Source organism: Novosphingobium sp. RL4, assembly GCF_035658495.1.
Taxonomy (GTDB): Bacteria; Pseudomonadota; Alphaproteobacteria; order Sphingomonadales; family Sphingomonadaceae; genus Novosphingobium.
Genome location: NZ_CP141944.1, coordinates 2,272,815 through 2,328,208, shown reverse-complemented (window position 1 = coordinate 2,328,208; position 55,394 = coordinate 2,272,815). Strand labels below are relative to the sequence as shown.

At 64.0% G+C, this 55,394-nt stretch carries 56 protein-coding genes and 1 tRNA gene (2 of these 57 cut by a window edge); 19 read left to right on the top strand and 38 right to left on the bottom strand.

Going from position 1 to position 55,394, the window contains the following annotated elements:
* From U9J33_RS11335 to U9J33_RS11310, 6 genes are all read left to right on the top strand, one after another.
* Positions 1 to 1,457, top strand: the 3' portion of a protein-coding gene (locus U9J33_RS11335; protein ID WP_324695309.1) for an efflux transporter outer membrane subunit. The gene continues 61 nt to the left of window position 1, outside the view; the window shows 1,457 of its 1,518 coding nt (coding positions 62-1,518); its start codon lies off the left edge, out of view; its stop codon occupies positions 1,455 to 1,457.
* A gap of 176 nt (positions 1,458 to 1,633) precedes the next feature.
* Positions 1,634 to 1,960, top strand: coding sequence for an FtsB family cell division protein (locus tag U9J33_RS11330; RefSeq protein ID WP_243692748.1), 327 nt, complete (start codon positions 1,634 to 1,636; stop codon positions 1,958 to 1,960).
* Between the two features lie 161 nt (positions 1,961 to 2,121).
* Positions 2,122 to 3,207 carry a pyruvate dehydrogenase (acetyl-transferring) E1 component subunit alpha gene (gene pdhA, locus U9J33_RS11325; RefSeq protein ID WP_185997376.1) on the top strand — a complete coding sequence of 362 codons (1,086 nt, stop codon included), beginning with the start codon at positions 2,122 to 2,124 and terminating at the stop codon, positions 3,205 to 3,207.
* Positions 3,207 to 4,568, top strand: a complete 1,362-nt coding sequence (locus tag U9J33_RS11320; RefSeq protein ID WP_324695304.1) for a pyruvate dehydrogenase complex E1 component subunit beta — start codon at positions 3,207 to 3,209, stop codon at positions 4,566 to 4,568. Before pdhA ends, U9J33_RS11320 begins: the two co-directional genes overlap by 1 nt.
* Before the next feature lie 124 nt (positions 4,569 to 4,692).
* Positions 4,693 to 5,373, top strand: coding sequence for a hypothetical protein (locus U9J33_RS11315; RefSeq protein ID WP_324695302.1), 681 nt, complete (start codon positions 4,693 to 4,695; stop codon positions 5,371 to 5,373).
* Positions 5,374 to 5,456: 83 nt separating this feature from the next.
* Positions 5,457 to 5,924: a hypothetical protein gene (locus tag U9J33_RS11310; protein ID WP_324695300.1), complete on the top strand. Its 468-nt coding sequence runs from the start codon at positions 5,457 to 5,459 to the stop codon at positions 5,922 to 5,924.
* Between the two features lie 40 nt (positions 5,925 to 5,964).
* Here U9J33_RS11310 and trmFO read toward each other — a convergent pair whose 3' ends face one another.
* Positions 5,965 to 7,314, bottom strand: coding sequence for a methylenetetrahydrofolate--tRNA-(uracil(54)-C(5))-methyltransferase (FADH(2)-oxidizing) TrmFO (trmFO, locus tag U9J33_RS11305; protein WP_324695298.1), 1,350 nt, complete (start codon positions 7,312 to 7,314; stop codon positions 5,965 to 5,967).
* Between the two features lie 99 nt (positions 7,315 to 7,413).
* On the opposite strand from trmFO, the gene U9J33_RS11300 reads away from it, so the two are divergent.
* A complete protein-coding gene (locus U9J33_RS11300) occupies positions 7,414 to 8,043 on the top strand; it encodes a hypothetical protein (RefSeq protein WP_324695296.1) in 630 nt (209 codons plus the stop codon).
* A 4-nt stretch (positions 8,044 to 8,047) separates the two neighbouring features.
* Here the strand turns inward: U9J33_RS11300 and U9J33_RS11295 are convergent, their stop codons facing one another.
* Together U9J33_RS11295 and gyrA are read right to left on the bottom strand one after the other, a co-directional pair.
* The gene (locus U9J33_RS11295) at positions 8,048 to 8,392 is read right to left on the bottom strand and encodes a DUF952 domain-containing protein (RefSeq protein WP_324695294.1); all 345 of its coding nucleotides are present in this window, start codon (positions 8,390 to 8,392) and stop codon (positions 8,048 to 8,050) included.
* Positions 8,389 to 11,217, bottom strand: a complete 2,829-nt coding sequence (gene gyrA / locus U9J33_RS11290; protein ID WP_324695291.1) for a DNA gyrase subunit A — start codon at positions 11,215 to 11,217, stop codon at positions 8,389 to 8,391. The genes U9J33_RS11295 and gyrA overlap by 4 nt, the downstream gene beginning before the upstream one ends.
* 317 nt (positions 11,218 to 11,534) lie before the next feature.
* Between gyrA and U9J33_RS11285 the strand changes: the two genes are divergently transcribed.
* Positions 11,535 to 12,884: a hypothetical protein gene (locus U9J33_RS11285; RefSeq protein ID WP_324695289.1), complete on the top strand. Its 1,350-nt coding sequence runs from the start codon at positions 11,535 to 11,537 to the stop codon at positions 12,882 to 12,884.
* A gap of 80 nt (positions 12,885 to 12,964) precedes the next feature.
* Here U9J33_RS11285 and U9J33_RS11280 read toward each other — a convergent pair whose 3' ends face one another.
* Positions 12,965 to 13,633, bottom strand: a complete 669-nt coding sequence (locus U9J33_RS11280; RefSeq protein ID WP_054437788.1) for a carbonic anhydrase — start codon at positions 13,631 to 13,633, stop codon at positions 12,965 to 12,967.
* An 84-nt stretch (positions 13,634 to 13,717) separates the two neighbouring features.
* Here U9J33_RS11280 and lipA point away from each other — a divergent pair, with 84 nt between their 5' ends.
* Positions 13,718 to 14,671: a lipoyl synthase gene (gene lipA, locus U9J33_RS11275; protein ID WP_054437786.1), complete on the top strand. Its 954-nt coding sequence runs from the start codon at positions 13,718 to 13,720 to the stop codon at positions 14,669 to 14,671.
* Between the two features lie 16 nt (positions 14,672 to 14,687).
* Positions 14,688 to 15,128, top strand: a complete 441-nt coding sequence (locus U9J33_RS11270) for a type II toxin-antitoxin system RatA family toxin (RefSeq protein WP_054437784.1) — start codon at positions 14,688 to 14,690, stop codon at positions 15,126 to 15,128.
* A 42-nt stretch (positions 15,129 to 15,170) separates the two neighbouring features.
* Here the strand turns inward: U9J33_RS11270 and U9J33_RS11265 are convergent, their stop codons facing one another.
* Genes U9J33_RS11265 through U9J33_RS11255 form a run of 3 tightly spaced genes read right to left on the bottom strand, consistent with a single transcriptional unit; the run spans position 15,171 to position 17,452 of the window.
* On the bottom strand, positions 15,171 to 15,698 hold the full coding sequence (locus tag U9J33_RS11265) for a CinA family protein (protein WP_324695286.1): 528 nt from the start codon (positions 15,696 to 15,698) through the stop codon (positions 15,171 to 15,173).
* 1 nt (position 15,699) lies between these two features.
* Positions 15,700 to 16,257, bottom strand: a complete 558-nt coding sequence (locus U9J33_RS11260) for a hypothetical protein (RefSeq protein WP_324695285.1) — start codon at positions 16,255 to 16,257, stop codon at positions 15,700 to 15,702.
* Between the two features lie 10 nt (positions 16,258 to 16,267).
* Positions 16,268 to 17,452 carry a bifunctional 2-C-methyl-D-erythritol 4-phosphate cytidylyltransferase/2-C-methyl-D-erythritol 2,4-cyclodiphosphate synthase gene (locus U9J33_RS11255; RefSeq protein ID WP_324695283.1) on the bottom strand — a complete coding sequence of 395 codons (1,185 nt, stop codon included), beginning with the start codon at positions 17,450 to 17,452 and terminating at the stop codon, positions 16,268 to 16,270.
* 100 nt (positions 17,453 to 17,552) lie between these two features.
* Between U9J33_RS11255 and dusB the strand changes: the two genes are divergently transcribed.
* From dusB to hflX, 7 genes are all read left to right on the top strand, one after another.
* Complete coding sequence (gene dusB / locus U9J33_RS11250; RefSeq protein ID WP_324695281.1) at positions 17,553 to 18,596, top strand: tRNA dihydrouridine synthase DusB; 1,044 nt, start codon at positions 17,553 to 17,555, stop codon at positions 18,594 to 18,596.
* Complete coding sequence (locus U9J33_RS11245; RefSeq protein ID WP_185997386.1) at positions 18,593 to 19,720, top strand: two-component system sensor histidine kinase NtrB; 1,128 nt, start codon at positions 18,593 to 18,595, stop codon at positions 19,718 to 19,720. The genes dusB and U9J33_RS11245 overlap by 4 nt, the downstream gene beginning before the upstream one ends.
* A complete protein-coding gene (locus U9J33_RS11240) occupies positions 19,717 to 21,132 on the top strand; it encodes a sigma-54-dependent transcriptional regulator (protein ID WP_185997387.1) in 1,416 nt (471 codons plus the stop codon). Before U9J33_RS11245 ends, U9J33_RS11240 begins: the two co-directional genes overlap by 4 nt.
* Positions 21,133 to 21,243: 111 nt before the next feature.
* Positions 21,244 to 23,418: an ATP-binding protein gene (locus tag U9J33_RS11235; RefSeq protein ID WP_324699051.1), complete on the top strand. Its 2,175-nt coding sequence runs from the start codon at positions 21,244 to 21,246 to the stop codon at positions 23,416 to 23,418.
* A 58-nt stretch (positions 23,419 to 23,476) separates the two neighbouring features.
* Positions 23,477 to 24,874 (top strand): sigma-54-dependent transcriptional regulator, encoded by a 1,398-nt coding sequence (locus U9J33_RS11230; RefSeq protein ID WP_132469775.1) that lies wholly within the window; start codon positions 23,477 to 23,479, stop codon positions 24,872 to 24,874.
* Positions 24,875 to 25,089: 215 nt separating this feature from the next.
* Positions 25,090 to 25,683 (top strand): RNA chaperone Hfq, encoded by a 594-nt coding sequence (gene hfq / locus U9J33_RS11225; RefSeq protein WP_132469776.1) that lies wholly within the window; start codon positions 25,090 to 25,092, stop codon positions 25,681 to 25,683.
* 22 nt (positions 25,684 to 25,705) lie between these two features.
* A complete protein-coding gene (hflX, locus tag U9J33_RS11220) occupies positions 25,706 to 27,046 on the top strand; it encodes a GTPase HflX (RefSeq protein ID WP_185997390.1) in 1,341 nt (446 codons plus the stop codon).
* Here hflX and mazG read toward each other — a convergent pair.
* From mazG to U9J33_RS11170, 10 genes are all read right to left on the bottom strand, one after another.
* A complete protein-coding gene (gene mazG, locus U9J33_RS11215; RefSeq protein ID WP_324695272.1) occupies positions 27,023 to 27,811 on the bottom strand; it encodes a nucleoside triphosphate pyrophosphohydrolase in 789 nt (262 codons plus the stop codon). The two genes, hflX and mazG, sit on opposite strands and share 24 nt — an antisense overlap.
* A gap of 68 nt (positions 27,812 to 27,879) precedes the next feature.
* Positions 27,880 to 28,050, bottom strand: coding sequence for a hypothetical protein (locus U9J33_RS11210; protein ID WP_324695270.1), 171 nt, complete (start codon positions 28,048 to 28,050; stop codon positions 27,880 to 27,882).
* Between the two features lie 11 nt (positions 28,051 to 28,061).
* Positions 28,062 to 28,841, bottom strand: a complete 780-nt coding sequence (locus U9J33_RS11205) for an MBL fold metallo-hydrolase (RefSeq protein WP_324695268.1) — start codon at positions 28,839 to 28,841, stop codon at positions 28,062 to 28,064.
* Entirely contained in the window at positions 28,838 to 29,614 is a 777-nt protein-coding gene (locus U9J33_RS11200) for a TatD family hydrolase (RefSeq protein WP_324699049.1), read from the bottom strand. Before U9J33_RS11200 ends, U9J33_RS11205 begins: the two co-directional genes overlap by 4 nt.
* Entirely contained in the window at positions 29,614 to 31,173 is a 1,560-nt protein-coding gene (gene metG, locus U9J33_RS11195; protein ID WP_324695266.1) for a methionine--tRNA ligase, read from the bottom strand. Before metG ends, U9J33_RS11200 begins: the two co-directional genes overlap by 1 nt.
* A gap of 31 nt (positions 31,174 to 31,204) precedes the next feature.
* Complete coding sequence (locus U9J33_RS11190) at positions 31,205 to 32,179, bottom strand: DNA polymerase III subunit delta' (RefSeq protein WP_324695264.1); 975 nt, start codon at positions 32,177 to 32,179, stop codon at positions 31,205 to 31,207.
* A complete protein-coding gene (tmk, locus tag U9J33_RS11185) occupies positions 32,176 to 32,814 on the bottom strand; it encodes a dTMP kinase (protein ID WP_324695262.1) in 639 nt (212 codons plus the stop codon). The genes U9J33_RS11190 and tmk overlap by 4 nt, the downstream gene beginning before the upstream one ends.
* Complete coding sequence (locus tag U9J33_RS11180) at positions 32,811 to 33,974, bottom strand: D-alanyl-D-alanine carboxypeptidase family protein (RefSeq protein WP_054437757.1); 1,164 nt, start codon at positions 33,972 to 33,974, stop codon at positions 32,811 to 32,813. Before U9J33_RS11180 ends, tmk begins: the two co-directional genes overlap by 4 nt.
* 61 nt (positions 33,975 to 34,035) lie before the next feature.
* A complete protein-coding gene (locus U9J33_RS11175; RefSeq protein ID WP_324699048.1) occupies positions 34,036 to 34,998 on the bottom strand; it encodes a septal ring lytic transglycosylase RlpA family protein in 963 nt (320 codons plus the stop codon).
* Complete coding sequence (locus tag U9J33_RS11170; protein ID WP_054437753.1) at positions 34,982 to 36,034, bottom strand: lytic murein transglycosylase; 1,053 nt, start codon at positions 36,032 to 36,034, stop codon at positions 34,982 to 34,984. Before U9J33_RS11170 ends, U9J33_RS11175 begins: the two co-directional genes overlap by 17 nt.
* A 166-nt stretch (positions 36,035 to 36,200) precedes the next feature.
* Between U9J33_RS11170 and U9J33_RS11165 the strand changes: the two genes are divergently transcribed.
* Positions 36,201 to 36,290: transfer RNA gene (locus tag U9J33_RS11165), tRNA-Ser, on the top strand.
* Here the strand turns inward: U9J33_RS11165 and U9J33_RS11160 are convergent.
* From U9J33_RS11160 to U9J33_RS11075, 18 genes are all read right to left on the bottom strand, one after another.
* On the bottom strand, positions 36,258 to 37,826 hold the full coding sequence (locus U9J33_RS11160) for a recombinase family protein (RefSeq protein ID WP_324695257.1): 1,569 nt from the start codon (positions 37,824 to 37,826) through the stop codon (positions 36,258 to 36,260). The two genes, U9J33_RS11165 and U9J33_RS11160, sit on opposite strands and share 33 nt — an antisense overlap.
* Positions 37,827 to 37,903: 77 nt before the next feature.
* Positions 37,904 to 38,302: a helix-turn-helix domain-containing protein gene (locus U9J33_RS11155; RefSeq protein ID WP_324695255.1), complete on the bottom strand. Its 399-nt coding sequence runs from the start codon at positions 38,300 to 38,302 to the stop codon at positions 37,904 to 37,906.
* Positions 38,299 to 38,655 carry a toxin-antitoxin system TumE family protein gene (locus U9J33_RS11150; RefSeq protein WP_324695254.1) on the bottom strand — a complete coding sequence of 119 codons (357 nt, stop codon included), beginning with the start codon at positions 38,653 to 38,655 and terminating at the stop codon, positions 38,299 to 38,301. Before U9J33_RS11150 ends, U9J33_RS11155 begins: the two co-directional genes overlap by 4 nt.
* A gap of 134 nt (positions 38,656 to 38,789) precedes the next feature.
* Positions 38,790 to 39,053, bottom strand: coding sequence for a hypothetical protein (locus U9J33_RS11145; RefSeq protein WP_324695252.1), 264 nt, complete (start codon positions 39,051 to 39,053; stop codon positions 38,790 to 38,792).
* Positions 39,054 to 39,221: 168 nt separating this feature from the next.
* Positions 39,222 to 39,464 (bottom strand): DUF2274 domain-containing protein, encoded by a 243-nt coding sequence (locus U9J33_RS11140; RefSeq protein WP_324695251.1) that lies wholly within the window; start codon positions 39,462 to 39,464, stop codon positions 39,222 to 39,224.
* Entirely contained in the window at positions 39,461 to 40,612 is a 1,152-nt protein-coding gene (locus U9J33_RS11135) for a TrbI/VirB10 family protein (RefSeq protein WP_324699047.1), read from the bottom strand. Before U9J33_RS11135 ends, U9J33_RS11140 begins: the two co-directional genes overlap by 4 nt.
* A gap of 89 nt (positions 40,613 to 40,701) precedes the next feature.
* Positions 40,702 to 41,778 carry a P-type conjugative transfer protein TrbG gene (trbG, locus tag U9J33_RS11130; protein ID WP_324695250.1) on the bottom strand — a complete coding sequence of 359 codons (1,077 nt, stop codon included), beginning with the start codon at positions 41,776 to 41,778 and terminating at the stop codon, positions 40,702 to 40,704.
* Positions 41,775 to 42,458, bottom strand: a complete 684-nt coding sequence (gene trbF, locus U9J33_RS11125; RefSeq protein ID WP_324695248.1) for a conjugal transfer protein TrbF — start codon at positions 42,456 to 42,458, stop codon at positions 41,775 to 41,777. Before trbF ends, trbG begins: the two co-directional genes overlap by 4 nt.
* A complete protein-coding gene (gene trbL / locus U9J33_RS11120; RefSeq protein ID WP_324695247.1) occupies positions 42,458 to 43,762 on the bottom strand; it encodes a P-type conjugative transfer protein TrbL in 1,305 nt (434 codons plus the stop codon). Before trbL ends, trbF begins: the two co-directional genes overlap by 1 nt.
* Before the next feature lie 2 nt (positions 43,763 to 43,764).
* A complete protein-coding gene (gene trbK-alt, locus U9J33_RS11115) occupies positions 43,765 to 44,094 on the bottom strand; it encodes a putative entry exclusion protein TrbK-alt (RefSeq protein WP_324695245.1) in 330 nt (109 codons plus the stop codon).
* 16 nt (positions 44,095 to 44,110) lie between these two features.
* On the bottom strand, positions 44,111 to 44,878 hold the full coding sequence (gene trbJ, locus U9J33_RS11110; RefSeq protein WP_324699045.1) for a P-type conjugative transfer protein TrbJ: 768 nt from the start codon (positions 44,876 to 44,878) through the stop codon (positions 44,111 to 44,113).
* Entirely contained in the window at positions 44,878 to 47,316 is a 2,439-nt protein-coding gene (gene trbE, locus U9J33_RS11105) for a conjugal transfer protein TrbE (protein WP_324695243.1), read from the bottom strand. The genes trbJ and trbE overlap by 1 nt, the downstream gene beginning before the upstream one ends.
* Positions 47,317 to 47,329: 13 nt before the next feature.
* On the bottom strand, positions 47,330 to 47,608 hold the full coding sequence (locus tag U9J33_RS11100; protein WP_324695241.1) for a VirB3 family type IV secretion system protein: 279 nt from the start codon (positions 47,606 to 47,608) through the stop codon (positions 47,330 to 47,332).
* On the bottom strand, positions 47,608 to 47,940 hold the full coding sequence (locus U9J33_RS11095) for a TrbC/VirB2 family protein (RefSeq protein ID WP_324695239.1): 333 nt from the start codon (positions 47,938 to 47,940) through the stop codon (positions 47,608 to 47,610). The genes U9J33_RS11100 and U9J33_RS11095 overlap by 1 nt, the downstream gene beginning before the upstream one ends.
* A complete protein-coding gene (gene trbB, locus U9J33_RS11090) occupies positions 47,937 to 48,947 on the bottom strand; it encodes a P-type conjugative transfer ATPase TrbB (RefSeq protein ID WP_324695237.1) in 1,011 nt (336 codons plus the stop codon). The genes U9J33_RS11095 and trbB overlap by 4 nt, the downstream gene beginning before the upstream one ends.
* A 168-nt stretch (positions 48,948 to 49,115) precedes the next feature.
* Positions 49,116 to 49,553, bottom strand: a complete 438-nt coding sequence (locus U9J33_RS11085; protein WP_324695235.1) for a CopG family transcriptional regulator — start codon at positions 49,551 to 49,553, stop codon at positions 49,116 to 49,118.
* Between the two features lie 12 nt (positions 49,554 to 49,565).
* Positions 49,566 to 51,557, bottom strand: a complete 1,992-nt coding sequence (locus U9J33_RS11080) for a conjugal transfer protein TraG (RefSeq protein WP_324695233.1) — start codon at positions 51,555 to 51,557, stop codon at positions 49,566 to 49,568.
* 117 nt (positions 51,558 to 51,674) lie between these two features.
* A complete protein-coding gene (locus U9J33_RS11075; RefSeq protein WP_324695231.1) occupies positions 51,675 to 51,974 on the bottom strand; it encodes a DNA -binding domain-containing protein in 300 nt (99 codons plus the stop codon).
* A 205-nt stretch (positions 51,975 to 52,179) separates the two neighbouring features.
* Here U9J33_RS11075 and U9J33_RS11070 point away from each other — a divergent pair, with 205 nt between their 5' ends.
* Entirely contained in the window at positions 52,180 to 52,392 is a 213-nt protein-coding gene (locus tag U9J33_RS11070; RefSeq protein WP_324695229.1) for a helix-turn-helix transcriptional regulator, read from the top strand.
* On the opposite strand, the gene U9J33_RS11065 is transcribed toward U9J33_RS11070, so the two are convergent.
* The 3 genes from U9J33_RS11065 to U9J33_RS11055 all read right to left on the bottom strand — a co-directional run.
* Positions 52,384 to 53,331 (bottom strand): LysR family transcriptional regulator, encoded by a 948-nt coding sequence (locus U9J33_RS11065; RefSeq protein ID WP_324695227.1) that lies wholly within the window; start codon positions 53,329 to 53,331, stop codon positions 52,384 to 52,386. The genes U9J33_RS11070 and U9J33_RS11065 overlap by 9 nt on opposite strands.
* A gap of 205 nt (positions 53,332 to 53,536) precedes the next feature.
* Positions 53,537 to 54,931, bottom strand: a complete 1,395-nt coding sequence (locus U9J33_RS11060) for an efflux transporter outer membrane subunit (RefSeq protein ID WP_324695224.1) — start codon at positions 54,929 to 54,931, stop codon at positions 53,537 to 53,539.
* A protein-coding gene (locus U9J33_RS11055; RefSeq protein WP_324695222.1) for a biotin/lipoyl-binding protein crosses the window boundary here: on the bottom strand, positions 54,928 to 55,394 show its 3' portion. 430 nt of this gene lie beyond the right edge of the window; only the last 467 of its 897 coding nucleotides appear in the window; its start codon lies beyond the right edge, outside the window; the stop codon is at positions 54,928 to 54,930. The genes U9J33_RS11060 and U9J33_RS11055 overlap by 4 nt, the downstream gene beginning before the upstream one ends.

The following is a 55,394-nucleotide window of genomic DNA, read 5'->3' as shown; positions in this document are numbered from 1 at the left end:
CCTGCACGGTCGGTCCGGACTTCAAGGCACCCACGCCCGCAGCCCCGGATGACTGGGCAAGCTGGCGCGGAGGCGACCCGAGCCTGATCGCGCCCACTTCGGGTAGCGTAACCATTCCGGCGGACTGGTGGACCATACTCGGCGACCCCGTTCTGGATCGTCTGGAGCGGCAGGCCATGGCCGCCAGCCCCGATATCGAAACCGCTGCGCTTCACTTCGCGCAGGCCCGCGCGCAGCGAGGTATCGCCGCGTCCGCAAGTTTGCCGCAAGTCAACGCGAGCGCCCAGGTCAACCGCGAGCGCATGAGCGAGTATGGCGCCTCCACCCGCCTTTTCGACGCTATCGGGGGCAGTGCATCGGGGGCTAGTCGCGACGAACTGGCGAAGTTCCTTGCCGATCCCTTCACGCTCTATCAGGGAGGCTTCGATGCCGGATGGGAGATCGATCTCTGGGGCAGGGTTCGTCGCTCAATCGAATCGGCAGATGCGCAAGTGGCGGGGCAGGGCGCCATGCTGGACCTTGCACGACTGTCCGTCGCCAGCGAGGTCGCCCAGGCCTACTTTGCGCTGCGCACCGCTCAGGCACAGATCGCTTTGGCTAAGGAAGACATCGCGCTGCTCACAGACCAGGTTTCGCTGGTCGCCGCGCGAGCCGATGGCGGCATGGAAAACCATACCGGCCTCGAAACCGACCGGGCCGGACTGCGCGCCCTGGAGGCAAGCCTTCCCGCACTTCAGGCGCAGGAAGCGGCGCAAATTGGCCGTATCGCTCTGGCCTTGGGGCAGCAGCCGGGCTCCCTGCGCGATCTCCTACTACCTACCCGAAATGCAACCGTAATTCCCGCGCCGCCGGACCTTTCGCTAGGGCTGCCCTCCGAAGTCGCCCAGCGCCGACCGGACGTGCGGGCGGCCGAATCGAAACTTCACGCCGCCACCGCCGAGATCGGCATTGCCATCGCCGATCTCTATCCCGCCATCCGGCTTGGCGGCGGGTTCGGCCTGGAGAGCTACCGCAAGGATAACCTGTTCGATTGGGCGAGCCGCACATGGCAGATAGGGCCCGGCCTCAGCCTGCCGATCTTCGATGGAGGTCGCCGCCGCGCCGCCGTGCAGGTCCGCAAGCTCGAAGCGCGCGAGGCCTTTGTGAACTACCAGACGACCGTATTGGAGGCCTGGCAGGAAATCGACGATGCCCTGAACGACTACACTGCCGAGTGGCAGCGACGCGAGAAATTCATCGCCCGCGAAGGCAGCGCGCGAGCAGCATGGCAGAATGTCGAGGCGCGCTATCGGGCTGGTTCCGCCAACTACCTGCCGGTCATCGACGCCCGCCGCGGGCTGCTTCAGGCCGCTCGCGATGTGGCAGACAGCGAAGGGCGTCTGCGCACGCACTTTGCAGCGGTGAACAAGGCGATAGGCAATGCCCCCTCAGCGCCGGGAATACCTCCAAAGGATTAGTCCGAAAGGGGCGATGTGTTCACCCGTGAACGTGCAGCGCATGTTTCAAAAAGTTATCAACACCAATATGCCCCGGCATGCGATAGCTGGCGTGCCGCAAGCCTGTTCCGCATCGCCGCGAATCGGTTATTGTTTCGGCTTGCAACGCGGAATCACTTGTGATTCTATCGATTTCCATGAGGTCCCAGCCCAAGATCATGCGACAGGAAGCCAGCCTCGCCAAGGAACGCCTGGTCCAGGGCATCGCTCTTGCGGTGCTGCTGCTGATGGGTGCGTTCGTGATCGCGGGGCCAAGCGGCATCATCGCCTGGACCGAGAACCAGCATCTCCTGGAAGAACGCCGCGTCAAGCTGGCGGAGCTCCGTCTCGACCGGGATCGCCTGAAGAACCGCGTGAATCTGCTGGACCAGCGCCGCGTCGATCCCGATCTTGCCGGCGAACTGCTGCGCAGCAACCTCAATGTTGCCCGTCCTGACGAAATGGTCATGCTCATCGGCAAATGAAGCCGTCCGCGCCGGTTTTCGGCGCGGTTTGTGGCTGCTGCATTGCGGGCAGCCATAATTTTTGTGCCATTGACGGCAAATTTCCTTCAACGCGCTTTCGATTTCCGCGCGGGGTCCTATAAGCGGCCCGAAATCAATCGCACCAACGATGGGGAGTCCCGTTGCCCAAAGCCAAGATTGACGCCGGTTCCGGCGCCGAGCCTGCCGTAACTCCGGCACAGGACGAAGACTTCGCGCTGCACAGCCTCCAGGAGGCACTCGCGGCCGACCGGCGCTACACGCCGAACAAGGAGGAACTGCTCAACCTTTACGAGCAGATGGTTCTTATCCGTCGCTTCGAGGAAAGGGCAGGCCAGCTTTACGGCCTCGGCCTGATCGGCGGCTTCTGTCACCTTTACATCGGCCAGGAAGCCGTTGCCGTGGGCCTTCAGTCCGCGCTCGATTCCAACCGCGACTCGGTCATCACCGGTTATCGCGACCATGGCCACATGCTTGCCTATGGTATCGACCCCAAGGTGATCATGGCCGAACTGACCGGCCGCGCCGCGGGTATCTCGCGTGGCAAGGGCGGCTCGATGCACATGTTCAGCGTGGAGCATAAGTTCTACGGCGGCCACGGCATCGTCGGCGCGCAGGTCTCGCTCGGCGCAGGTCTCGCTTTCGCGCACAAGTACCGTGAAGACGGCGGTGTCGCGATGGCCTACTTCGGTGATGGCGCTGCCAACCAGGGCCAGGTCTACGAGAGCTTCAACATGGCGGCTCTCTGGAAGCTCCCGATCATCTTCGTGATCGAGAACAACGGCTACGCCATGGGCACCGCCGTGAAGCGCGGTTCGGCTGAAACGCACTTCTACCGCCGCGGCACCGCGTTCCGGATTCCCGGCATGCAGGTTGACGGCATGGACGTGCTCGAAGTCCGCAAGGCGGCCGAACTGGCGCTGGAATACGTGCGCGCCGGCAATGGCCCGGTTCTCATGGAACTGAACACCTACCGTTATCGCGGTCACTCGATGTCCGACCCTGCCAAGTATCGCAGCCGCGAGGAAGTGCAGGACGTGCGCGAGAAGCGCGATCCGATCGAGCACGTGAAGAACGACCTCGTCGCCCTTGGCGTGGACGAGGCCGCGCTGAAGGAAATCGACAAGCGCGTCCGCGCGCAAGTCGCGGAATCGGCCGACTTCGCGGAAAACTCGCCCGAGCCCGAACTTTCCGAACTCTATACTGACGTCCTGGTGGAGCGCTACTGATGGCGATCGAACTCAAGATGCCGGCGCTCTCTCCGACGATGGAAGAGGGCAAGCTTGCCCGCTGGCTGGTCAAGGAAGGCGACGAAGTCGCTTCCGGTGATATCCTGGCTGAAATCGAAACCGACAAGGCGACGATGGAATTCGAAGCCGTAGACGAGGGCACCGTCGGCAAGATCCTCGTGGCCGAAGGCACCGAGGGCGTGAAGGTCGGCACGGTGATCGCCGTGCTCGCCGGTGAAGGCGAAGACGCTTCGGCGGTTTCCGCTCCGGCCCCCAAGGCAGAGGCTGCTCCCGCCGCCGAAGCCGCGCCGGCTGTCAAGGCCGAAGCACCGGCACCGGCTCCCGCGAAGAAGGATCCCGAAGTTCCCTTCGGCACCAACATGAAGACCTCGACCGTCCGCGAAGCACTGCGCGACGCCATGGCCGAGGAAATGCGCCGCGATCCGCGCGTCTTCGTGATGGGTGAGGAAGTCGCGGAATATCAGGGTGCCTACAAGGTTACCCAGGGTCTGCTGGAAGAGTTCGGCCCGCAGCGCGTGATCGATACGCCGATCACCGAATATGGCTTTGCCGGCATCGGCACCGGCGCCGCCATGGGCGGTCTGCGTCCGGTGATCGAGTTCATGACGTTCAACTTCGCCATGCAGGCGATCGATCACATCATCAACTCGGCGGCCAAGACCAACTACATGTCGGGCGGCCAGATGCGGTGCCCGATCGTGTTCCGCGGCCCCAACGGCGCGGCATCGCGCGTCGGCGCGCAGCACTCGCAGAACTACGGCCCGTGGTATGCCAACGTGCCCGGCCTGGTCGTGATCGCGCCTTACGACGCGTCGGATGCCAAGGGCCTGCTGAAGGCGGCGATCCGTAGCGAAGACCCGGTCGTGTTCCTTGAGAACGAACTGGTCTACGGCCGTACCTTCGAACTGCCCGAACTCGACGATCACGTCCTGCCGATCGGCAAGGCGCGGATCATGCGCGAAGGCAAGGACGTGACCATCGTGTCCTACTCGATCGGCGTCGGCCTCGCTCTCGAAGCGGCCGAGCAGCTGGCCGGTGAAGGCATCGATGCCGAAGTCATCGACCTTCGCACCCTGCGTCCGCTCGACAAGGAAACGGTGCTGGCGAGCCTCGCCAAGACCAACCGCATCGTCGTGGCCGAAGAAGGCTTCCCGGTTTGCTCGATCGCTTCGGAAATTTCCGCGATCTGCATGGAGGAAGGCTTCGACAATCTCGACGCACCGGTTGTCCGCGTCTGCAACGAGGACGTGCCGCTGCCTTACGCGGCCAACCTCGAAAAGCTTGCGCTTATCGACACGCCGCGCATCGTCGAGGCTGTCCGCAAGGTCTGCTATCGCTGATCCTTGCGCTGAAGCTGCCCAGGCAGTGACAATCGAGACGGCGGCGGAACGAAGGTTCCGCCGCCGTCTTGCGTTTGGCGTGTTACGCACTTGCGCAAGGGGCAGGGCGGGCTAGAGAGACGCCGTGCCCAAGCAACCCGCCCCCGAAAGCCGCCCGGAAGATCAGCTTCTGCCGATGCTGCCGCAGACCATGCAACTGGCGCTCGCCTATGCGCCATCTCGCGCACGTCTGCCGACTTTGGCACTGCTCGCGCTCGATCAACGCCTTGCAGGGCTTTTGCGGCATTCGCGCGAGCCGATGATGGCGCAGATCCGGCTTGCCTGGTGGCGGGAAACGCTGGGACGCGACGCCAGCGAATGGCCTGAGGGTGAGCCCCTGCTTGCGGTGCTGCGTAGCTGGAAAGGCGCGAACGCCATGCTCGTCCCGCTGGTGAATGGCTGGGAGGCGCTCACCGGCGAAGCTCCGCTTGCTCCGGCCGTGCTTGAGGAGATGGTCGACGGGCGGGCTGCCGCATTCGCCGCGCTTGCAAGAACGCTTGGCCGGGAAGACGAGGCAGATGCGGCGCTGGTCCTGGGGCGGCGCTGGGCCCTTGCGGATCTTGCGACCAAGCTCAATCATCCTGGCGAAAGCGTGGTCGTGCGCCGACTTGTCCAGGGAGAAAAGGGTGCGTCCCCACGCGTTTCGAGGAGCCTGCGTCCATTGGCCGTCCTTGAAGGGCTGGCCCGGGACAATCTGGCTCGCGGCGGCAGCGGATCGGCGCGCAGTGTCTTCAAGGCCATGCGCATCGGCCTGCTTGGCCGCTGACATTCCAACGATAACAGAGATGTAATTTCCCGATGGCGCGGCAGTAAGCGGATAAGCCGCGCGCGTTTGAGGGAGATTTGGCGATGCAGCGCTTCATCCTCGGCGGCCTCACGGTGTTCGTGATGCTGTCGCTGGGTCTGTTCTGGCTACAGGGCCGGGCCGAGGTGGAAAAGGCAGCGCCGTTGCCGCTGGCGTCGGTCGCTCCACCTGACCCGCAGAGCGTGCCAAGTGCTGATCTCACCGACATTGAAGGGCCGGACCTTCCGGAAGCTACCGAGCAGACGCGCGAACAGCGCCGCTTTGGCCGCTACGATCGTGACCGCGACGGCCGGATCACCCGCAACGAAATGCTGTCGACACGAGTCGATGCCTTCCGAAAGCTCGACAAGGACGGCAACAACCTGCTGACGTTTGAGGAATGGGCGGTCGCGACCGTCACGAAATTCGATGGCGCCGATACGAATCGCGATCAATCGCTGACACCGGGCGAATTCAGAAAGACCGCGCCGCCCCCGGCCAAGCCCAAACCCAAGTGCAGTTGCGGATCCTAGAGACGTCCCGGATCGAGTCCGGGACGCTAGGATTTCGAGGTCAGGCTGTCGGCACCAGACCTTCAAGCCAGGGCGCGATCTCTTCCTTGGCGCGCGAGGTATAGGCTTCCTTGCGCTGCTTCTTCTTCACGTCGTGAAGCGGCGGGAACAAGCCGAAATTCACGTTCATCGGCTGATAGGTCTCCGCCTCGGCATCGCCGGTGATGTGGGAGAGCAGAGCGCCCAGTGCCGTCGTTCGCGGCGGCGTCTGCCAGTCCCGACCGGAGAGTTCGGCTGCCGTCATCAGTCCGGCCATCAGCCCCACTGCGGCGCTTTCGACATAGCCTTCGCAGCCGGTGATCTGGCCTGCGAACCGCACATGGGGTGCGGTCTTGAGGCGAAGCTGGCGGTCCAGCAGGATCGGCGAGTTGAGGAACGTGTTACGGTGAAGTCCGCCGAGCCGCGCGAATTCGGCATTCTCCAGGCCCGGGATCGTTCGGAACAGGCGAACCTGCTCGGCATGCTTCAGCTTGGTCTGGAAGCCGACCATGTTCCAGATCGTGCCGAGTTTGTTGTCCTGGCGGAGCTGGACGACCGCATAGGCCCAGCGGCCATTGGGATGTTCCGGGGTCGCCCAGTGCGGGTTGTCGAGCCCGACCGGCTTCATCGGTCCGAATCGCAGCGTTTCGACGCCGCGCTCGGCCATGACCTCGATAGGCATGCATCCGTCGAAGTAGGGGGTATTTTCTTCCCATTCCTTGAAGGCGGTCTTCTCGCCGTCGAGGAGGGCCTGATGGAACGCAAGGTACTGGTCCTTGTCCATCGGGCAGTTGATGTAGTCCTTGGTTTCGCCCTTGTCCCAGCGGGAAGCCATCCAGCATACGTCCATGTCGATCGAGTCACGATAAACGATCGGCGCTATGGCGTCGAAGAAGGCAAGGCTGTCAGCTCCGGTCGCGCGGCCGATGCTGCCGGCGAGCATTTCCGCCGTCAGCGGACCGGTGGCAACGATGGTCGTTCCGGTTTCGGGGAGCGTGTCGATCCGCTCTCGCACGATCTCGACATTGGGCAAGGCCGACAGCCGAGCTTCCACTTCGGCGGAGAAGACATCGCGGTCCACTGCCAGTGCCGAACCGGCAGGCACCTGTGCCTTGGCCGCGGCAGACATGATCAGCGAATCGCAGCCGCGCATCTCATGGTGCAGCAGGCCTACGGCGTTCTTCTCGTGGTCGTCGGAGCGGAAGGAATTGGAGCAGACCAGTTCTGCCAGACCGTCGCCCTGGTGGGCGGGGCTACGCTCTCCGGTTCCGCGCATTTCCGAGAGACGGACGCGGAAACCGCGCCGCCCAAGTTGCCAGGCGGCCTCGCTGCCGGCCAGGCCGCCGCCGATGATGTGGACGTCTTGTGTCATGGCGCTTGCGCCTAGACCTTTGCGTGGCATCAGGGAAGGGTGGTGCTGCGGCTAAAAAGGCAAATCCCGAAGCCGCGCCGCAACCGGAGAGTTCAGCGAATGCCCAAGCGCGCCCTGATCGAACGCCGCCCCTGGCTGCTTGCGGCCATAGTCGCGGCGGTTCTGTTCCTATGGTGTCGCAACAGCACGATGCCGGGGCTTTATCTGCTGGCGCTCAAGGCGCTGCCTTTCCTCCTTCTGGCCGTTTATGCGGTCTTGCGGCATCGCGGGAAGGACACCCGGACTCTGGCTGCGATGCTGGTGTTGGAAGGGACAGGTGCGGCGCTCCATGACCTCTACGACTACCCGGCCACGGTTCTGATGATTATCGGGCACGTCATGGGAATTGCTCTGTTTCTGAACCATTTGCGCCGCGATCTTGCGATGGCCCGGAAGATCTTCGCCACAGCGCTGCTACTGCTGACCCCGCTTGTTTTCCTGTTACTGACGAACACCGACCGAGGAGCGGCGCCGGCATTTCAAGGGCTGGCACTCGGCGGGATGGCGGCAAGCGCCTGGGCCAGCACTTTCGTGCGTGCGCGGGTCGGAAGCGGCGCGCTGATCGTGGTCGTGGCCTGCCTGATCGCGCTGGAATGGCCGTCCTGGCAATTCGCCTGGCCACTGTTCTTTGTCGGAAATCTGGTGCTGGCAACGGGGGTGACCGGCGAATTGCGGTCACGCCCGGACTGAACGTTCAGGCCGGGGGCAGGATCAGATTCCCGTCATCACCACGAACCACGGGCCCGTGAGCAAGCACGGCAGAGAGCGGAAGATCGGCATAGATGTGCGGAAACAGCGCGCCGCCACGCGAGACTTCCCACTTCACCGCATCGCCCAGCACGCCGAGGTCTACCACGGCAATAGCGAGGCCGGTCTGTCCGGCGAAGTGCTTGTCCAGCGTTTCCTGCGCCTGATCGGCGGTCGACATATGGATGTAACCGTCCGCCAGATCGACAGGCGCGCCGGTGAAGACCCCGTCGGAGAGCAGCCGTTCAAGCTGCTCCCCGTTCAGAATCTTGTAGGCGACGGTATCGCTCACTCTTCGTCTTCCGAAGAATCACTGTCTTCGGCAGTGTCGGCTTGCGGCGTATCGCCTTCGGTGGCGTCAGGCGCGGTCTGGGCGGCTGCAGCGCCATCGGCCGAAGGTGCCTCGCCCTCCAGCACTTCTTCTTCAGCCGGCTCATCAAGCCGCACGGCGCTGACGACGTGCTCGTCACCCGATACGTTGAACAGGCGCACGCCCGCCGAACCGCGCCCGATCACGCGCAGTGATTCGAGCGGCAGGCGGATAAGCTTTGCCTGATCCGTCACCAGCATGAGTTGGTCGGCACGGGTGGCCGGGAAGCTGGCGACGACCAGACCGTTGCGGCCGATATTGTCGATATTGGTGATGCCCTGGCCGCCGCGGCCCGTACGGCGGTATTCGTAAGCGGAGGACATCTTGCCGTAACCATTGGCACAGACGGTGAGGATGAACTGCTCCTTCTCGGCGAGATACGCGAAACGCTCCTCGTCGATCGGGTTTTCACCGTCCTTGTCACCCTTCCACGGCGCGAAGCGCAGGTAGGCATCGCGCTCGTCCTGGTCCTTCATGCCGACGCGGTGAAGGATCGAAAGCGAGATTACCTCGTCGCCGTCCTTCAGGGTCATCGCCTTGACGCCGGTGGACGTGCGGCTCGCGAATTCGCGAACGAGTTCACCGGCAAAGCGGATCGCCTTGCCCTGGCGGCTTGCCAGCAGCACGTCGTCCGAATGCGCGAGAAGGGCGACCCCGATCAGGCGGTCATCGTTCGGCGTGCCATCGGCGTCGGGTTCGAACTTCATCGCGAACTTGCCGTTCGACGGGATGTTCGCGAAGGCGTCCATGGAGTTACGGCGAACATTGCCCTTCGCGGTCGCGAATACGACCGAGAGCTTGCTCCACTCCTTCTCATCTTCCGGCAATGGCAGGACGGTCTGGATCGTCTCGTCCTTGTCCAGCGACGGCAGGAGGTTGACGATGGGGCGGCCGCGCGTGGTCGGGCCGCCTTCGGGCAGCTTGTAGACCTTGAGGCGGTAGACCTTGCCGGCGGTGGAGAAGAACAGCACAGGATTGTGAGTCGACGTGACGAACATCGTCGTCACGACATCCTCGTCCTTCGTGGACATGCCTGCACGGCCCTTGCCGCCGCGCGCTTGGGCGCGGAAGGTCGAGAGCGGGGTACGCTTGATGTAACCGTCCATCGTGACGGTTACGACCATTTCCTCGCGCTCGATCAGGTCCTCGTCCTCGATGCCGTCGGCGGCACCGGTGATCTGCGAGACGCGGGGCGTGGCATAGAGTTCGCGAACCGCGGTCAGTTCGCCGCGCATGACGCCGTAGAGCTTCACGCGGTCGGCGAGGATCGAGAGATATTCCTCGATCGCGGCGGCCAGGATCTTGAGCTCGTCACCGATCTCGTCGCGGCCGAGCGCGGTGAGGCGGTGCAGGCGCAAGTCGAGGATGGCCTTCACCTGGACTTCGGACAAGCGATAGGAGCCGCCATCCTGTTCCGCGTCGGGCTCGATCGCCTCGACGAGGCGGATGTAGGGCGCAATGTCCCCGATCGGCCATTCCTTCGCAAGCAGGCGCGCACGCGCTTCGGCCGGGTTCGGGGCACTGCGGATCATCACCACGACTTCGTCGAGGTTCGACACCGCAACGACAAGGCCGAGCAAGATATGCGCCCGGTCACGCGCCTTGTTCAGTTCGAACTTGGTGCGCCGGGTGATGACCTCTTCGCGGAACTGGATGAAGGCGTGGATGATGTCGCGAAGGTTGAAGACTTCGGGACGTCCGCCGCGGATCGCCAGCATGTTGGCCGCGAAGTTCGACTGTGCGGGCGTATTGCGCCAGATCTGGTTGAGCACGACTTCGGGGGTCGCGTCGCGCTTCAGTTCGACGACGACGCGCATGCCTTCGCGGTTCGATTCGTCGCGGATGTCCGAGATGCCCTCGATCCGCTTGTCCTTGGCGGCCTCGGCGATCTTCTCGACGAGGTTGGACTTGCCGACCTGATAGGGGATCGAGGTGAGCACGATCGAGCGACGGTCGCCCCGACCTTCTTCGATTTCGTGACGGCAACGCATGATGACCGAGCCGCGGCCCGTGAGGTAAGCGTTGCGAGCGCCGCCCTGGCCCAGGATCAGCGGTGCGGTCGGGAAATCCGGCCCGGGAATGATCTGGATCAGTTCCTCGGTGGTGATCCCCGGATTGTCGATCATGGCAAGGCAGCCATCGACGACTTCGCCGAGGTTGTGCGGCGGGATGTTGGTCGCCATGCCGACCGCGATGCCGCCCGCGCCGTTGACCAGCAGGTTCGGGAAGCGCGCCGGAAGCACGGTGGGCTCGCTTTCGGAGCCGTCGTAGTTGTCGGCGAAATCGACGGTATTCTTGTCGATGTCCGAGAGAAGCTCGTTCGCCACCTTGTCGAGGCGCGCTTCGGTGTAACGCATGGCGGCCGGCGGATCGGGATCCATCGAGCCGAAGTTGCCCTGACCATCGACCAGCGGCAGTCGCATCGACCACGGCTGCGTCATGCGCGCCAGCGCGTCGTAGATCGCGCTGTCGCCATGGGGGTGATACTTACCCATGACGTCACCGACGATACGGCTCGACTTGCGATAAGGACGACCGGCGACGTAGCCCGCTTCCTGGCAGGCGTAGAGGATACGGCGATGCACCGGCTTCAGACCGTCGCGAACGTCGGGCAGGGCGCGGCTCACGATCACGCTCATCGCGTAATCGAGATAGCTCGTCTTCATCTCATCGACGATGTCGATGCGGGTGTATTCGCCTTCGGGACCGATATGCTCGGGGCCGTTAATGTCGGTGTCGTCGCTCACGCGCTGGATCGTTCGTTGCTGCGGGACAAAGGGTGATGGATCGCCCTAGGACATGCGCGGGGGGAAAGCCACCTGAACAGGTGCCACCGCGCCAAGGAGGCGCTCTTTTTCCACACTTATGGGGCGAGTTGGTCTTGCGAGGCGCAGGGAACCGTTCGGGCTGCGACGAATTGCATTCAATCAGCGTTCAGTGGCGGCCTTCTAATCGCCGGGCGAGGTTGCCAAGCGTTCAATTCGACGCCAAACCGGCACTGCAATTTTTACGGAGTCCCGCTTTCGGGCGCGCCTCCACGTGTCTTGATGAGGAGTAGGCCTGGATGGCTCGCAAGTTCCTGATTTCCCGTGTTGCCCTGGCTGTGGCCATGACTGGCGGAATGGCCGCCGCGGTTGCTCCCGTGGCTGCTGTCGCCAAGGAAAAGGCGCCTGCCAAGGCGACGTTCTCGAAGGAATACGCCGCCGTCGCCGCTCCGGTGGACAAGGCTATTGCCGACGCCCAGGCAAATCCCGCAGTGAAGGCCGCCTCGGACAAGGCCAAGGCCGCGCAGACGGATGCCGAGAAGGCTGCCGCGCGCGCCGAAGTGGACGCGGCCATGGGCGGTATCCTGGCGCAGCTCCAGACGGCGGGCGCAGCCGCGCAGCAGCCGATCGACAAGCTCAAGCAGGGCGAGATGACGCGCAATGTCGGCGTTCTGATGAATGACCCCGCCTTGCAGCACAAGGGTCTCGTCATGATGCTCGACAGCGGCCAGACCAGCCCGGAAACGCTGGGTCAGGTCCAGTATCTTGCCGGCGTCACCGCTTATCAGAGCGCGCAGTACGACGTTGCCGCACGCTATCTCCAGCAGTCCTTCGACGCGGGTTACCGTGACCAGCAGAACATGATCCAGCCGCTGCTGGCGGATTCCTACAAGCGTTCGAACAACCCGCAGGCGGCTCTGGCCATGGTCCAGAAGGAGCTTGAGGCGGCGAAGGCAAACGGCACCAAGCCGAACGAAAGCTCGATCCGTAGCGCGCTCCAGGCCTCCTACGACGCCAAGCAACTTGCGCCGTCGACCGAATATGCCGCCATGCTGGCGCAGTACTACCCCAGCGTGGCGTCGTGGAATATCTCGATCTCGATCGTGCGCCAGCTTGCCTCGCTCCAGAACCAGGAAAACATCGACCTGATGCGCCTGATGTTCGCGACGGGCTCGATGAAGGACAAGCGGGACTACTTCGAATATATCCAGAACGTCGATCCGCGCGCGTTCCCGGGCGAAGCCGTCAAGGTCATGGACCAGGGCCTTGCGAAGGGTCTTCTGACCCAGGCCGAGGTCGGCCAGGACCGTGCCAACAGCGCTGGCCGCGTTGCTGCGGACAAGGCATCGCTTCCGGCCGCCGAACGCGACGCTCTCAAGCCTGCCGCAACGGCCGCCTCCGTGACCGGCTCGGCGGACGTCTTCCTGAGCTACGAGCAGTACGCGAAGGCCGAAGAACTTTACAAGGTCGCGCTCGGCAAGCCCGGCGTCGATGCCAACAAGGCGAATCTCCGCCTCGGCATGGCTCAGGCCATGCAGGGCAAGGCCGCCGATGCGCAGGCCAGCCTCGCCAAGGTCACCGGCACGCGCGCACCGATCGCCAAGCTCTGGTCGGCTTATGCCGCTTCCAAGGCTACGCCGGCCTCGTAAGCCGACGTAACCTGGCCAAAAACACGAAAAGGGCGGCGGGAATAACCCGCCGCCCTTTTCTTTTGCCGTTTCCCGAAGGGTCAGGAAATCGGTGCGAATTTTCCGCTGGCGTCATCCATCAGATGAAGCTGCCCGTCTGAGATCGCGAAGAACGCGCCGCGCAGCTTGAGTTCACCGGTCTTCACCTTGTGGCGAACGCAGGGGAACGTCATCAGATTGTCGATGCTGACGCGCACCGCGGCCTGCTCCATCTGGCGTTCGGCCGGGCGTCCGGTCGTGCCGAATTGCGCGGCGACGGGAGCGCGGGCCTCATCCAGCATCGAAATCCAGTCAGCGATGAAACCGCCTTGTCCCGGCTCGGCGCCGTGGAGCTCCTGCGTGAGCGCCGCCTTGCAGCCGCCGCACATGCCGTGGCCCATGACCACGATTTCCTTCACCTTCAGCACCTGTACCGCGAATTCAAGAGCAGCGGAAACACCGTGGTGGCCGGGCGTGGTCTCGAAGGGCGGAACGAGCGCCGCAACATTGCGGACCACGAAGATTTCGCCCGGATCGACGTCGAAGATCTGCGAAGGGTCAACGCGGCTGTCGGAACAGGCCACGATCATCACTTCGGGTTGCTGCCCCTCGCTGAGACGCTCCCAACGCTCTCGGTGGGGGCTCCACCCGCTGTTGCGGAACCGGCGATAGCCGTCGATCAGGGTATCGAGGACGCGTTGTTCTGATTGCGGGGCGTTGGAATCTGTCATGGGTTGCCTCCATTGAAACGCACGCAACCCATAGAGCGGATATTCGCACTGGCAAGCAGGCAAGCTTGCGACTATCTGGACGCCATGAACGACCTTTCCTCCGTGCCGAGCCCCGAGCAGAAGCCCGAACGTCAGCGCAAGCCTGACTGGATCCGCGTCAAGGCGCCGACCAGCAAGGGTTATGGCGAAACGCGCCAGCTCATGCGGGATCTCAAGCTCAACACGGTCTGCGAAGAAGCGGCCTGCCCGAACATCGGCGAATGCTGGACGAAGAAGCACGCCACGGTGATGATTCTGGGCGACACCTGCACACGCGCCTGCGCGTTCTGCAATGTGAAGACCGGAATGCCCGGCCGCGTGGACCCTTCCGAACCGGAACATGTCGCCGAACTGGCGCTCAAGACGGGTCTTGAGCACATCGTCATCACCTCGGTCGACCGGGACGACCTGCCCGATGGCGGCGCCCACCAGTTCGTGAAGGTGATCCAGGCCCTGCGCGCCGCGACTCCGTCGACCACGATCGAAATTCTCACGCCCGATTTCCGCGGCAAGATGCGCCGCGCGATCGAGGCGATCGTGGCGGCCGGCCCCGACGTCTACAACCACAACCTCGAGACCGTGCCCCGCCTTTATCCCACCATCCGCCCCGGCGCCCGTTACTATGCGTCACTGCGCCTGCTGGAAGAGGTCAAGGCCCACGATCCGAAGATCTTCACCAAGTCCGGCGTGATGCTGGGCTTGGGCGAGGAGCGCCTCGAAGTCCACCAGGTCATGGATGACATGCGCTGCGCCGATATCGATTTCCTGACCATGGGTCAGTACCTGCGTCCCACGCCGAAGCACGCCGAGGTCAAGGAATTCGTGACCCCCAAGGCGTTCGATGCCTATGGCGCCATCGCCCGTGCGAAGGGTTTCCTGCAGGTCGCATCCTCGCCGCTGACGCGTTCGAGCTATCATGCCGGCAAGGATTTCGCCGAAATGCGCGCCGCCCGCGAAGCGCAACTGGCCAAGGCCGCGCTGACAAAGACGCCGCGCTGAGCCGGAAGACGTTACTGTGCCCGGAATCCACGAAACCCAGCGCTTGCCCTACAGCGCCGAGCAGATGTTCGACCTCGTAGCCGATGTCGGCCGTTATCAGGAATTCCTGCCCTGGGTGGTCGCCACCCGGGTGAAGTCCGACACCGGAACCGAAATGGTCGCGGACATGCTGGTCGGCTTCAAGGCCCTGCGCGAAAAGTTCACCTCGCGCGTCGAGAAGGTTCGCGCGCGCGAGATCAAGGTCCACTATGTCGACGGGCCGATGAAGGACCTGCACAACCACTGGACGTTCCATCCGGTCGATGCGCATAGCTGCGATATCGAATTCGACGTGCGCTTCAGCTTCCGCAACGCCCTGTTCGAGAAGCTGGCAGGCCAGTATTTCGACAAGGCCTTCCGCAAGATGGTGGCCGCCTTCGAAACCCGCGCCCACGAACTTTACGGCGAACCGGTCTGACCGGACAGGCATCGTCCCGGAGCGATCCGGGACGATGAACGCTCAGTCCGCGTAGGCGGGCAACTCGGTTCCAGGCAGCAGCAGTTCCAGCGCGACCACTGCCGCGTGGTGGCGGATTTCAGCGCGGTTCGCACCTTCGATCAGCTTCTGTTCGGCATGGACCTCTTCCTCGCCGCGATGCGCGCGGGCGAAGACCACGGTTCCCACCGGCTTGAGTTCGCTGCCGCCTTCGGGCCCGGCAATGCCGCTGATCGCGACCGCCACGTCGGCATTGCTGTGCGTGATCGCCCCTTGCGCCATCGCCCATGCCGTAGCCGGTGAAACCGCGCCAAGCGTGTCGATGATATCCGACGCGACCCCCAGCATCTCCTGCTTCGATTCGTTCGAATAGGTCACGAATCCGCGGTCGAGCACGGCGGAGGAGCCGGCCACTTCGGTCAGCGCGGCGCAGACGAGGCCACCCGTGCAGCTCTCGGCCAGTGCGACCTTGCGGCCGACCGCCTTGTTTTCGGCGATCACGCGCACGGCGAGATCGTAGAGGTCCTGCGGGAATAGGATGTTGCCAGACATGTCAGTCCTTGCAGAGAGTGAAGCCGCCGAGCTTCGCCTTGCCGGGCGCCACTTCGTCAGCCTTCGAGGTGACTTCGATGAGCAGCGCGATGAGGCCGGCGGTGTTTTCGGGCGGGAGAGGGGAGAGCAGGTCGAGCGCGAGATCGACCTTGTCGCAGGATTTCAGCGGAAGACCCTGCGAGACCATCCCCTCGACAGTGATGTCGACGAGCGGACGAAGCGATTCGTCGGGAAGATTGCGCGCGAACTGGCCGACTTGCGCATCCTTGCCTTCGCCCAGCTTTAGGAAGGCGATCTTGGCTTCAGGCCAGTAACGACTTTTCTGCGCCGTATAGCGGGCGACGAGTTCGGCGCCGTGATTGCGCAGGTAGGAATCGCTGGGCAAGACCTGGGCGCACCGTTTGCTGGTGCCGGAAATGACCTGGGGAAGGGCATAGCCGAACAGGGATCGCGCCTCGACCTTGGTCAGGCAGGCGGACTGCTGGGCACTTGCCACGCCGGGCAGGATCGCGAGCGCGGACACCGCGGCTAAAGTGAGCATCTTGCGGAAAGCAGGCATCGTAGGCTCCTTAAATCCTGACCAGGCTGACCGCAGCCTGGCAGGCGATTCCCTCTGCCCTGCCAGTGAAACCCAGCTTCTCGGTCGTGGTTGCCTTCACGCTGACAAGGGAGGGATCGGCGCCGAGGATTTCGGCGAGGCGAGCCCGCATGGCTTCGCGGTGCGGGCCGATCTTGGGCGCTTCGCAGATGATCGTCACGTCCGCATTGCCAAGCGCATAGCCGGCCTCGGCCACGAGCTTCGCGGCATGTGCCAGGAACCGGTCGGATGCAGCGCCCTTCCACTGGGGGTCGCTGGGCGGGAAGTGCTGGCCGATGTCGCCCTTGCCCACGGCGCCGAGTAAAGCGTCGACCAGCGCGTGGATGGCGACATCGGCATCGCTATGGCCGGATAGTCCGTGGGTATGGGCGATCTTCACGCCGCAAAGCCAGAGTTCCTCGCCTTCTTCCAGACGGTGGACGTCATAACCGGTGCCGACGCGGATCGGCGGCAGGGCGCCGGCGAAGTCCGCGGCATATGTCAGCTTGTGCAAGGCTTCGTCTCCTTCGACGAGCGCGATACCCATGCCGGACGCCTGCGCCACCTGCGCGTCGTCTCCGGCGGTGGTCGGCCCGTCCCATGCGCGGTGGGCGGCGAGGATTTCGGGGAAGCGGAAGGCCTGAGGGGTCTGTACGCGGCGAAGATCCTCGCGGCGGGCAGGGGCGCCCATCATCTGCCAAACCTCGCCGGGCTCGGCGTGAGCGAGGCTGTCCACGACGGTCAGCACGGGAATCGCCGCCTCATGAACCGCCAGGGCATCCATCAGCCTGTCGATCACGGGGCCAGGGAGAATCGGCCGGGCCGCGTCGTGGATCAGAACCCGGTCGGGATGGCTGCTCACAAGCACTTCGAGCCCGAGTCTGACCGATTTCTGCCGGGTTTCGCCGCCGTTCGCCAACTGGACACCGGGGATGCCGGCCAGCGCTTCGGCGGCGATTTCCTCGGCGCCCTGGGGGATCACGACGAGAATCGGCGAAACCCCCGCGCGGGCCAGCGCTTCGGCCGAATGGCGAACCACCGGCTTGCCGCGCCAGAGCGCAAATTGCTTGGGAACAGGCTGGCCTGCGCGCAGTCCTTTGCCTGCAGCCACCACGATAGCGGCTGTGCGGGGATGTTCGGCGGGACGCGGGAGCGTTTCTGACAGGTCTTGCGACATTGTCGTTGCCGGTAATCGCTTGCCGAGGCGAGGGCAATCCACTATGCGCTGCCTGTTTTTTAGGCACTATACGTTTTTTAGGCAATTCCGGGCTCGCGCAATGAACACACTGCCTACTCCTCCGGCTCTGAAGCCGATCGAAGTCGGTCCCGTGACGATCGACTGTCCGGTCGTGCTCGCCCCGATGACGGGCGTTTCCGATTTGCCGTTCCGCCGCATGGTGCGCGGATTCGGGTCAGGTCTGAACGTCACCGAGATGATCGCCAGCCCGGCCGCCATCCGTGAGACGCGCGTTTCGCTTCAGAAGGCCATGTGGGACCAGATCGAGGATCCGGTTTCGATGCAGCTCGTCGGCTGCGAGCCGGAACAGATGGCCGAAGCCGCCAAACTCGTCGAGGATCGGGGCGCCGCCATCATCGACATCAACATGGGCTGCCCGGTCCGCAAGGTCGTCAACGGCGATGCCGGATCGGCGCTCATGCGCGACATTCCTCTCGCAACCCGGCTGATCGAAGCCACGGTCAAGGCCGTGAAGGTTCCCGTCACCGTGAAGATGCGCATGGGCTGGTGCCATGACAGTCTCAACGCCCCCGAACTAGCGCGCATCGCCGAAGACCTCGGTGCCAAGATGATCACCGTCCACGGCCGCACCCGCAACCAGATGTACAAGGGCTCGGCCGACTGGGCTTTCGTGCGCGGCGTGAAGGACGCGGTCTCGATCCCGGTCATCGTCAATGGCGATATCCTGGATATCGAGGATGCCGCCAGGGCGCTGGAACAGTCCGGTGCCGATGGCCTGATGATCGGTCGCGGCGCTTACGGCAAGCCGTGGATTCTCGCCGAAGTCATGCAGTGGTGGCGCGGCAACGGGCTTATGGAAGAGCCCGGTTTCGGCAAGCAGTACGAAATCATCCGCGAACACTACGAGGACATGCTCTCCCACTACGGCAGCGATACGGGCGTGAAGATGGCCCGCAAGCACCTGGGATGGTACATCAAGGGCATCAAGGGTTCGGCCGAGTTCCGCAACCGCATCAATTTCGTCAACGATCCTGACGAAGTGCTGCGTCTGCTAGCTGAATTCTATGCGCCTTACCGCGATCAGGGCAGCGAAACCGCATCGGCAGACCGTCAGGCTGCATGAGCCTCGCGCCGCACACGGCCTTGCCCGCGGCTTCGCGGCTTCTCGCAAGCCTTCCCCAGGCTGTCGTGCTGCTGGAACCGGGGCTGCGGATCGCATCGCTCAACCCCGCCGCCGAGCAGTTCTTCGGGCAATCGCTGCGCTTGCTGGTCGGTACGCCCTTGCGCGAGATCCTGACGTTTTCCGACCAGCTCCTGCTGGAGCGTCTCGACGATTATGAAACGCCGGTTTCGGCGCGCGAAGTCGTGGTCACGCTCAAGGGCAAGGGCGCACGAAGGATCGACATCAACGTCGCCCCGGTGGCCGATACGCCGGGCTGGCAGGTGCTTACGATCCATGACAACACCGCCACCGAGGCGCTGGGCGACGATTCCGGAGGCCCGGACAATGCAGTGCTGCGCGGGCCGGAAATCATGGCTCACGAGATCAAGAACCCTCTGGCCGGCATTCGCGGCGCGGCCCAGCTCCTTGCCCGCAAGATCGAGGACAAGGACCGCGCACTGACCGAGCTTATCACGCTCGAAGTCGATCGCATCGCCAATCTGATCGACCAGATGCAGAAGCTCAGCCGCCGCACGGCTCCGCCGGTCGAACCCTGCAACCTTCACGAAGCCGCGCGGCGCGCGATCAACGTGATGTCCGCCGCGCGCGGTGATGCGCCGGAGCGGGTGCGTCTTGTCGAGGAATTCGACCCTTCGCTGCCCGCCGTGCTCGGCAGCCCGGATGCGCTGGTGCAGGTCATCATCAACCTCGTGGCCAATGCTTCCGAGGCCTGCGCCGCCGAACAGGCGCCCCGCGTGACGATCCGCACGCGCTTCGCCAGCGGCCTCCAGCTCCACACCAGCGATTCCGGAGAGCCGGTGCGCCTGCCGGTGGAACTGCGCGTGTCGGACAATGGGCCGGGCGTGGAGCCGGCGATGCGCGATCATATCTTCGAGCCCTTCGTCACCACCAAGAAGTCTGGTCAGGGGCTGGGCCTTCCCCTCGTACGCAAGCTGGTGCGCGACATGAACGGACGCATCACGCACGAACGCGACGAGGAAGGCGGGTTCACCCATTTCCGTGTCCACTTGCCCCTGGCCCGCGAAACCCGCAGCCGCTCAACCAGAAGGAGGCCGGCTGCATGAGCGTGCTGCTCGTCGAGGACGACCTTTCGATCGCCATCGTCATTACCGCCGCGCTGGAGGCCGAGGGTTTCACCGTCGTCCATTGCCAGTCGATCGGCGAGCGGGACCGGCTGCTGGGCGAGGGCAGCTATCAGGCCCTCGTCACCGACGTCATGCTGCCTGACGGCGACGGAATCGAGACGATCGACCGGGTAAGGGCGCTGCATCCGGCGATGCCGATCGTCATCCTTTCGGCCCAGAACACCCTCGATACCGCCGTTCGCGCAACCGATACCGGGGCCTTCGAGTACTTCCCCAAGCCCTTCGATATCGACGAACTGGCCCGAACCGTGCGCCAGGCGGCAGGTGCAGGGCAGGGCAGCGCCCCCGAAGGCGACGAACCGCTGGGCGACGGCCTGCCGCTGGTCGGCCGCAGCCTTGCCATGCAAACGGTATTCCGCATGATCACGCGCGTCCTGCGCAACGATCTGACCGTGCTGATCCTTGGCGAATCCGGCACCGGCAAGGAACTGGTGGCGGAAGCGGTCCACAATCTCGGGCACCGCCGGGCAGGTCCGTTCATCGCCGTGAACACGGCGGCAATTCCGGCCGAGCTGATCGAGAGCGAGCTGTTCGGCCATGAAAAGGGCGCCTTTACCGGCGCGGTCGCCCGGCATGTCGGCAAGTTCGAGCAGGCAGCGGGCGGCACCCTGTTCCTCGACGAAATCGGCGACATGCCGATGCAGGCCCAGACCCGCCTGTTGCGGGCGCTCCAGTCGGGGACGGTGCGGCGTGTCGGCGGGCGGGACGAGATAAGGCTGGACGTGCGCATAATCGCTGCCACCAACAAGGATCTGGAGCCGGAGATCGCTGCCGGGCGCTTCCGCGAAGACCTGTACTACCGACTCAATGTCGTGCCGATCCATATGCCGCCGCTGCGCGACCGCCGGGACGACATCGAGGTACTGGCCCGCCATTTCCTCCAGCACGCCGCCAACGAGGGGCTGCCGCGCCGGCAGTTGACCGCCGAAGCGGCGGAACTGCTCAGCCGCCAGCCCTGGCGCGGCAATGTGCGCGAGCTCAAGAATTTCATCTACCGGCTTGCCCTGCTGGCACGCGAGGATGCGATCGATCCCGAGAGCATCCTGCCTTTGCTGGCCGCGGATACTTCGTCGGCGCCTGCTGACGTCAGCGAACCCGACGACATCGCGCAGGCGGTCAGCCGCTGGCTGGCTGCTACGCGCCCGGCGAACGGCACGATCTACGAAACGGCGGCAGCCGCATTCGAGCGTCCGCTTTTTGCGGAAGTGCTTAAAGAGACAGGCGGAAACCAGCTTCGTGCAGCCCAGGCACTCGGGATTAATCGCAACACCTTGCGCAAACGTCTTGGCGAGCTTGCACTCGACCCCGAGGACTTCACTCGTCGTTCCTGATCGGGCATTGATGGATTTGCTCTTGCAAACAGGCAACACCGGCGTTGTAACAGCGCAACGATGAGCGAGATCATGATCCACAAACGCGCCTGGCCACGATGGTGGCGGCGCATGCAGGTTGCAGCCCGCCGCGCGAACTTCTTCGCGATGATGGAAGTGCTCTCGATCGTCGCTTTCCTGGTGATGACCGGCATCACCTGGGTCGCGCTGAATTCGCGGGACAAGGGGCAATTGCTGCCCTCCAACCTCACGGCAACGCTGCTGGTCGGCACGCTGGTTCCGGCCATGGCCATCCTCGTGCTGCTGGGGCGCCGGATGGCACTGCGCCGCGCCGCCGAAAACATTGGCGGCACCGGCCAGATGCACGTCCGCCTGGTGTTCATCTTCTCGCTGATTTCGGCCGTTCCCACGCTGCTGGTGGTGGTTTTCGCGTCCTGGCTGTTCCAGTCCGGCGTCGAATTCTGGTTCTCGGACTCCTCGCGCGGGCTGCTGGAAAATGCGAACAAGCTGGCGCGCGGCTACTACGAGCAGACCCAGCGTGACGTCGGCTACGAATCCGCCGCCATGGCCAACGACACCCGCGTCACTCTCGGCGAATCGCCGGTTGCCAGCGCCTATTTCCAGCAGTTCTTCGCCAGCCAGGTGGTCCGCCGCAACCTGTCGGTAGCCGCGATCATCCAGGTCGCGAACGACGGTAGCCAGCGCACGCCGATCATCGTCGATCCCGAGGGGAAGACCGATGACAAGCGAATCACTCCCGAAGTCCAGGCCCGCCTCAACAAAGGGGAGCCGCTGGTCGTAACCTCGAACGCCGACCGGGTGGTGGCCGTCGTGCCGATCGAACGGGAGGCAGGCGTCTATCTTTATGCCGCCCGCAGTTCGGACCTGCTCGCACTCAGCCAGGGGCAGCGCGCCGAAAACGCGGAGAACATCGTCCAGGCCTACGAAGTGCTGACGAGCCGCGCCCGCGTACTCCAGCTGCGCTTCAACGTGGCTTTGTTCGTTGCGTCGCTGGCACTCGTCGGGCTTGCCGTATGGTTCGCGCTCCGCTTCGCCGACCGTCAGGTCAAGCCGCTCTACGAACTCGTCGATGCGGCTCGAAGGGTTGGCAGCGGCAACTTCGCCTTGCGGATCGAAGGCCGTACCGGCGCTGACGAGATCGGCCTGCTCAATCGCGCGTTCAACCGCATGACCGCGCAGATCGAAAAGCAGACCCAGGCTCTTTTGGGGGCCAACCGCCAGCTTCACGAACGCCGCGTGTTCATCGAAGCGGTGCTGGAATCGGTGACCTCGGGCATCATCTCGCTCGATACGGAAGGGCGCATCCTGCTGATGAACAGCACGGCGCAGAAGCTCCTGACCCAGCGCTCCGAACTGCCGGAAGACATGCCGCTTTCCGATCTGGCGCCGCAGTTTGCCGCCCTGATCGAGCAGGGTGGCTCTGGCGGGCTGGTCCAGTACAACCGCCACGGAGACCTGCTGACCTTCGCCGTCAAGGTGACGCGCGACGTGACCGGGCATGTCATCACGTTCGAGGACATCACCCGCCAGCTGCTCGACCAGCGCACGGCGGCATGGTCCGACGTGGCCCGCCGCATCGCCCACGAGATCAAGAACCCGCTCACGCCGATCCAGCTTGCCACCGAACGTCTCAGCCGGCGCTATCGCAAGCAGATCGTCGACAATCCCGAGCTATTCGAAGACCTTACGCGCACGATCATTCGCCAGGTGGGCGATCTTCGCAAGATGGTCGACGAGTTCTCCTCCTTCGCCCGCCTGCCGAAGCCGGTGTTCCGCGCCGAAGATCCGGTTGCGCTGACCCGGCAGGCACTGTTCCTCCAGGAAGTCGCAAGGCCGGATATCGCCTTCAGCTTCGCCGGCGATCCCGCCATCGGCTCGATCGACTGCGACCGGCACCAGTATGGCCAGGCGATGACCAACGTGCTGAAGAACGCGGTCGAGGCCATCGAGGCGAAGGCCAAGGATGCCCCGGCCGACTATCGCGGCGCAATCGCCGTCACCGTGGAGGCGCTGCCCGAGGCGATCCTCGTCCGCATTGCCGACAACGGCATCGGACTTTCGCAGGACCGCGAACGCATTATCGAACCTTACGTCACCACGCGAGAGAAGGGCACCGGCCTCGGTCTCGCCATCGTGAACAAGATCATCGAAGAGCATGGCGGCGAAATGCTGTTCCTGCCGACCGCCGGCGGCGGCACGACGGTAACCATGCGCTTCGCCACCGATCCGCTCGCCCATACACGCAAGCAGGAGGCCGCCGAATGATCCCGGCTTGCCGCACCCTGCCTGCCACTCCCATCCTCCTGACCAAGAAGACATTGCCATGGCTCTAGAAATCCTGATCGTGGACGACGAACGCGACATCCGCGAACTGGTGGCCGGCGTTCTCAGCGATGAAGGCTACGAATGCCGCACTGCGGGCGACAGCGGTTCCGCGCTTGACGCCATCGACGCCCGCCGTCCCTCGCTGGTCCTCCTCGACGTCTGGCTGCACGGCAGCCCCATGGACGGTCTGGAAGTGCTGGATGCGATCAAGGCGCGCGAACCGGAACTGCCGGTCATCATCTTCTCAGGTCATGGGAACATCGATACAGCCGTGGCCGCGATCAGCCGGGGCGCGGTGGACTTCATCGAAAAGCCGTTCGAGGCGGAGAAGCTGCTCCATCTCGTCGGCCGTGCCACCGAGACAGAGCGCCTGCGCCGCGAGAACGCGCAGCTTCGGCACGACTTCTCGATGGGTGAGGAGTTCACCGGGTCGAGCGGCTCGATCAATCAGGTCCGCGCCACCCTCAAGCGGGTGGCCAACACCGGAAGCCGCCTGCTCATCACCGGACCGGCCGGTTCGGGCAAGGAAGTGGCCGCGCGCCAGCTCCATGCCTGGAGCGCGCGGGCCGGGAACGCTTTCGTCAGCGTCAATTCCGCGCGGATCACGCCGGAACGCTTCGAGCAGGAACTGTTCGGGGAGGAAGCGGACGGCGCCCTGATCCGGCCGGGGCTTCTGGAAACAGCGGATGGCGGCACGCTCTATTTCGACGAAGTGGCCGACATGCCGCTGTCCACGCAGGCCCGCATCCTGAGGGTCCTGACCGATCAGGCGTTCGTCCGGGTTGGCGGCACCCGCCAGATTCGCGTCGATGTTCGGGTCGTATCCTCGACCTCGCGCGATCTGGAAAAGGAAATCGCCGAGCGGCGCTTCCGCGAAGACCTGTTCTATCGCCTCAACGTGGTGCCGGTAACGATCCCGGCCTTGCGGGAGCGGCGGGACGACATTCCCGCCCTGATCGACCATTTCTTCGCGCGCTATGCCAACGAGCAGGGGGTTCCCCCGCCGCAAGTCACCGGAGAGGCGATGACCGCGCTCCAGGCATATGAATGGCCCGGCAACGTGCGGCAACTGCGCAATGTGGTCGAGCGGACTGTCATCATGGCCCCGCGCGAGAAGCTGGCGCGGATCGATGCCGACATGCTGCCGCCGGAAATCTTCAACAGCCGCGGCGGCGGCGACGCCGGCGTCACGGTGATGATGAGCGCCCCCTTGCGCGAAGCACGGGAAAGCTTCGAGCGCGAGTACCTGCGTGTCCAGATCCGCCGATTTTCGGGCAATATCTCGAAGACCGCCTCCTTCATCGGCATGGAACGTTCGGCGCTCCACCGGAAACTGAAGCTCCTGGGCATGGCCGAGCGCCGCGAAGGGGAACACGAAAGCGAGGAACAGGCCTGAAGAACCGCAAGTTACCGCGATTTTTCAAGGCCACGGCATGGCCCGGACGCATCCTCCATCAAGTGTATCCGGGCACCTGTCACAAGAATGCTACATTTTTCGCGTTTACTGCATTGCAGCAAGTCGATAGATTTCGATTCGAGAACGGCATTGGGATTTTCCGGTGACCAGATCGCGGACCGCACAGCGGCCGCCAAAAAGAAGGAGAAAATGATATGGCCGGCCGTACGCTGACCGCGCGCCCGCGAACCACTCCCGCAGTGGAAGAACCCGAAGCGGCACCGTCGCCTTCCGGTTCGGTGGCTCCTCCCGTCACCGCCGGCACTTCGGCAGGGAAGGGGCAGAACCTCCAGGACCAGTTCCTGAACCTCCTGCGCAAGAACAAGACGCCCGTGACCATGTTCCTCGTGAAGGGCGTGAAGCTTCAGGGCATCGTCACCTGGTTCGACAACTTCTCCATCCTTCTTCGCCGCGACGGCCAGTCGCAGCTCGTCTACAAGCACGCCATCTCGACGATCATGCCCTCGACCCCGGTCGATGCGCGCCAGTTCGCGAGCGGCGCCGACAATGGAAAGAAGACCCGCGTCCTTCAGGACGTGTTCCTTTCCAGCATCCGCAACGCGGGCGTGCAGGTCACCATGTTCCTGATCAACGGCGTCATGCTGCAGGGCCGCGTGGCTGCCTATGATCTGTTCTGCATGCTGCTGGAGCGCGAAGGCTACGTCCAGCTTGCCTACAAGCATGCGGTTTCGACGATTCAGCCCGTGACTCCGGTCGATCTTCAGGCGCATGAAGAATCCGACGACTGAAACTTGCGGAAGCTGAACTGATTTGAACGAAGAACTCAAGGGCGAGGTCACGCGCGGTGCGCGTGCCCTCGTCGTTTATCCGCAGATGCGCGGCAGAGGGGATCTCGATCCCGAAGCGCGTCTCGAAGAGGCCAAGGGCCTCGCTCTGGCGATCGGGTTGATCGTGGCGGATGCCATGGCCATACCCATCCGGGAACCGCGCGCCGGAACGCTGTTCGGCGAAGGGCAGATCCAGAACATCGCAGTTGCCTGTGAACTGCACGAAGCGGAACTCATCATCGTCGATGGCTCGCTTTCGGCGATCCAGCAGCGCAATCTCGAAGAGAAGTTCAAGCGCAAGGTCATCGATCGTACCGGCCTGATCCTCGAAATCTTCGGCGAGCGTGCGGCGACGGCGGAAGGCCGTCTCCAGGTCGAACTGGCTCACCTGGACTATCAGGCAGGCCGTCTCGTACGCAGCTGGACCCACCTCGAACGCCAGCGCGGTGGCTTCGGCTTCCTGGGCGGTCCGGGCGAAACGCAGATCGAGGCCGACCGCCGCATGATCCGCGATCGCATGGCCCGCATCCGGCGCGAGCTGGAGCAGGTGCGCCGCACCCGCGGCCTTCACCGCGATCGCCGCGAAAAAGCACCATGGCCGGTCGTTGCGCTGGTGGGCTATACCAATGCGGGCAAGTCCACGCTGTTCAATTACCTGACCGGCGCGGGCGTGATGGCGCAGGACCTGCTGTTCGCCACGCTAGACCCGACAATGCGGGCGATCCGTCTACCGGCTGTCGAGAAGGCGATCCTGTCGGACACGGTGGGCTTCATTTCCGACCTTCCCACCCAGCTCGTCGCGGCCTTCCGCGCAACGCTGGAAGAAGTGAACGCGGCCGACATCATTCTCCACGTTCGCGACATCGCCAACCCGGATACCGAATCGCAGAAGCGCCAGGTGCTGGAAGTTCTGGCCGATCTCGGCGTGGCGACCGGGGAAGGGCAGGTCGAAGAGAGTGAGGAGGCCGCGCCCGCGATCCCGATCATCGAAGTCTGGAACAAGTGGGACCTGCTTGAGGCCACGCATGCCCAGGAACTGCGCGAAGCCATGGCCCAGCGTTCGGACGAGACCATCGTTCCGCTGTCCGCGCTTACCGGCATGGGCTGCGATTTCCTGCTCGAAACTGTCGGCAGGACGCTGACGGCTGACGCCAAGCTTTACAGCTTCGTGCTGCCGGCGGCCGATGGCCAGCGGCTCGCATTCCTACATGCACGGGGCGAAGTAGTGGCCGAAGAAGACGCGGGTGAGGGGCCTGAAGGTCCGATGCTCCGCCTCCAGGTCCGCCTTGCCGAGCGTGAACTAGGCCGTTTCAGCGCGCTCTGAAGCCTTTACCGCCTGCCAATAGGCTTCCTGTTCGTCGAGCGAGAGCTTGTCGAACAGGAAGCCGTCCCGATGGGCGAACGCTTCCATCGCCCGGAACCGACGCTCGAACTTGGCGTTGGCTGCGCGCAAGGCATCTTCCGGGGCGATGCCGTTGAGCCGCACCAGATTGACAGCGGCGAACAGCAGGTCGCCGGCTTCTTCAAGTTTCTCGGCCGGTGAGGCTTCCGCCAGTTCCGCCATTTCCTCATGCACCTTGTCGGCCGCGCCGCTTGGGTCGGGCCAGTCGAAGCCGACCCGCGCAGCTCGCTTCTGCAACTTTTCGGCACGCATGAGCGCGGGAAGCGATATCGCCACGCCATCGACAGCGCTGGTTTCACCCTTGGCCTTGCGCTCTTTCGCCTTCAGCTTTTCCCAACGCTCCGTCTGGGCATCTCCCGTGGCTTCGTCGGCAAAGATATGCGGGTGACGGGCTTCGAGCTTGTCGGAGATCGCGGCGGCCACATCGCCGAAAGCAAAATGCCCGTCTTCCTCGGCCATGCGGGCATGGAAAACGACCTGAAGCAGCAGATCGCCCAGTTCATCACGCAGATCGGCCAGATCCTGCCGAGCAATGGCATCGGCAACCTCGTAGGCTTCCTCGATGGTATAGGGCGCGATGGTTTCAAAACTCTGCGCGACATCCCATTCGCAACCGGACACGGGATCGCGAAGCCGCGCCATGATCGAGAGGAGCCGGTCAAGCTGCTGATGGCGAGTTTCTGTCATTTTCCCCGAGCGCATATGCAAGATTGATAATAGAGATTATGTTAAACCATGCGCCGCTGAGCGCGGTGTCACGGCTTTATCCTGAAGCCCGTCACCTGGATCAGCAGGACAAACCCGATGATGATCACGGCCCAGATCAACGCCATCTTGAGCATCCTGCTCTGAGGCAAGGATCGAAAACGGGAATTGCTCGTAACGAGAATGAGCGCCCCGATCACCGAGATGATGCCGACGATCATTCCTGTCTGGTTCACGGCTCGATCACCATTCCGTCATAGGCAACCCGAACATTCTCGGGAATTTCAGCGCTCAGTGTCGCATAATCCATGCTCTTGTCGAGATGGGTCAACACCGCTTGTCCGACCCGGCAGACTTCCGCGAGTTCCAGCGCCATGCCAAGATGAGCGTGCGTTGGATGCGGTTCGCGGCGCAGGCAGTCGACCACGAGAAGATCGGCGCCGTAGCACAAGTCGATCATGTCGCGGGTAATTTCACTGAAGTCTGTCATGTAACAGACTGATTTTCCGTCACAATCAAACCGAAACGCAGTCGATTCCGCAGGACCGTGCGGCATTTGCGCATGATCCACGCGAAACCCTTCGCAGAGCCTCAGCGTGTCGAGATTATCCAGCGAAATCAGTGTCGGATAGCCGAACTGCCCGGCGAAGACATATCCGAAACGCTGGCGCAGCCGCCTGACGGTCTCGGAGTTCGCAAAGCCGGGGATCGGGCCTGCGCGGCCGTAGCGAAGCGGGCGCAGATCATCGATTCCGTGGCAGTGGTCCGCATGGTCGTGCGTCCAGAACACGGCGTCGATGCGGTGGATTTCGTTCTGAAGAAGCTGCGCGCGCAGATCCGTGGAGGTGTCCACCAGGATCCTGGCGCCGGCATCGCTTTCCAGAAGGATGGAAACGCGGGTCCGTCGATTCCTGGGTTCGTCGGGATCGCACAGGCCCCAGTCGGCGCCGAATTCGCCGCCAAGACGAGGAACGCCGGTCGAAGTGCCGCTGCCGAGAATGGTAACCTTCACGCTGCGGCCTTCGTGAACAGCGAAAAGAAGTTGCGCGTCGTCGCTTCGCCGAGTTCCTCCACGGAAACGCCGCGCAGATCGGCTACGAAACGCGCCGTATCGGCCGTGAATGCCGGCTCGCAGCGCCTGCCCCTATGTGGCACCGGCGCAAGGAACGGCGAATCCGTTTCGACCAGCAGGCGATCCTCCGGAATGGTGGCAACAACCTCCTGCAAGTCCTTGGCATTCTTGAATGTCACAATGCCGGAAATCGAAATCGTCAGTCCCAGATCCAGCACCTTGCGGCCGAAATCGGCGCTGGCGGTGAAACAGTGGATCAGGGCCGGGAACGCCCCCTTCCCCATCTCGTCCTCAAGGATATGGAACGTGTCCGCTTCGGCGTCCCGCGTGTGAATGATCATCGGCAGCCCGGTTTCGCGGGCCACCGTGATATGCGTGCGGAACAAGGCCTGTTGCACCTCATGGTCGGACTTGTCGTAATAATAGTCGAGACCGGTTTCGCCGATGCCGATGACCTTGGGATGCCGGGTCGCTTCGAGAAGCGCGGCCTCGCCAAGGTCGGCATGCTGATCCGCCTCATGCGGATGAATACCGACCGAGGCCCATACATCGGGTTCACGAGCAGCAGTGGCGACCACCCTCTCCCATTCGCTGCGGCGCGTCGAGATGTTCAGAAATCCGCGAATGCCCGCCGCGCGGGCCCGGTCGAGAACACCTGTCTGGTCCTCGACGAGACCTTCGTATTCGAGGTGGCAATGCGAATCGATGAGCATCACGCGGCGGCTTCCTCCGGCAGTTCAAGGCGCGGGAAAACGCCGACCGGCTTGTCGACCTTGAAACCGCTGGCGGCGAGAGCCGCGAACCAGCCATCGTCGGCAAGAGCCGCGAAACTGCGCGCTTCGGCAGGCTGGCCCATCTGGTCCAGCAACTTGTCGATGGAAGTGGGAACCACGGGACGAACCGCGATCGCGAGGTCGCGAACGACCTGGAACAGCATCATCAACACTGCTTCCATGCGCGCGGGATCGGTCTTGCGCAGGGTCCACGGAGCCTGTTCATCGACATACTGGTTGCAGGCGAAGACGGCGCGCATCCATGCCTCGAGGCCTTCGCTGAACGACAGTTCGTCGAACGCCTTGCGCAGGCCGGCAATGCCTTCGGCAACGGCCGAAAGCAGGGCCAGATCAGCTTCGGCCTTCGGAAGATCGCCCTTAAGTTCTCCATCCATGTTCTTGAAAATCATGGAAAGACTGCGCTGAGCAAGATTGCCGAAACTGTTTGCGAGTTCGGCATTGGCCCGCGTCACGATGGCTTCGGCGGACCACGATCCGTCCTGACCGAATGCCACTTCGCGCAGGAAGAAATAGCGGAGCGTGTCGACGCCATATGTCTCGGCCAGACCGATCGGGTCGGTAACATTGCCGAGTGACTTCGATTCCTTCTGTCCCCGGTTAAGCAGGAAGCCGTGGCCGAACACCTGCTTGGGAAGCTCCAGCCCGGCGCTCATCAGGAAGGCCGGCCAGTAGACGGTGTGGAAACGGACGATGTCCTTGCCGATGAGGTGAACGTCGGCAGGCCAGAACCTGGCGAATTCGCTCGTTTCTTCGGGGAAGCCAAGGCCGGTGATGTAGTTGGTGAGCGCATCGACCCAGACGTACATCACGTGATTTTCGCTGCCGGGCACCTTGATACCCCAGTCGAAACTGGTGCGGGAAACCGAAAGGTCGCGAAGGCCGCCCTCGACGAAACGCAGGATTTCGTTCTTGCGCGTCTCGGGACGGATGAAGTCGGTCGAATTGTAGAGTTCGAGCAGTTTGTCCTGATATTTGGAAAGGCGGAAGAACCACGATTCCTCGACCGTCCACTCTACCGGCGTTCCCTGCGGGGAAAGCTTTTCCCCACCTTCGCCTGCGACCAGTTCGCCTTCATCGTAATAGGCTTCATCACGGACGGAGTACCACCCCTCGTAACGATCGAGATAGAGGTCGCCGTTGGCCTCCATCCGGCGCCACAGTTCCTGTGTCGCGGCGTGATGGCGTGGCTCCGTCGTGCGAATGAAAACATCATAACCGACATTCAAGACATCACACATCTCACGGAAATGACCTGACATTTCCGTTGCCAGATCCGCAGGTGTCGTGTCCAGATCGCGTGCCTTTTGCGCCATCTTGAGGCCATGCTCGTCCGTACCGGTCTGGAACCGGACATCGAAGCCTTCGGCCTTCTTGAAACGGGCAATGACGTCGGCCGCGATCGCCTCGTAGGCATGGCCGATATGCGGCTTGCCGTTGGGGTAGCTGATCGCTGTCGTTATATAATAGGGCTCGCCCATGCGGCGTCGCGCTTTCTTTTCCAGGAGTGTCTTAGCGAGCCGTCTCTCTAGGCATAGCGGCCGAAGCCAGCAACCCGCCAATTTCCATTATCAGGAGGCCCGCGTCGAAATTGTAGGTCGGCGCCTGCGTAGATAGGCGTGTCAGGGTGCCATGTGCCTCGATCAGCCGCATCTGGCGCGCGGGCGATGCGCCGGCCAGTTCGTTGGCGAGCGCCGTTCGCGCCAGTTCCAGCGTGGCCAGTTGGCGATCCCGAGCCGGGCGAGCACCCATCTCTTCGGCAAGGCTGCCGCGCAGATGATAATCTGCATCACCTTCTCGCAGGATCTGCATCATCAGGCGGTGAATGGGGCCAAGATCATGTTCGACGAAACTGATGGCGATGCCCGGCGACCCATGCGATGCCGCCACTGCGGCACGCCGCGTCTCTGCATCGGAATGAGGCGCATCCCGGCGAAGGACTTCATCGAGTTCCTGCTCGTTCAAAGCGGCGAAGCGCAAGACCCGGCAGCGCGAGCGGATAGTCGGCAGCAGGCGCCCCGGCTGATGGGCCAGCAGCAGGAAGTAGGTTCCCGTAGGGGGCTCCTCAAGCGCTTTCAGCAGGGCGTTGACCGCGCTCTTCTCCATATCGTCGGCCGGATCGATGATGATGGCGCGGCGATCGCCCAGCGTTGGCTTCGTCGCAAGGCGGCGGATCATTTCGCGCACCTGGTCGACCGAGATATTGCGCTTGGTCTGGTAAGGCTTGCCCTCGGCCTTCTTCTTCGCCTCGTCGTCGTTGGCGGGAAGATGCTCGAGGATGTGAATGTCCGGATGGGTGTCCGGGTCGGGCCTCGGCGCGCCGGGCAATCGCACCAGTTCGGCCGCGGCCACCCGCGCGAAACCGCGCTTGCCCAGGCCCTTGCCGCCAGCCAGCAACCAACCATGGTGCATGCGCCCGGAATCGATCGCGGCCAGCCATTCTTGCCACGCGGCGTGCTGGCCGACGAACGGGAGTTCCTCGCTCATGTGCCTTCGCCCATCAGGCCGGTCAGCGCGGCGAGTACACGGTCCCGCGTTTCCTCGGGCGTCCCGTCCCCGTCGATCCGTGCGAAACGTGCTGGTTCGCCTTCCGCGAACCGCGCGAATGCCTGCGCCACCCGGGCGTGGTAGGTCGCCTCGCGGCCGCCGATCCGATCGGTTCCGTCAACGTCGCGCAATGCGAGCCGCTTGGCCGCGACGGAGGGAGACACTTCGATCAGCACGGTCAGATCCGGGAGCATTCCTTCACTGCCGATGGCATGAAGCGTGCGAATGTCACCATCCGAGAGACCGCCGCCGCCGCCCTGATAGGCACGGCTTGAATCGAGAAAACGATCGCAGACGACCCAGGCCCCTCGAGCGAGAGCGGGCCGGATCAGCTTCTCGACGTGATCCGAACGCGCAGCGGCGAACAGCAGCGCCTCGGCGCGGGCTCCCCAGCCATCACCATCGCCATGGAGCAAAAGCTCGCGGATCGCTTCCGCTCCTCCGGTTCCCCCGGGCTCGCGAGTGGTCACGACGTCCAGTCCTCGTGCGCGCAATGCCTCGGCGAGCAGGCGCGACTGGGTCGATTTCCCCGCCCCCTCCCCGCCTTCCAGCGCGATGAATTTTCCCCGGCTCATGAGAAGAAGCTGATAATCCCGTTCATCAGCCTGTCCAGAGGACCGGCCACGCCAACATCCTTTCCGGCGAACAAGGGGATATGCCCCGGCGCCAGACCTTCAACCTTGATTTCCAGTTCGCCGACCTGGTCGCCCTTGCGGATCGGCGCCACCAACGGCCCCTTGTAATGCACCGCAAGCGAGACTTTCTCGTGCCCGCCTCGAGGCAAGGTGGCGTGGACTTCGCGATTGGCGACCAGCGGCACCTCACGGGCTGCACCGCCCTGCACGCTGGCTTGCGCCACGGGTTGCCCCTGATCGAACAGATGGCGCGCTTCCCATGCCGAGAAGCCCCACTCCAGCAGCGCCTTGGCGGCATCGTCGCGCACCTTGGGTTTTGGCGAAGCGGCCAACATCATGACGAGACGGCGACCATCTCGTTCGGCAGTGCCGAGGAAGTTGTAGCCTGCTTCACGCGTGTAGCCGGTCTTGATCCCGTCCGCGCCTGGAACCACGCCAACCGTCGGGTCATGGCTGCGCATGGCAACGTCGCGCCAGAAGTAGTGCTTAACACCTGAAAATTCATGGTAAAGTTGCGGATGGCGCGTGATCATGGCGTCCGCCAGCTTCACCATGTCGCTGGCGGTGATGTATGTGTGGCCGTCATCCATCCAGCCATTCGGCGTGTTGTAGTGGCTGCCGGTCATGCCGATCCGGCGCGCGGCATCGTTCATCATCGCAGTCCATGCCGGCACGCTTCCCGCATACCCCTGCGCCAGCACCACGGCGCCGTCGTTCGACGATGCCGTCATCACGCCGTGGAGCAGATCGCGAACGGTAGGATGATCCTTTTCCGTCAGGTACATGGACGTACCCTTTGCGAACCATTCCCGCGCCGTTTCAGGCCGAACCGACATTTGCCGATCAAGGCTGAGCCGGCCCGCATCGATTTCCTCGAACGCGACGAAAGCGGTCATCACCTTGGTAACGGAGGCAGGCAGGAACGGCACGTCGGGGCGGCGCTGGACAAGAACCTGCCCTGAACCGATGTCGACCAGGATGCTTACCGGGATCGGCGCGAGTTCCGGCGGCGGAGTGGGAATGGCTGCTCCTGCCGCACTTGCTGCGATGACGCTCGCGGGGACCGCAAGCAGGAGGGCAAACTTCAGGAAGGACTTCAAGGCGCGACTTCTCCCCGCGCATCCGGAACGGACGCGTTGGCCTGCGCGAAACGACCCGAAATCAATTCGCGCGCTGGATTCGTGCGTCGCTATACCCTGCCGCCCGGGCCTTCTCCAGCGCTGCGGCGGCTTGTGCACTGTTTGCGAAGGGCCCCATCTGCACACGCCAGAACTTGCCCGCCCTGCTCACGCTTGCACCAAGAGGACGCGCTGCCTTGCGAGCATTTTCTTCAACAGAAAATGCGCCAATCTGAACAACTTGCGAGCCATATTTTACAACCGATGGCGCAGGTTTGGCAGGCACATGGGCTACTGTTTCCTGGGGTTGCTGCGTGGCGGGAGATTTTTTCTCAACCTTCGGCGGCACCGCTACCGCGACGGGGCCGGGATTCGCTTTTTGCGAATGAATTTCCGGCGTGGCAGCGGGTTGGACTGCCGGCCCCTTCGGCATCGTAGGGGGTGTGGACGGCGGCGGCAGCAACGGCGACTGGCTTTCGAGCTTGCGCCGCAAGACCTTGAGCAAGCCTTCCGGCGTTTCCATCCGCTCGGGCGCCTTGCCGCCGCTTCGCAGCATGGCCCGCTCCACTTCGGGAGGATTGACGCGTCGCACGCGAACAGGTGCATGGGCACCGCCCGCGATGCCGAGCTGCGCCGCTGCTTCCGGCGAAAGTTCGATGAGTGCATCGTTCACCATGGGCCCCCGCCGCTCCAGCCGGACCAGGATCGTACGACCGGTTCCCAGTGCGGTGACTTCGACATAAGCCGGCAACGGCAAGGTCTTGTGAGCGGCGGTCACTCCGCTGCCTTGGCCCACGGAAGCCATTCCCACGGCATCGTAGTTGAGCTGGTCAATCGGCGTCCACGTCGTCCCGCCAATGGTGAACGGATCGCCGAGGACGACCGGATAGTCGCCGGCAGGCCCGCTTGCAGGCAGGACGGGACCACGGTCCTTGCCAAACGCCGGAGCGGCAATCGATAGAATCAGCGCCGCAAGTGGCAGCGCATGGTTAACGGGCAATCTCATCTGCAAGCAACCCCACGGACAGTGCGTAGTAGTTCGAGCAGTTGTACTGAAGGATGACCCGATAATTCCCGGTTAACAGATAGGCCGGCGTGCCCGGCCCGTCAGGCTGGAACAGCGATGTCAGCACGTTGTCGGCAATCGCGCGCTGCGGTGTCACGCCGAGAGCCCGCCATTCCGAAACGGTCTTCCACTGGGAATGACGGGCGTGGACACGGTCGCAGCTAGGCGCTGCAAGCTTGCTGGCGTAACTATCGACATTGAGCCCGGAAGGCACCGATACGCGAACGCCCCATGGCTGCCCCGCACGCCATCCTGCATCGCGAAAATAATTTGCGATCGACGCGATAGTGTCTGCCGGGCTGGTGAAGATATCGCGGGTTCCATTGCCGTCACCATCGACAGCCAGCCGCAGGTACACGCTCGGCAGGAACTGGGGGTAGCCGAAGGCCCCTGCCCAGCTTCCCTTGAGACGGTAAGTGGGAACGCCCTGATCCACCATCTTGAGCAGCGCCACAAGCTCGCCCTCGAACAGCGCCCGACGGCGCCCTTCCCAGGCCAGTGTCGCGAGTGAGCGCGCCAGGTCGAAATCGCCGACATAGCTGCCGTAGTTCGTCTCATGCCCCCAGATCGCGAACAGTATGGGCGCAGGAACGCCATATCTACGCTCTATCGAGGGAACGATGCCGGAAAGGTCTGCATAACGCGCACGTCCACGAGCAATGATGCTCGGCCCGACGTGCTGGGCAATATAGGGAGCAACCGGCGGAGGCGTTGTCGCGCGGCTTGGCTGCGCCGAATCCAGTTCGACCACTCGCTGGTTCGGCGTGAGCCCGGTGAGCACCCGCGAAATGGTCGCCTCGGAAACGCCCTCCCGGCGCGCCCGCGCGCCCACCGCTTGCAAATAGCTGTCGAAGCTCTGCCCTCCCACGCTCTGAACCACTGGCTGCGCCTCGAGAACCGAGGCCATCGGCATGGCGGCAAGGGCGGCTGCAAGGAAAGGGAGACGCAGGGAACGAAGCTTCGAAGAAACAGTCATCCCGGCAAATCTCGCACAATGCGGCTGAGTTGCAAATGCCTTGAGCGTCATGGCCGTGGACAGTCATCGCAAGCCAACTGCCATCCGTCCCAATCCGCAATCGTTGTGGGACAACAAGCATACCCCTTGCAAGCCGCGCTGTTTTCTCTATGCGCTCAATCCGTGCGGACAGGTGGCCGAGTGGTTTAAGGCAGCGGTCTTGAAAACCGCCGTGGGTGCAAGCTCACCGTGGGTTCGAATCCCACCCTGTCCGCCATTTCAGTCCCAAGCTGGGCACGCCGATTGCCGCCGATTTCCCTCCGGAAACGGCCGCAAGTGTGCGAAGCAGCTCTCCCTTCGATCCCATGATGCGAACTTCGGTCTCGGCGACCTCGACCCGCTGGGCGAACGCGCGCAGGTGATCCCGCCGATAACCGCCCCCGTCGAGCCTGATGCGCTGGCGCGCCACGTCGGCGAACCGGCGCACGGTGGCCGGCGTGACCGCTTGATTGCCGGAGCTTTCAAGCGTGGCTTGCGCCCGCTCGGCATCCACCTGCGCCTGATCGCGGAGGGCCTTCAACCCGGCGATGCGGTCTTTCAGCGCCGGATCGGACAGATCGGCCACGCCTGATTCGATGGCGTCGTAGAGCCGCTTGAGGCGAAGGTCGCTCTCGGCCGCCCGGCGGTTCAACTCGCCGATATGCTCTTGCCTACGCTCTGCCCGTTCGTGCCGGCGGTCGAGGACCGAGGCCAGCACCTCCTCCAGCCGGTCGGGCTGAAGCAGCCGATCCTCGATATGCTCGGCGACGATGTCGTCGAGCTTCTCCATGGGGATCGAGCGGCCCGAGCAACCGGTCTCGCCCTGCCGCGCCTTGATCGAGCAGGTATAGTAGCGATAGCGCCCACCCTTGCCGGTGCGGATGGTCATGGCGCCGCCGCACTTGGCGCAGAAGCAGATGCCAGTGAGCAAGGTCGGGCCGCTGACGACGCGCGGCGGCGTGACCTTGGGATTGCGGGCTTTCAGATGCGCCTGTACCGCGTCGAAGGTCTCAAGGTCGATCAGCGGCGGCACGGGTACCGTGACGATCTCGCTGAGCGGCTTCAACTCTTTGGTCTTGGCGCGCTTGTTGAACTCGTGCTCGCCGATATAGGTGCGGCGGGTCAAAATACGGTGAAGCTGGCCGATTCCCCAGCGCCCACCATCGCGGGTGAAGATGCGACGGGCATTCAGATGCGACACGATCGCCTTGACGCCCATTGGGCCGGACGTACCGTTCCCCTCCAGCGCCAGCCGGTAGATCAGCCGCACCGTGTCGGCGTGTAGCGGATCGATCTCCAGCTTTTTCTTTGTCTTGGCCCCGCGCTGCTCGGCCGCGACGATGCGATAGCCGATCGGCGGTAATGCGCCGTTCCAGAAGCCCTGCCGGGCGTTCTCCTTCAAGGCGCGCATGACATGCTTGCCGTTTTCCTTGGACTGATACTCATCGAACAACGCCATGATCTGGCGCATCATGACGTGCATTGGATCGTCGCCCATCTCCTGGGTGATCGAGATGAGCTTCACGCCATTCTTCGCCAGCTTGCGGACGTAGAACTCCAGCTCGAAGTGATCGCGGAAAAAGCGGCTGAATGAGTGGACGACGACGATATCGAAGGGTGCGGGCTTGGTGGTGCCCGCCTCGATCATGCGCTGGAACTCGGGGCGGCGATCGTTGGTGGCGGTCGCGCCCGGCTCGACGAAGGTGTCGATAAGCTGGTAGCCGCGCGACAGGCAGTAGGCCTCGCCCTGGCGCTTCTGGTCGGGGATCGACACATCATGCTCGGCCTGCCGCGCGGTCGAGACGCGGAGATACAGGGCGGCGCGCGTGGCGATGCTGGGTGTTTCAGCGTTCATGACCGGCCTCCCGCTGCCATGGCGAGCGGCGCATGGTGCTCCGTCAAAGGCAGGTCCAGCGCCACGCGATCATGGATGACTTTCGGCGCGAGCTTGCGCCCACTGCGCTCCATACGGATCAGGCCATAGCCGACCATGGTTTTCAGGGTCCGCGACAGGTTCGACTTGGCCCTGCCGGTGATGTCGGACAGTTCCTCCACCGACCCGGGCGCCTGCTCGGCGATGATGCGCAACAACTCGCGGTTCCCGGCAGACAGCACCTTGGCGAAGGATTCGGTCGAGGTGAACCATACCTTCGGCTCGTCGGGCCTGGGCTTCTCCTCCCCGCGTGCGATCCGCATCGTTCGGGCTTTCATCTCTTCGTAATCGGCAATCCCGACCTTCAGCGTCGTCATGGGAGAACTCCTCGTTCCTTCAGCACCGCGTCCACCAACTGCCAGAAGTCGGCCATCAATGTACCGGCGTCCTGATAGTCGTATGGCTTCACGGTCTGGAGCCGATGCCGGTGATCCTGCGGCTCGCCCCGCTTCTGGCGACCGACCGGGTGGGCATTGTCGAAGCCGACCAGCCGTTCGCCCGAAGGCCCATGAAGCGTGAGCGAGTAGTCGAGGCCATGCGGCTTCTCCGGGGAGACCGGAATCCGCGTCGCCACGAACTTGACCCAGTGACCGCCTGCGGGATCGACGACGAGCATTTGGCCGTCGAGATCCAGCAAAGCGTCAAGGCTCGGATCGCGACCCTCGCTCATGCCCAATACATATCAGATTGAGATAACAATACAAGCCTCCTGATGCTCAGGACGGCTTCGGACGATCGTCGGAAATGGGCGTCCTGGGGAATGATGGTCGGGCCGATCGCGACCTGTCGTCACTTATACGGCCCTCAACGGGACGGCCCGAACAACTCGTCGAAGATGTCGCCGAACCACGCCTCGAACAGATCGATCTCAGCCTCCGTCACCGGCACGCGCTCGGGCCAGTCGTCGGCGACGGTCCAGGTCTCGACATCGTGTTTCGGGGGACGGCCGATGCGCGGGGTCGGCTTCTCGATTTCGTCCTGCGGGACATAGTCGTAGAGATCGTCCGGCAGGATGCCGGACGCGACATAGAGTCGGCTTTGCGAGTGATCAGCGCCGCGCCGGGACATGGGAATCGCTTCTTGTGAGAATATCAATCGTAAAGACACTCGCCCCTTCGCCCTGATGCCGCGCAATTCTCCCAGCATCGGCGGATTGCGCGGCGTGTGAAGACAGCGCTTTGCAATACCTCGATTGGATATGGCGATCAGTCCCGCGACGATGGACGGGCGGCGGCATCATGGTTGCCCGTCCCTACCTGCCGGCGTGGCCCGCCGCGCCTTGGCAAAAGCCCGATCGGTGGCGATGAACCGCTCCAGCATCGGCACGATCAGGCGGACGGGATCGGTCGGCGGATGGTTACTCTCGCGGGCGAGCACATCGGCATAGGCAGCAAGATCGCGATGGAGGCCGGCGGGCAGTTCCACCGTCACCTTCACCGGCTTGTCGTCGGCGATCGGGCCGAGCTTCAGCTTGGTCATGGCGTGGCTCCATAGGGTTCGAGCACCAGGTCGCGCACGACAAGGACGCGGACAGGGAAGCCCGGCCGGATAGTGAGCGTCGGGGCGATGTTGAGCTGGCGCTGGACGATCTGCCTGCCGGTCTGACCGATGCTGTCGGATGCGCCGTCGCGGATGGCGCTGAGAAGATCGCTCTCGTCGCTGGACGATCCCGTGTTGGCGCCAATGCTGAGCAGCGTCGAGAGGGCGGCAGCCTTGAACAGTTCGCCCCAATGATAATCGACGCCATCCTCGAGACCGGCATAGCCTTCGGCGTCCGCGCCGGGCTGTCGCTCCAAAACGATCGAGCGGCCATTGGGCATGATGAGCCGGTTCCATACCAGCAGGACACGGCGCTGGCCGAAGCCGACGCCATTGTCGTACTGGCCGATCAGCCGTGTGCCCTGTGGTACGAGCAGGATGCGGCCGGTGGGGCTGTCATAGACGTTCTCCGTGACCTGGGCGGTGATCTGGCCGGGAAGATCGGAGCGGATGCCGGTGATGAGTGCCGCCGGGATCACCGCCCCGGCTTGCAGGATGTTCGGCGAGGCCGGGGCCGCAACGCGATCGGGCGCGACGGTGCGCCGGTCGGCCGTCTGATTGAGGAAGGCCAGTTGCCGGTCCTGAGCTGTGGGCGTCGTCGGCTGCGGCGCGAGACCGAGGCTGGTCAGGTCCGGGAGCGGAGTCGGGACATTGGCGGTCGTGGCTGGCTGTCCGGTATTCCGCGTCTCGGTCGAAGCAAATAGCCGGCCGGTCCGTGCCGCTTCGATCTCCTGAAGCCGGCGCTGCTCTTCGGCGCTGAGGCCGGGCGTCACTGCGCCGGGCGTGACCATGCCCGGTGCTGGCACGGGTTGGCCACGGTTCTGCGCATCAAGGATCGGCCGACCGAGATCTCCGGGCAGCGGCGGACCTAGAACCGGGCCGGTATAATCCTTCGGCAGGCCGTTGAGACCATCGGCGGTCGAGCGGTTCTCGGTCGAATAGAGTTCGGTGTTGCCGCCGCCGCCATCACGGGTCTGGAGCGCATAGATCAGCGCGCCTCCAATACCGAGGCTGCCGACCAGGCCGAGGCCAGCCAGAACCTTCCGCGACAACCGGGTGACACGCGGCGGTTCGGCACGAAGGCGCATCGGTGCGACTGGCTCGCCGGTCAGCGGACGGGCGTCATCGTCGACCGGCGTCGGCTCTGGCTTCGCGCTCTTATCAGGATCGATCTCGCTCACGATGCCGGCCTCCCATCAGTGCGGGTGATGCGGACGCGCTTTTGATTGTCGCCGGTGCCGAAGCGCAGTTCGGCGGCGGCGAACAGCCGATCGACGATCATGTGACGGCCGCGAACCCGATAGTTCACCAGCTCCGAGGTATTGCCCTCGGGGCCGACGACGAACAGCGGCGGCATTTCCCCTTGGGCAATGCCGCGTGGAAATTCGATGAACACCTGCCGGCCGTCGTCGAAGGCGCGAAGCGGCCGCCACGGCGCGCGGTCGCCGTCGATCGCATAGCGGAAATTGACGTTGGCGAGATCGACACCGCTGGCGACGGGTTGAGCGGCCTCGGCCTGGCTGTTCTGGCGGCGCAGCGCGATGAGCTGGTCCTGCGGATATTGCCAGGACACAGACGCCATATAGGTCCGCTCGGTCGAGCGCAGCTCCATGTGATAGGTGCGCAGATTGGTGTTGATGACGAGGTTGGTCATCAGATCGGCGCGGGTCGGCTTCACCAGGATATGGACCTGTTGCGTGGCCCCCGAACCGCTGAGTGTGTCGCCGATGATCCAGCGCACCGTATCGCCAGCCGCGACCGGGCCGGAGCCGACGAGGGTTTCGCCGGGCTGAAGCGCGATGTCGGTGATCTGCCCGACGGCGGTATAGACCTGATAGAGCGCGCCGCCGGTGTAGGGATAGACCTGCATGGCGTTGATGAAGCCGTCACGGACAGGCTGGATGCGGGCGGCGGCGTTGGCCTGATTGACGCGCGCGGCCGGATCGGTCGGCTCGGGTGCACGGCGGGATTCCTCCACCGGCTTCATTTGGCCGGGCAACGGCAATGGCCGGGGCAACTCGACGACGGTGACGGGCGATGGCGGATCGACCGTCTGCACGGCGGGCGCGGCATCGTCGTAAGATATCTCGGGCGGCTTTTGTGTCGTGGCGCAGCCGGCGAGCGCCGTTGCGGACAACACCAAGGCCGCGAATGTGACATCACGGAAAGCCGCCTTTCCGGCTCTCCGTGCAAGCGCAATGGCGTGAACAGGGTTCGCCGGGTGTCCGGCGGTCAGTTGAGACGGCCGGATCATTGTCCAAGCTCCTTCGACCAGTTGATGGCGTTAACGTAGATTCCGAGCGGATTGGCCCGGAGCTTTTCGGCGTCGCGCGGCGGTGCGACTGCGATGGTGAGGATGGCGGTCCAGCGCGATGTCTCGGCGAGCGAGCCGTCCTGATAGCGGCGCTCGGTCCAGGCGACGCGGAAGCTGTCCGGTGAAGCGCGAATGACAGACGACACCTCGACGGCGATCTGCTGCTTGCCGACCTTGGTGAACGGATCGTTGACGCGAGCATAATCGTTCAGCGCCATCGCGCCGCGATCGGTCGTGAACTCATAGGCGCGCAGCCAGTTCTGCCGAACGATGATGGCGTCGGCCGGGATTGAGCGGACCTGCTCGATGAAGCGGGCGAGATGCCAGGCGATCTGCGGATCGGTCGGGCGATAGTCAGCGACGGCGGGCGCGATGGCTTGTGCTTGTCCGAGCTTATCGACCTGCACCACCCACGGTACGATCGAGCCGTTGGCGGATTGCCAGACCAGCGCGCCGGACAGCCCGGCTGACAGGATCAGCGATCCGAACGCCATCAGCCGCCAGTTCTTTGCCTGGACACGGGCCGAGCCGATGCGCTCGTCCCAGACCTGGGCGGCGCGTTGATACGGCGTCTCGGGTTGCGGCGTCTTGCCGTAATGGGTGGAGGGTCGTTTGAACATCAGCGGTCGCTTTCGGAGAGGTTGACGGAAGAGCCGCCGCCATGGCTGTCACCGGATTTGACGGCATGGGCGGCGGCCTGGATGCCGTGCGAGGCCTGCTGGCCGCGCTTCATGCGCTTGGCCCATGCGGGCGGGCCATCAGCGCTGGCGGACGAAGACGATCTGGATGGAGCCTCGGCGCCCTCGCTTGGTGCGGCCTCGCCGCTGACGGCGCGTTCGCCGGCCTGGAAGCTGTCCTTCATGGAGGCGGCAGCGCGCTTGAACGGGCTGGCGATGGCGGACCCGGCCTGGGACGCGCCGGTACTGGCGACGCCCGATGCGCCTCCGGCCCGATAGGCGGCGGTCGCACCGCCCGCGAGGGTCGCGCCGCCACGAGCAGCAGCAGCAGCGCCTCCGGCAAGAGCGGCTCCGCCGGACGCGACGGCGCCGATCGCAGCTCCTCCGGTGGCAACCATGCCGCCGGCGGCAAGGCCGGTGCCGATCGCAGCACCCGCACCTAGCTGCGGGCCACCGGAGACGAGACCGTTGGCGATGCCGGGACCGAAGATGCCGAGGCCGAGCAGCGACAGCGCCGCCAGCACGATCGCCATCGCGTCGTCGATCGTCGGCGCTGTCCCGCCGAAGCCTGCGGTGAACTGGCTGAACAGCGTCGAGCCGATGCCGATGATAACCGCGAGCACCAGCACCTTGATGCCGGACGAGATGACGTTGCCCAGCACCCGTTCGGCCATGAAGGCGGATTTGCCGAACAGCCCGAACGGGATCAGCACGAAGCCGGCGAGTGTCGTCAGCTTGAACTCGATCAGCGTGACGAAGAGCTGGATGGCGAGGATGAAGAAGGCGAGCAGCACCAGCGCCCAGGCGAAGAGCAGGCAGGCGATCTGGATGAAGTTCTCGAAGAACGAGATCCAGCCCATCAGGCCGGAGATCGATTCGAGCAGCGGCCGTCCGGCGTCGAGGCCGACTTGCGCCACCTTGCCGGGACGCAGGAGATCGGCGGTCGTGAAGCCCGTGCCGGACGCCTTCAGGCCGAGGCCTGCGAAGCTCTCGAAGACGATACGGGCGAGGTTGTTCCAGTTGCCGATGATGTAGGCGAACACCCCGACGAACAGGGTCTTCTTGATGAGCCGTCCGATGATGTCGTCATCGCCACCCATCGACCAGAACAAAGCCGCCAGCGTCACGTCGATGACGATCAGCGTCGTGGCGATGAAGGCGACCTCGCCGGACAGCAGGCCGAAGCCACTATCGATGTAGCGGGTGAAGACGGCCAGGAACTGGTCAATGACGCCGGTGCCGCCCATGGTCAGCGCTCCCCGGCCATGTCAGCCGGTGCGGTCTGCTTGGTGACGGGATCGTCGTTTGCGGACGTCGGTCGTTGCCGATCGAAACCGAGAAAGCGGTCGCGGCTCTCGGACCAGACGCGCAGGCACTCGGCATCACGCGCACCGGCCTCGCCGAGACGCTGGCACCGGCGCTGCCCCACACGCAGCGGATCGGGTGCGGCCGGCGCGATTACGGCCGGAACCGGATTGGCCGGCCTGTCGTCCTTGCGGGTGATCTCAATCGCGGTGGCGGTGATCGCAACGCCCGCGAACACGGCGGCGGCGATGCGGGCGAGCGTCTTGCCTTCCATGGCGCGTCTCTCCCGGTCAGTTGTTGCCGTTGTTGAACATCTGCGCATTGCCGGCCTGGTAGCCCGTGCCCGGCGTCAGGAAGCGGCGGCGCTGTTCGCGACCCTGTTCGGCCGCCGCCGCTCGCTCGGCCTCGGTCAGCGCCTGCGCCCGGCCGTTGGCGGCAACGACGGCAGTGAGATCAGCGAGCTGCTGCGCCTGGAGCGCGAGAAGCTGGTTGCCGGCCTGCGTCGCCTGAAGCGCGCCGGTCGCGGACTGGCTCGATCCGACCAGCGCCGACATCTGCGACCGGTTGGTGTCGATGTTGCCGACGACACCGGCCTGCACTTTCATCGCGTCTTGTAAGCCGCCGACGGTATTCTGCCAGCGCGAGCGGGCGTCGGAGATAAGCTGGCTGTCGGAGGCCGACATCGGGACGTTGCCGTATTTCTGGCTGAACATCTGGTCGATCTGCTGGACGTCATAGGCGACGTTTTGCGCCTGTTGCAGAAGCTGTTGCGTCCGCTGGACCGACTGCTGAAGCTGTTGCAGCGAGGAATATGGCAGGCTCGCCAGATTGCGGGCCTGATTGATCAGCATCTGCGCTTCATTTTGCAGCTGCGTGACCTGCTGGGTGATTGACTGAAGCGTCCGAGCCGCCGTCAGGATGTTCTGGCTGTAGTTCCAGGGATCGAACACCGTGATGGCGTAAGCTGGTGTCGTCACCATGATCGGCGCCAGCGAAACGGACAGGATGGATGAGGCAACGAGGGCCGCGCGGGCACGGGTGCGTAAACGACGAAGCATCATGATGGAATCTCCAGGTTGGTGAGGTCGGGGATGAGGTCGGCGGCCCAGGCGACGCCGCGATGGCGCAGCCAGGCGGCGAGGAAGCCGTCCCGGCCGTGCTCGACGACGGTACGGGCGATCTCAGTTTGGTCGGTCTTCGACGAGACGGCGCAGAGCGCCAGCGCCACGTCCGACAGGCCCAGCTCGAACAGCCGGCTGCCACGTCGGGTCTGGCAGTAATAATCCCGCTTCGGTGTCGCCCGCGCGAGGATCTCGATCTGGCGGTCGTTGAGGCCGAAACGGCGATAGATGGCGGTGATCTGAGGCTCGATCGCCCGTTCGTTCGGGAGCAGAAGCCGGGTCTGGCAGCTTTCGATGATGGCGGGGGCGATGGCCGAACCGTCGATGTCCGATAGCGATTGTGTAGCGAAGATGACGCTGGCGTTCTTCTTGCGCAGCGTCTTCAGCCATTCGCGGAGCTGGCCGGCGAACCCTTCGTCGTCCAGCGCCAGCCAGCCTTCGTCGATGATGATGAGCGTCGGTGAGCCGTCGAGCCGGTCGCCGATGCGGTGGAACAGGTAGGCCAGCACGGCGGGCGCGGCTTCGGTGCCGATCAACCCCTCGGTCTCGAAGGCCTGAACCGTGGCGGAGCCGAGATATTCGGCCTCGGCATCGAGCAAGCGGCCATGGGCGCCGCCGACGCAATAAGGCCGGAGCGCCTGCTTCAGGTCGTTAGACTGGAGGAGCACGGACAGGCCCGTGATCGTCCTTTCGCCGACCGGCGCGGACGCCAACGATGTCAGCGCCGTCCAGATATATTCCTTCACCTCGGGCGTGATGGCGACGCCCTCGCGGGTGAGGATCGCCACGATCCAATCGGCGGCCCAAGCGCGCTCGGGCACGTCATGGATGCGGGCAAGCGGCTGGAGGCTGACGCTCTCCTCAGCCACATCCGACAATCCGCCGCCGAGATCGTGCCAGTCGCCGCCCATGGCGAGTGCTGCGGCGCGGATCGAGCCGCCGAAGTCGAAGGCGAAAACCTGCGCGCCGACGTAGCGCCGAAACTGGAGCGCCATGAGCGCGAGCAGCACGGACTTGCCCGCACCGGTCGGGCCGACGACGAGCGTGTGCCCGACGTCACCGACGTGAATGGATAACCGGAACGGGGTCGAGCCTTCGGTCTTGCCGAAGAGCAGTGGGGGCGCTGCAAAATGCTCGTCCCGCACCTCGCCCGCCCATACCGCCGAAAGCGGGATCATGTGGGCGAGGTTCAAAGTCGAAATCGGCGGTTGGCGGACATTGGCATAGACATGGCCGGGCAATGAGCCGAGCCAGGCATCCGCCGCGTTGATGGTTTCCGCCATCGCTGTGAAATCGCGGCCTTGAACGATCTTTTCCGTCAGCCGCAGCTTCTCGTCGGCAAGACGCGGATCGTCATCCCAGACCGTGATTGTGGCGGTGACATAGGCGACGCCGGCATAGTCGGCGCCGAGTTCCTGCAAGGCCATGTCCGCGTCGGCCGCCTTGTTGGCGGCGTCGGTGTCGACCAGCGCTGACGCTTCATTGGTCATCACCTCCTTCAGGATGGCGGCGATCGACTTGCGCTTGGCGAACCACTGGCGGCGGATCTTTGTCAGCAGCTTCGTCGCGTCCGTCTTGTCGAGCAGGATGGCGCGGGTGGACCAGCGATAGGGAAAGGCCAGCCGGTTCAGCTCGTCGAGCAGGCCGGGCGTCGTCGCGGTCGGGAAGCCGACGATGGTGAGGATGCGGACATGCGCATCGCCCAGGCGCGGCTCCAGCCCGCCGGTCAGCGGCTGATCGGCGACGAGCGCATCGAGATACATCGGCGTCTCGGGGACGCGGACGCGGTGGCGCTGTGTCGAAACGCAGCTATGCAGGTAGGTCAGCGTCTCGGGGTCATCGAGCCAGAGGCACTCCGGCATGAAGCCGTCCACCAGTTGCAGAACGCGGTCAGTGCGATCGACGAAGACGGTGATCATCTCGCGACCATCGACCCCGGATCGATCGCGGCCCTCGTAGAGCCAGGTCTCGGCGCGAGCGGCGTCCTCGGCCGGTGGTAGGTAGGTGAAGGTCAGGAAATAGCTGGATTCGTAGTGCGATCCGGCTTCCTCGAAATCGGCCTTGCGCTCGGCATCGACCAGCGCCGAGGCGGCGTCAGGAAACCGGCTGGCTGGATAGGACGCGGCCTCATGGCGCTGCGCTTCCACGAAGATCGCCCAGCCCGATCCCAATCGGCGGAAGGCGTTGTTGAGCCGCCCGGCGACGGCGACCAGTTCGGCCGGCACGGCGCTGTCGAGATCGGGACCACGCAAGCGTGCGGTGCGCTGGAGGCTGCCGTCCTTATTGAGGACGACGCCTTCACCCACGAGCGCGACCCAGGGCAGGAAGTCGGCGAGACGGGTGGCGGTGCGGCGATATTCGGCCAAGTTCATCATGGGATCAGCCTCCTCAAACCGACAGGTGGCCGGGGATGCGCAGATGGCGGCGCACCACATCGACGAACATCGGATCGCGCTTCGCCGCCCACACCGCCGCGAGATGGCCGACCGCCCAGATGGCGAGACCGACCAGCCAGAGGCGCAGGCCGAGACCCAGCGCCGCCGCCAGTGTGCCGTTGAGAATGGCGAGACCCCGCGGCGCGCCGCCGAGCAGGATATGCTCGGTCAGCGCCCGATGGACCGGCACGGAATAGCCCGGCACTTCGGTCTGCTCGACCACGCCCGCCATCAGACGAGCGCCCCGCCGCCGAACGAGAAGAACGACAGGAAGAAGCTCGATGCCGCGAACGCGATCGACAGGCCGAAGACGATCTGGATCAGACGGCGGAAGCCGCCCGAGGTGTCGCCGAAGGCGAGCGCCAGGCCGGTCGAGATGATGACGATCACCGCGATGATCTTGGCGACCGGGCCTTCGATCGACTGGAGGATGGATTGCAGCGGCGCTTCCCACGGCATGGAAGAGCCGGAGGCATGGGCGGCGGGCGCCAGCATCATGCTGATGGATACGGCAAGGGCTGCGGTCGCCATGTGCTGGCAACCGCGCGAGAGGAAGCGGATCATCGGATATCTCCTGTGAGGTTGAGGACGGGCTGGATGTCGCCGCCGTCGGTGACGGTAGGCACGACGCGGTAATCGCCGTCGCGGCCGAGGCCTTCGACGCGGGCGAGTTCGACAAGGCGACGTTGCGATCCCCGCCCGGCGAGCACGGCGACGAGATCGATGGTCTCCGCGATCAGCGCGCGTGGCACGGTGACGACGGCTTCCTGGATGAGTTGTTCGAGGCGGCGAATTGCGCCGATGGCGCTGCCCGCATGGATGGTGCCGACGCCTCCGGGATGGCCGGTGCCCCACGCCTTCAACAGGTCGAGGGCTTCCGGGCCGCGCACCTCACCGATCGGAATGCGATCGGGGCGAAGCCGCAGCGAGGAGCGGACGAGATCGGAGAGCGAGGCGACGCCATCCTTGGTGCGCATCGCGACGAGATTGGGCGCGGCGCATTGCAGCTCGCGCGTATCCTCTATGATGACGACGCGATCGGCGGTCTTCGCCACCTCGGCCAGCAGCGCATTGGTCAGTGTCGTCTTGCCGGTCGAGGTGCCGCCGGCGACGAGGATGTTGGCGCGCGAGGCGACGGCTGAACGCAGCGCCTCGGCCTGCTCCGCCGACATGATCCCGGCGGCGACATAATCGTCGAGTGTGAACACGGCGACGGCCGGCTTGCGGATCGCGAAGCACGGCGCGGCGACGACGGGCGGTAACAGCCCCTCGAACCGTTCGCCGGTTTCGGGTAGTTCGGCTGAAACGCGGGGTGCGCCGGCATGGACTTCGGCACCGACATGATGTGCAACCAGGCGGACGATCCGTTCGCCATCGGCTGGCGCGAGCCGCTCGCCCGTATCGGACAGGCCTTCCGACAGCCGGTCGATCCACAGCCGCCCGTCCGGGTTCAGCATCACCTCGACGACAGCGGGGTCTCCCAGAAATCGCGCGATGGCGGGGCCGAGCGCGGTGCGCAGCATCCGCGCGCCCCGCGTCAAGCTCTCCGAATTATGGTGCAATACCGCCATCTGATCCCCATTTCTCGCGGGGATCGACAGACACTCCCCGGACGGGGATGATTAAAAGAGCCGGAACTTGGGCCGGTTCAACAAGTATCTAATTCCCGGCGGCCATAGCGAAGAAAAGGCGGCAATCGGCGGCATCGAATATTTGATGAATGCTGCATTCGACCCGTCTTAGTCGGTTTCAGCCCCGCCGTTGCGTCCTGCGTCAATGTCCCGCGACAACTCCTTCAAGAACCGATCGCCCGTCGCCAACCGCCGCCCGAGCGATTGCAGGAATCCGTCGAAGCGCTCGGCTCCCTTCGCCCGTGCTGACGCCTGGGCGCTGTCGGCCAGCGGCGGTGTCACGGTCAGCCAGAAGCGGATGAACAGCGAAAGCGTCTCGCCGAGGATGGCGAGATCCTCGTCCAGCCCATCGACCTGGCGGCCAAGCTTGTCCATCCGACGGGCGAACACCGCCTCCAACCGCTCCGACGCATCAGCCGACAGGAACGACGCGACGGCCGCTTCGATCACTGCCGATTTGGAGACGTTGCGGCGCAGCGCCAGTGCCTCGACCTTCTTCAAAAGATCTGGCTCGAAATAGACGTTCATGCGGGCTTTGGTCTGCATGGCAGTGGCTCCTTACAGTTCAATGCCGTCGGCGGGGTCCATCGTCGCCTGACGGGCGAGGGACGTGACCTGCTGCCGGATGGTGCGGGCCTTGGCGGCGTCCACGTCCGGTTCGTCGTCGAGCACGTCGAACTCACGCCCGGCCGAGCGTTCTTCGGGCACGATCTCCTCATGCTCGGGCAGCTCCGGCTCGCGGCGGACGCCGGCATTGGTGGGATCGGTCGCGGCGGCGGGTGTCGCCGGGGTGGATGATGCTGTGGGCGGCGGTATCTTTAACGCCGACCAGTCATCGCCAGATGGAGCTTTCGTCACTTTGGCCCCGGCGGACAGATCGGGCGGGGGCAGTAACCGCTCCTTGAAACGAGCGTCCTCATAATAACGCGCCTTCTTCGCCCGGATCGGCGGCACGCCCGCGACCAGCAACAGTTCGTCGGTGGGCGGAAGCTGCATTACCTCGCCGGGTGTGAGCAGCGGACGCGCCGTCTCCTGCCGCGACACCATGAGATGGCCGAGCCAGGGCGACAGCCGATGACCGGCATAGTTGGTGGAATCGCGCATCTCGGTCGCGGTGCCGAGCGAGTCCGACACGCGCTTGGCGGTGCGCTCGTCATTGGTGGCGAAGGCGACGCGCACATGGCAATTGTCGAGCACGGAATTGTTCGCGCCGTAGGCCTTCTCGATCTGGTTGAGGCTTTGCGCGATCAGAAAACTCTTGATGCCGTAGCCAGCCATGAAGGCCAACGCGGACTCGAAGAAGTCGAGCCGCCCGAGCGCCGGAAACTCGTCAAGCATGAGCAGCAGCCGATGGCGCTTGGCAGAACCGTTCAACTCCTCGGTCAGCCGCCGCCCGACCTGATTGAGGATCAGGCGGATCAGCGGCTTGGTGCGGGCGATGTCCGACGGCGGCACGACGAGGTAGAGGCTGACCGGCCGCTTGCCGGCGACGAGATCGGCAATGCGCCAGTCACAGCGCGCCGTCACCTTCGCCACCACGGGATCGCGGTAGAGACCGAGAAACGACATGGCGGTGGACAGCACGCCCGAGCGTTCGTTGTCCGATTTGTTCAGCAGCTCGCGCGCCGATGAGGCGATGACGGGGTGAACACCGGCTTCGCCCAAATGCGGCGTAGACATCATGGCGCGCAGCGTCGCCTCCATGGGCCGCTTCGGATCGGAGAGGAAGTTGGCGACACCCGCCAGCGTCTTGTCGGGTTCGGCATAGAGGACATGCAGGATCACGCCGACCAGCAGCGAATGGCTCGTCTTTTCCCAATGATTGCGCTTGTCGAGAGCGCCTTCGGGATCGACCAGAATGTCGGCGATGTTCTGCACGTCGCGCACTTCCCAATCGCCGCGCCGCACCTCCAGCAGCGGATTGTAGGCTGAGGACTTGGTATCGGTCGGGTCGAACAGCAGCACGCGGCCATGCCCGGCGCGGAAACCCGCCGTCAAACCCCAGTTCTCGCCCTTGATGTCATGAACGATGACGCTGCCCGGCCAAGTCAGCAGCGTCGGCACGACGAGGCCGACGCCCTTGCCGGAGCGGGTCGGCGCGAAGCACAGCACATGCTCTGGGCCATCGTGACGGAGATAGTCGCGATCGAGCCTGCCGAGCACCACACCGTCCGGGCCGAGCAACCCAGCCGCCTTCACCTCCTCGGGCGAGGCCCAGCGCGCCGAGCCGTAGGTGGCGACGTTCTTGGCCTCACGCGCCCGGATGACCGACAAAGTGATGGCGACGGCGATGGAGATGAAGCCGCCGGACGCGGCGACGATCGCTCCTTCGATGAAAATACCGGGCGCATAGGCGTCGTAGGCATACCACCACCAGAAGAAGGTCGGCGGATAATAGACCGGCCAGCCGCTCAGCTCGAACCATGGGCTTCCAAGTTGCCCCTGAAACCCAAGCCGCCATGCTGTCCACTCGGTCGCGCCCCAGATCGCCGCCAGCACGATGGCGACGACGATGGTGATCTGGCCCCAAAGGACACGGCTTCCCGACATACAGGCTCCAATCGGCAAAAGAGACGGAGCCGATCAGAGAATAGGCGGTTTCGCGATAGGCAACAGAAAAGAACAGCGAGCGTGCTGTCGGATACCATGGCGTATAAATCGGATGGGTTAGTGCCGTGTGTTTCGGGCTTCTTCGACGGCCTGTTCCAATATGCGCCGGTAGCCGATCTTGGTCATCCACTGCGCGCGGGCGAGATGGCTTTCCCAGCACGCCCGCGTTCGGCCTTGCTCTGTCAGCGGATCGCGATGCAGTACGATCCTCGCCACCTCCGTCCAGTCCGCACCGTCCGTCTCAGCATCCAGCAAGCGCAGATAGGTGACGAAATGCGCCTCGTCATAGATGGTCACATCCGGCTCCATGGGAGCCAGGTCATCAACGTCAGGATCGAGTTCGGGTTTAGCGCGCATTTGCGGCCTCCTTCCGGCACCGCGGCTCGGACTGATGATTACCTCACTTTTGCTTCCATGTGAGAGGGGTGGTGTCTGGCGATACAGTTGCGCCAGCATTTCCCCGTCACCAATATTCGAAGCAACCCCATGAATATCACATCACCGGACGAATCGGAACTATCGTTCCTGGAACGATCATTCCTATTCAGGCTCCGCTCTCGTCATGGATCTCAAGGAGGTCATGGCGATCAATCTGCGTCGGATACGTCATGACAAGCAACTGACGCAGGAGGAGCTGGCGGATAACGCAGGCCTGAGCGCGCGCTATATCGGAGCGATCGAGCGCGCCGATGTGTCGGCTAGCGTCACCGTCGTGGGCCAGATCGCGGATGCGCTGGGTGTCGAACCGGCCGAGTTGGTGACGAAATTAGGTTGACCGGCTCATCTCGGCAGCGAGATCGAGCAGATTCTTCAGCGCCTGGCTGCGATTATGCGGCGACCATACGGCGCTGAACTGCGCCCGCTCGGGCTCATCGGCGATCGGCCGGAACACAACACCGGGGAATTGAACGTGCCTCGCAGAATCGGTCGTCAGCGTTATACCGTCGCCATCCGCAATCACGTGCATCAGGCTGTCGCGCCCGATGTCCAGGCGTTGGATGTTCGGGGACTTTCTCTGCTCGGCGATTCGCCTGACAATATGGTCCCGGGCCTGTGGTCCGGCGCCGCCTTGGCGGACCACGAAAACATCCGACGTCAGATCCTGCCACAGAACATGATCTCCCATAGCGAGCCGATGTCCTGCCGGCATAGCGACAACGAGTGCCTCGCTCCAGATTTCGCGCGAATGGCAGTCAGGGGCATCAACTGCTCCGACCACAAAGGCGATGTCGAGCGAGCCTTCCCGAATTTGCCGGATCGTGTCGGCTGACCGTCCCTCGGCGATCACGAGATCGACGTCGGGATACTCCTCCCGATACCGGCGTCGAAGGTCGGCAAGGAATCCGCCCGCGATCAATGAATGCAGCCCGATGTGTAGACGCCCGACCAGACCTGTCGAAAAAGCTCCGGCTGTCTTTATGGCATGATCGAGGTGCTCGATGCCGGCTGTGACTTCCACAATGAAGCTGCGTCCGGCTTCGGTCAATCGAACCCCACGATGCCGCCTCTCGAACAACATAATGCCAAGATGTTCTTCCAATGCCTTAATCCGAGCGCTGACACTGGATTGACTAGTGCCTAACCTATTAGCGGCATGGCGGAAGTTCAGACACTCTGCGACGGCTAAAGCGTATCGTAGCGATATAAGCGGAAGCCGGGAGCCAAACCAATCGCGATGCCGAAGGTGTTGATCTGAGTCTTTACGCCGTCTCATTCACACATCTTCAGTCGGATAGCCGCGTCGCGAATGTGGTTTCCGCGCATCGGCTTTACACCCACGTAGTGACGTTTCGCGCGTCCAACGAAGTAGCCGAATCCGGCCGCTCGTTTGCTTTGAGCGTGAATGTTTGGGCGACCGAACGGCCGCAGTTTGTGAATAGTTCTTCGGTCCGCTTTCGCGATTAGCCCAAAATGCTGATTCATTCCCATCCTCCGCCGAGCGCGAGGAACAGGTCGATCTGGCGATCGACGAGGTTTGCGCGCGCGACCGCCAAGCTGGTTTGCGCATCCGCGTAGCTCGCTTGTGCATTCAGGACATCCAGTAATGGCGATTGCCCGAAGCGCTGGAGCTTCTTCGCGTCGCGGCTTACCTTACCCGCCGCCTCAGCGGCCAATTCCAGATCTTTCAGCCGGTCTCTGGCGCGTGCATAGGCTGATAGTGCGGTCTCCGTCTGTTGAAGGGCAAGGAGCACCGATCCATCAAAATTCGCGAAGGCCGCATCCGTATCGGCGCCGGCCTGCGCAATGCGAGCGCGCACCATCTTCCTGTTCGGGAAAGACCAGGAGATCAGCGGACCGAAACTAACCCCGAAGGTGGACGGCGTTAGCAGTCGGCTTGTAGGCCCTGCCGTTCCCACCGATCCACCAATGCTGACCTTCGGATAGAGCTCGGCTTCCTCGATGCCGATCGCGGCTGTTGCCGAAGCCAACAACCGCTCGGCCATCCTAATATCGGGGCGCCGCCTGAGCAGCGCCGCCCCATCACCGACAGGTATCGGCCGATCAATGGAGGGAATGGCACTGCAAGTCTCTGCTTCCCTTGGATAGTCGGAGGGAACACGCCCCATCAGCGCAGCCAACTCAAACAGGCCTGCCTGCCGCTCGGCGACGATCTCGGGTATCACCGCGCTGCTGGCATAGGCGGCGGCCCGGGACCGTTCGACGTCAGCCTGAGTGCCAAGGCCGCCCCGATCCAGGCGGATTGCAACGTTTAGTGTCGACCGCTGGATTTCGACGACATGGCGAACGGCGGCCAGTGTGTCGTTCGCGGCACAGACCCGTGCATAACTGCGCGTGACGATTGCGGCGACGACGACGCGCACCTGGTCGCGGGCGGCGAGCGTCGCTTCGGCTTGCGCATTGCTGGCTTCGATGCCTCGGCGGATGCTTCCGGCCAGGTCAAGCGGGTAGCTGAGATCGAACCCGAGCGAATAGCTTAAGGGCGCAGGCAGGTCGCCGGTTGGACCAGCGACGCGCGAGCCGAGCGCCTGACCGCTCACGCTGCTGCGCACGGTGCGCGAAGCCTCGGCCTCGCGAACGATCGCCGTGGCGCGACGCAGGTTCGCCTCGGCTGCCCGCAGGTCAGTGTTGGCCGCCAGCGCCTCCTCCACATAGGAATCGAGCCTCGGATCGCCATAGAGGCGCCACCAGTTAGGCGGCGGTTCCTCCTGGCTTGCAACCGCGCCGTTCTGGCCAAGGAATGGCGCAGCGGCGTCTGGCCGTTCCGCGACGGCGGTACGTGGGACATGATAGTTCGGACCCGCGACGCAACTGGCAAGCAGAGGTACGGATAGGAAGGGAAGCGCGTGTTTCATGACCGGTTACCCGTAGCGGGCTCGGCTCTCGCGGGGGTGATCTCGATGGTCGCTGTCATGCCTGCCGCCAGTTCGACGCCAGGAGGCACCCGGTCGATATGGATGCGGACAGGGATGCGCTGGGCAAGGCGCACCCAGGAAAATGTCGCTGCAACATTTGGCAGGCCGAGATGACCGGGCGCGTCGTTGCTGTTCTCGATACCGCGACCTATGCTTTCGACATGGCCCGACACGGGCTGATCAAAGCCAATCAACATGATCTGCGCTGGGCTTCCGACGCTGATTTGACGGATTTTCGTCTCTTCAAAATAGCCAGTAATCCAGAAGCTGGCCGCGTCCAGAACGGCGACCTTCGTCGAGCCGGCCGTCGCGTAGTCGCCGGGCCGCAGCCTCATATTTGTGACATAGCCATCGACTGGCGAACGGATCGTCGAGCTGGCGAGATTGAGTTTTGCGAGATCGA

Bases quoted from the DNA above. Each gene is read 5' to 3' on its own strand.
- U9J33_RS11170 (WP_054437753.1), bottom strand. From the start codon at position 36,034: ATGACTGTTTCTTCGAAGCTTCGTTCCCTGCGTCTCCCTTTCCTTGCA.
- metG (WP_324695266.1), bottom strand. From the start codon at position 31,173: ATGGGCGAGCCCTATTATATAACGACAGCGATCAGCTACCCCAACGGC.
- trbJ (WP_324699045.1), bottom strand. From the start codon at position 44,878: ATGCTTCGTCGTTTACGCACCCGTGCCCGCGCGGCCCTCGTTGCCTCA.
- U9J33_RS11320 (WP_324695304.1), top strand. From the start codon at position 3,207: ATGGCGATCGAACTCAAGATGCCGGCGCTCTCTCCGACGATGGAAGAG.
- U9J33_RS11260 (WP_324695285.1), bottom strand. From the start codon at position 16,257: ATGCCTGCTTTCCGCAAGATGCTCACTTTAGCCGCGGTGTCCGCGCTC.
- tmk (WP_324695262.1), bottom strand. From the start codon at position 32,814: ATGAGCCGGGGAAAATTCATCGCGCTGGAAGGCGGGGAGGGGGCGGGG.
- U9J33_RS11175 (WP_324699048.1), bottom strand. From the start codon at position 34,998: ATGAGATTGCCCGTTAACCATGCGCTGCCACTTGCGGCGCTGATTCTA.
- mazG (WP_324695272.1), bottom strand. From the start codon at position 27,811: ATGACAGAAACTCGCCATCAGCAGCTTGACCGGCTCCTCTCGATCATG.
- U9J33_RS11200 (WP_324699049.1), bottom strand. From the start codon at position 29,614: ATGCTCATCGATTCGCATTGCCACCTCGAATACGAAGGTCTCGTCGAG.
- U9J33_RS11300 (WP_324695296.1), top strand. From the start codon at position 7,414: ATGCCCAAGCGCGCCCTGATCGAACGCCGCCCCTGGCTGCTTGCGGCC.
- U9J33_RS11285 (WP_324695289.1), top strand. From the start codon at position 11,535: ATGGCTCGCAAGTTCCTGATTTCCCGTGTTGCCCTGGCTGTGGCCATG.
- U9J33_RS11245 (WP_185997386.1), top strand. From the start codon at position 18,593: ATGAGCCTCGCGCCGCACACGGCCTTGCCCGCGGCTTCGCGGCTTCTC.
- U9J33_RS11190 (WP_324695264.1), bottom strand. From the start codon at position 32,179: ATGAGCGAGGAACTCCCGTTCGTCGGCCAGCACGCCGCGTGGCAAGAA.
- U9J33_RS11280 (WP_054437788.1), bottom strand. From the start codon at position 13,633: ATGACAGATTCCAACGCCCCGCAATCAGAACAACGCGTCCTCGATACC.
- U9J33_RS11070 (WP_324695229.1), top strand. From the start codon at position 52,180: ATGGATCTCAAGGAGGTCATGGCGATCAATCTGCGTCGGATACGTCAT.
- lipA (WP_054437786.1), top strand. From the start codon at position 13,718: ATGAACGACCTTTCCTCCGTGCCGAGCCCCGAGCAGAAGCCCGAACGT.
- U9J33_RS11255 (WP_324695283.1), bottom strand. From the start codon at position 17,452: ATGTCGCAAGACCTGTCAGAAACGCTCCCGCGTCCCGCCGAACATCCC.
- U9J33_RS11085 (WP_324695235.1), bottom strand. From the start codon at position 49,553: ATGCAGACCAAAGCCCGCATGAACGTCTATTTCGAGCCAGATCTTTTG.
- U9J33_RS11235 (WP_324699051.1), top strand. From the start codon at position 21,244: ATGCAGGTTGCAGCCCGCCGCGCGAACTTCTTCGCGATGATGGAAGTG.
- U9J33_RS11230 (WP_132469775.1), top strand. From the start codon at position 23,477: ATGGCTCTAGAAATCCTGATCGTGGACGACGAACGCGACATCCGCGAA.
- U9J33_RS11065 (WP_324695227.1), bottom strand. From the start codon at position 53,331: ATGAGACGGCGTAAAGACTCAGATCAACACCTTCGGCATCGCGATTGG.
- U9J33_RS11330 (WP_243692748.1), top strand. From the start codon at position 1,634: ATGAGGTCCCAGCCCAAGATCATGCGACAGGAAGCCAGCCTCGCCAAG.
- trbB (WP_324695237.1), bottom strand. From the start codon at position 48,947: ATGGCGGTATTGCACCATAATTCGGAGAGCTTGACGCGGGGCGCGCGG.
- trbL (WP_324695247.1), bottom strand. From the start codon at position 43,762: ATGGGCGGCACCGGCGTCATTGACCAGTTCCTGGCCGTCTTCACCCGC.
- trbE (WP_324695243.1), bottom strand. From the start codon at position 47,316: ATGATGAACTTGGCCGAATATCGCCGCACCGCCACCCGTCTCGCCGAC.
- trbF (WP_324695248.1), bottom strand. From the start codon at position 42,458: ATGTTCAAACGACCCTCCACCCATTACGGCAAGACGCCGCAACCCGAG.
- U9J33_RS11145 (WP_324695252.1), bottom strand. From the start codon at position 39,053: ATGTCCCGGCGCGGCGCTGATCACTCGCAAAGCCGACTCTATGTCGCG.
- U9J33_RS11095 (WP_324695239.1), bottom strand. From the start codon at position 47,940: ATGATCCGCTTCCTCTCGCGCGGTTGCCAGCACATGGCGACCGCAGCC.
- trbG (WP_324695250.1), bottom strand. From the start codon at position 41,778: ATGATCCGGCCGTCTCAACTGACCGCCGGACACCCGGCGAACCCTGTT.
- dusB (WP_324695281.1), top strand. From the start codon at position 17,553: ATGAACACACTGCCTACTCCTCCGGCTCTGAAGCCGATCGAAGTCGGT.
- U9J33_RS11075 (WP_324695231.1), bottom strand. From the start codon at position 51,974: ATGCGCGCTAAACCCGAACTCGATCCTGACGTTGATGACCTGGCTCCC.
- hfq (WP_132469776.1), top strand. From the start codon at position 25,090: ATGGCCGGCCGTACGCTGACCGCGCGCCCGCGAACCACTCCCGCAGTG.
- U9J33_RS11080 (WP_324695233.1), bottom strand. From the start codon at position 51,557: ATGTCGGGAAGCCGTGTCCTTTGGGGCCAGATCACCATCGTCGTCGCC.
- U9J33_RS11310 (WP_324695300.1), top strand. From the start codon at position 5,457: ATGCAGCGCTTCATCCTCGGCGGCCTCACGGTGTTCGTGATGCTGTCG.
- U9J33_RS11135 (WP_324699047.1), bottom strand. From the start codon at position 40,612: ATGCGCCTTCGTGCCGAACCGCCGCGTGTCACCCGGTTGTCGCGGAAG.
- U9J33_RS11210 (WP_324695270.1), bottom strand. From the start codon at position 28,050: ATGATCGTCGGCATCATCTCGGTGATCGGGGCGCTCATTCTCGTTACG.
- U9J33_RS11240 (WP_185997387.1), top strand. From the start codon at position 19,717: ATGAGCGTGCTGCTCGTCGAGGACGACCTTTCGATCGCCATCGTCATT.
- trbK-alt (WP_324695245.1), bottom strand. From the start codon at position 44,094: ATGGAAGGCAAGACGCTCGCCCGCATCGCCGCCGCCGTGTTCGCGGGC.
- U9J33_RS11060 (WP_324695224.1), bottom strand. From the start codon at position 54,931: ATGAAACACGCGCTTCCCTTCCTATCCGTACCTCTGCTTGCCAGTTGC.
- U9J33_RS11140 (WP_324695251.1), bottom strand. From the start codon at position 39,464: ATGACCAAGCTGAAGCTCGGCCCGATCGCCGACGACAAGCCGGTGAAG.
- U9J33_RS11155 (WP_324695255.1), bottom strand. From the start codon at position 38,302: ATGACGACGCTGAAGGTCGGGATTGCCGATTACGAAGAGATGAAAGCC.
- U9J33_RS11100 (WP_324695241.1), bottom strand. From the start codon at position 47,608: ATGGCGGGCGTGGTCGAGCAGACCGAAGTGCCGGGCTATTCCGTGCCG.
- trmFO (WP_324695298.1), bottom strand. From the start codon at position 7,314: ATGACACAAGACGTCCACATCATCGGCGGCGGCCTGGCCGGCAGCGAG.
- U9J33_RS11265 (WP_324695286.1), bottom strand. From the start codon at position 15,698: ATGTCTGGCAACATCCTATTCCCGCAGGACCTCTACGATCTCGCCGTG.
- U9J33_RS11150 (WP_324695254.1), bottom strand. From the start codon at position 38,655: ATGAGCGAGGGTCGCGATCCGAGCCTTGACGCTTTGCTGGATCTCGAC.